The sequence below is a fragment of the Polaromonas sp. YR568 genome (genome assembly GCF_943369675.1).
GTDB lineage: Bacteria > Pseudomonadota > Gammaproteobacteria > Burkholderiales > Burkholderiaceae_C > Polaromonas.
The window spans coordinates 1-46,730 of sequence record NZ_CALROB020000041.1; the positions used below are offsets into that span (position 1 = coordinate 1).

Below are 46,730 nucleotides of genomic sequence, written 5' to 3' on the forward strand. Positions count from 1 at the left end.
GGCCCCATGACCTGGCAGTACGGCTACGACGCCATGGGCAGGCCCACCACGGTGCTGGACCCCAATGGCCTGGCCAGCTACACCTACTACGACAGCCTGGGCCGCCCGGTGCAGACCCAGCAGCCGGCCAACACCGGCAGCGCCACGCCGACGACCACCAGCTTTGCCTACAACGCCGCCGACGGCCTGACCCAGGTCACCGACCCGCGCAGCCTGAACACGACCTACAGCCCGAACGGCCTGGGTGATGTGACGGCGCAGACCAGCCCGGATACGGGAGCCAGCCAGTACACCTATGACGGCAAAGGCAACGTCCTCACCAAAACCGATGCACGCGGCAAGCAGACCCAGTACACCTATGACAACCTGGATCGCCTCAAAACCGTCAGCTATGCCACCGGCACGGGGAGCGTCTTTGAATACGACGGCGGAGCCACGCCGACCCCGGCCGTCATTGGCGAACTCACCAAGATCACCGACGCCTCCGGTCAGGTGACCTACAGCTACGACAGCATGGGCCGCAAGACCGGTAAGACCCAGACCACGGGCGCCAGGACTTTCACGGTTGGCTACACCTGGGGCGACACGGGAAGTGCGCTGGACAAGCTGACCGCGATCACCTACCCGAGTGGCACGCGGGTTAACTACAGCTATGACGCCTACGGCGTAGTCTCCGGCATCACGGTCAATCCGCCGAATGCCAACGGTGTGGGCACCAATACCGGCAGTACCTTGCCGATGCTGAGTGCGATCACCACCAATGCCGAAAGCAAGCTCACGGGTTGGACCTGGGCCAGCACCAAGACACAGGCGATTGCCTATGACGCCAACGGCCAGATCAGCGCCTACAACCTGGGCGATTCGACAACAACCGGGATTCGCCGCACCATCGTTCGCGATAGTGCCGGGCGCATCACGGGCTACACCCACACCAGCAACGGAAGCTCGGTTCCCACCCTGGACCAGAGCTTTGCTTATGACAACCTGAACCGCCTGATCAGCGCGACCCTGGGTTCAACGGCCATCCAGTACAGCTATGACGCCACGGGCAACCGAACAGCTAAGGTGGTGAGCGGAACGAGTTATCCCAACACCATCTCAACGACCAGCAACAAGCTGACCCAGACCCAGGATGTTGGGGGCACGGCCACCGTGGTGCATGATGCGGCGGGCAACGTCACGAGCGATGGAACCAACAGCTATACCTACAGCGACCGGGGCCGTTTGGCGACCATGACAAATGCGGGTGGCACCGTGAGTTACAGCTACAACGCGCTGGAGTTGCGGGTCGGCAAGATTGGGCCGATGGCGCTAGTGCCTACCGGCGCTATCTATTATGTCCATGACGAGTCGGGAAAATTGCTCGGTGAGTACGATGCCACCGGTAACCCGCTCTATGAAACCATTTATATGGGCATGCCTGTAGGCGTTGTCAAGCAGACGGGGACGGCGGGCGCAAGCAACATCGCGATCTACCTGCACAACGTCTCGACAGACCAGCTTGGGGCACCGCGCATCGTCACGCGGCAATCGGATGAAGCCGTCGTTTGGCGCTGGGATTCGGCCGAGGCATTTGGGGCTACGGCGCCAGATCAGAATCCAGGCGGCCTAGGGTCCTTCAGCTTTAACCAGCGCCTGCCAGGCCAAGTGTTTGACGCCGAGAGCGGTTTGTTTCAGAACTGGTATCGAGAGTACAACCCTCGCATCGGGCGGTATATGCAGTCTGATCCGATTGGACTCGTTGGTGGGATCAACACTTTTGCATATGTGGCGGGGAGCCCTTTAAGTAAATTCGATCTGAAGGGACTGGATTGGCAGGACTCTATTCGTAACTGGTGGAACGCGTCGCTCGCGGGTTTCCAATCGCAAAGTCCAACTGAGTTTGGGATGAAAATGCTCCAAGGCTTACCGCAAGAGGCGGCGCTGCTCGGTGCAATCGGTACGATCAAAAAATTAGGGAGCGCTGAACAATGTATCGTTCAAGAGTTGCCGGCAGTTGCAAAAGCAGTCAATTCGAACCTCGGCCATGCTACGAGTCGAGCTGTTGAGAGAGGAGTGCTTACGGCAGAAGAGGCTGCAAATGGGCTTCGCGCTTTAAGTACGGAAATTGGGAAAACTGGATGGCCGAAGGGTTCGATCCCGGATACCGCCAATATTGATCGGGTACTCGTACCGATAGGCGAGGCCGGAATGGCCGTCTATCAAGTTGGTAAAAATGGAACTGCTAAGCTGAAGACTGTTCTTAAATCATTGTTAGTGGAGCCATAAATGCCAAATAAGAATATAACGCTTGATGTAAGTAGCGATGATGAAGACGTTGCCTACCTAAGCCTCCCGAATCATCCCGGGCGAGGAAGCGCTGGCGTTGTAGCCAAACAAGTCAGGCTCTTAGATTTGCTGCAATATGTTGGGCCCGACATCTATCTCGATCTAGACGAAGACGGCCGTCTTATTGGTTTTGAAATACTTGCTTAGTCGTCGCTAAGGGCCGCGCAGCTCCAGAAGGCCCCCTGATTTGATCATAGTTACTTCTGCGTTGGTCAGGCTTTTGCATTTTTCTATCCCGTGGCTATGGCTAAGCCGCCTGGTGCTGCTCATCCTCATGGCCCCGGCCATGGTTTTTGCCGCCACCCCGACGAGCACGTCACTCAGCAGCAGCGCCGGCACGGCCGCGCTGGGGCAAAGCATCACGCTGACGGCCACCGTCACAGGCGCCAGCCCGACAGGCACTGTCACCTTCAAGGACGGCGGCGCCACCATAGGCAGCGGCGCCGTGACCGCCGGTGCTGCCAGCCTGAGCACAAGCGCCCTGGGCCTGGGAAGCCACACCTTGACGGCTGACTACGCCGGCGACAGCAACAACGACCCATCAAGCTCCTCGGGCATCAGCGTCGTCATCAACGCCGCCACAGCCGGCCCCATGACCTGGCAGTACGGCTACGACGCCATGGGCAGGCCCACCACCGTGCTGGACCCCAATGGCCTGGCCAGCTACACCTACTACGACAGCCTGGGCCGCCCGGTGCAGACCCAGCAACCGGCCAATACCGGCAGCGCTACGCCCACGACCACCAGCTTTGCGTACAACGCCGCCGACGGCCTGACCCAGGTCACCGACCCGCGCAACCTGAACACGACCTACAGCCCGAACGGCCTGGGTGATGTCACGGCACAGACCAGCCCGGATACGGGAGCGAGCCAGTACACCTATGACGGCAAAGGCAATGTGCTCACCAAAACCGATGCACGCGGCAAGCAGACCCAGTACACCTATGACAACCTGGATCGCCTCAAAACCGTCAGCTACCCCACGGGCACGGGGAGCGTCTTTGAATACGACGGCGGCGCCACGCCAACCCCGGCCGTCATAGGTGAACTCACCAAGATCACCGACGCCTCCGGCCAGGTGACTTACAGCTACGACAGCATGGGCCGCAAGACCGGAAAAACCCAGACCACGGACGCCAGGACTTTCTCGGTGGGCTACACCTGGGGCGACACGGGAAGCGCATTGGACAAGCTCACGGCCATTACCTATCCAAGTGGAACGAGGGTCAACTACAGCTACGACGCGTACGGTGTGGTTTCCGGCATCACGGTTAATCCGCCCAATTCCAATGGGGTGGGAACCAATACCGGCAGCACCCTGCCGATGCTGAGCGCCATTACGAGCAATGCCGAAAGCAAACTCACCGGCTGGACCTGGGCCAGCACCAAGACGCAGGCGATTGCCTATGACGCCAACGGCCAGATCAGTGCCTACAACCTCGGCGACCCGACAACCACCGGTATCCGTCGCACCATTCTTCGCGACAGCGCAGGTCGTATCACGGGCTACACGCATGTGAGCAATGGCGTTGCTGTTCCCGCCCTGGATCAAAGCTTTGGGTATGACAACCTGAATCGCCTCATCAGCGCCACCTTGGGTGGCACCGCCATCCAGTACAGCTACGACGCAACTGGCAACCGCACGGCCAAGGTGATTAGCGGTACCAGTTATCCCAACACCATCTCGGCCACCAGCAACAAGCTGACCCAGGCTCAAGATGTGGGCGGCACGGCGACCGTAGTGCATGACGCGGCCGGCAATATTACGAGCGATGGAACGAACACCTATACGTACAGCGACCGGGGGCGGATGGCGACGATGACGAATGCAGGTGGCACGGTCACTTACAGCTACAACGCGCTGGAACTCAGGGTTGGCAAGACCGGGCCGACGACGATGGTACCAACCGGGGCGACGTACTATGTCTATGGCGAAGAAGGACAGCTGCTTGGCGAGTACGGCGCCAACGGAACACCTCTGCATGAAACCATCTATCTGGGCTTGCCTGTCGGGGTGATCAAGCAGACGGGGACAACTGCAGGAAGTGACATTGCGATCAGTTTGTACAACGTTTCGACCGATCAGCTAGGCGCGCCGAGAATCATCACGCGGCAATCGGATGAGGCAGTGGCTTGGCGGTGGGATACGGCAGAGGCATTTGGTGCGACGGCGCCGGATCAGAACCCCAGCGGGCTGGGCGCCTTTAGCTTTACCCAGCGATTGCCTGGCCAAGTGTTTGATGCCGAGAGTGGTTTGTTTCAGAATTGGAACCGAGAGTACAACCCTCGCATCGGACGCTATATGCAATCCGACCCGATTGGCTTAGCGGGGGGCATCAATACCTTTGCCTATGTCGCGGGCAACCCTTTGAGCAAAACGGATCCTCGCGGCCTGTGGACTTTCCAACTTGGGTTTTCCGTTAGTGGCTCTGCGATTCCGGCGCCGTTTGGCTTGGGGGCATACGGTCAAGCGGGCGTAGGTTTTGCGATCGATGGAAACGGCAATGTGGCCGGCTATTGGACTTTGGGTGGCGGCGGTGCGCTGGGTACCCCAGGCATCGTTGCTGGCATTCAAGGTACCTGGTCGAATGGAGATACAGTATGCGACTTGAGGGGAGATGCAACTAACGTGGGTCTGAATGCTGCCGGAGGCTGGGGTGGTACGGTGGATACCTTCGGGGGAAGCGGCTCACGTGGCCAGCCAGTAGGAGGCCTTGGCGTGACAATCGGCGGAGGCGCTGGTGTAGCTGGATATGGGGGCGTCTCACGCACAGGTGTAACGTTGTTTGGTAAGTCGCAAGACTGCACATGCAGGGCGAGGTAGGAAATGAAAAAATTCTTAAGCGTGCTGATTAGATTTTTGCTGAGCTATTCAGGTCCCGCACTCGTCGTTTTTCACGTTTTCTTGTTCAAGCATCTCTTTTCTCTGGGGATGCAGGCGCCGGATGTGATTCACACCGTCATCCTGAACAATCACGGCGTTAACAGGTACATCACCGAGCAGCAGGATCGAGCTCTTGATCTTTCGCTAATAGCTGCTGTGATCATGATGATTGCCTTCTTTGTCATGATCATTCTGAAGATTCGGAAGAGACGCTGATTCGCCTCGAAATGGCTCGGCTCGGGCGGGATCAACACCTTTGCTTATGTGGAGGTGTTGAATTTCACTGAAGCTGGACCCTATCCCTCCGTGGTGCACGATGCGGCCGGCAATACTACGAGCGATGGCACCAACAGCTACCGGATCCGTTCCCGGGTGAACGAGGCCACTGTGCAGCGTCTGGTGATCCGTAAATGGCACGAGGAGCTGTCCTATGTCGCCCAGGAGCCGAACACCCCCGACGGCTTCTGGCGGCATAACCAGCTTGATACGGTCTGGAGCGACCGGCCGGCAACAGCCGATACGGTGTTCGGATTTCATCTTCGTCCGGTCGACGTACCATTCCGCCCGGTACGCCCGCTCTCCGAGATGTTTACACCCGGTTCCAGGCGGCCTTAGCCTCTTCAACAAGGCACGTGAGCCAATCTGCGGGGGCGACATGTTTAGGTAGGACAAGTCGCTCCAGTCCCCCCTTCGTGGAAGAGAACATCCCGCACGGCGACGACAGCGTGGGAAACCGCACGGCCAAGGTGAGCAGCGGCACGAACGACGTTTGCAATGAGCGCGAGCCACGGGAGCGATATGCGCTTCAGGGCCGCCACGAAAAGCTACTGCCACATGCCGTTCAACGGCTGGGCGGCATTGATTGAGCACCTTGTCGGTGTTTCAATTTTCACCCTAAACGCCCATGCCGCGCCACGCGGGCGATCAGTAAAAAGTAATCGGAGTCGAAAATTCCTGCTTCAAATGCGAAGAAGATTATTTTTTTGGCGGCAATTTTGTTTGCGGTAATACCTGCCCCATTTTTTCTTAACTCCGTGCAGATCAATACTGAGAAGGTACTCAATTCAAATCGAATTTGAATTGAAATTTACCTCACTCTCTTTGAGCCGGCCGCATTCTGCCAGAAGCGTGTGAGATTGATAAGGCGAAAAAAAACACGCTGAAAAATTCTGTCGCCTGATTCGCACACTTGATATCTCCCTCATGTAAATGGAGGGTGACACGCGTGATGCCCGTCCCTAGACTCCGTGCACATTTGCGTGGCTGGCGCGCGATAAGAAAAAATCAGTGAGGGAGCCCGTGGGACTATTCCAATGGATTGCATCGTGCACGGTGCGGAAAAATCGTTTTTGGCCATCCATAGTGGTAAACAGTTTTTATACGCAGAGCTTGCGCGGCTATGCGGCCCGCCTTGTTCGCGCATGTCCAATCCATCGGCTGGTTTGCTGCATTCTTTTCTGCCTCAGCGGCGCATCTGTTCACGCCACACCTGGCTGGATGTATGGATACGGTGTGGGCCGCTACACGGCCAGCTTCACGCCACCCATGCTGGCCTTCCCGCATAACGGTCCGTCCACCGTTGTCGTCGACCCCAACGCGGTAGGCCACACGGCAGGTGACTTGCAGTCCATCACCAACGCGGCGGGCCACGTCACGCAGTTCTCGCAATACGACAGGGCAGGGCGTCTGAAGCAGATGGTCGACCCCAAAGGCGTGGTGACCGACACGGTGTATACCCCCCGTAGCTGGACCAGCAGCGTGACGGTGACGCCACCCGGCGGGACAGCACGAACCACCACCTACACCTACGACAACGCAGGCCAGCTCACCGGTGCAGCATTGCCCGACGGAACAACCCTGGGCTACAGCTACGACACCGCCCACCGCCTGACCGGTGTGACCGACGCCAAAGGCAACGCCGTCACCTACACCCTGGACGCGATGGGCAACAAGACCGGCGAGCAGGTCAAGAACCCTTCGGGCAATCTGCAGAGAACCATCACCCGCGTCTATGACGCGCTGAACCGGGTCCAACAAGTGACGGGAGCGAGCAATTGAAAAATACGACAGACAGTCTCAGGTCAGGTCTTGCATCCCTGGCTCTGCGAGCAGGGACGGTAGTTCTTCTCATGTGCGGCAGTGTTTATGCGACAACATTCGGCACATGGCCAACGACCGAGGATGCCCGAACCGCGGCTGCCGTTGAGGGAGACAGACTGAAAGCCGCTCACAACAGTCTGCGCGCCACCTGTCTGGCCAACGGCTTTGGTGATGCATGCGGTTCGATCAATCCGCGCTATAGCCTCGTTGATGAAGTCGCCAACAAACGCATCAGGCAGCTTTTTTGTATCGATGAATCGGCAAACGGCCCGGTGACGTGCAGCACGGACCATTTTTTGTACTGCGCGCGCTCAGGGTACGCGGTGATCGGCGGCTCGTGCGTACCTGGCGTGTACTTGGACGACACGAAAAAACCTCAAAAACAGCCGCTATGCATTGCCAATCCCATCTATCCGCTGACGGGGGCCAAGAAGGAGTTTTTAGGCACAGGTCTATCGATAGGCGGCTTGCAGCTTTCGCTCACCTATGACACCACAGCGAAGTTACCCGCCAACCAGGCCGACATCCTGACGCTGGTGGAGCGAAATTCATTTGGCGCGCTCTGGAAATCGAACTATCACCACCAGCTGGAGGTGTCTGCCACGCTCAAAAGCGCGCTCCTGTCGCGAGGCGACGGCTTTGTACTGAACTTCAGCGGGAATGGCAGCGGAATTTTCACCGCAACGGCCGACCACGCGCACAAGCTGGTGAGTATTACAGGGGGCTATCTTTTTACGGACTCCATCTCTGGAACGCTTGAAACCTTCGATGCCGCAGGCAAGCTTCTCGGCATCGCTTCGGCCAACGGATCCTCGCTGTCCTTTACATACGACGGTGAAAACCTCGTCGAGGCCCGGTCCGGCGAGGGGCGCAGTATCAGATTCGCCTACGATGCCAACGGCCTTGTCATCCGCGTTACCGGCCCGGACGGGGGCGCCATTGCCGCGGCCTACGACGCCGGCAAAAACCTTGTGTCCCTCACCTGGCCCGACGGCAAGGCCCAGGGCTTCCTATACGAGAATGCCGGCCTCCCCTGGGCGCTGACCGGCAAGCGGGACGAAAACAACTCCCGTTATGCCACCTTCGCCTACGACAGCCAGGGACGGGCCACCAGCTCCGAACATGCGGGCGCCGTCGAGAAATTCACCGTGGCCTATGCCGCCCCCTCGGCGCGCGTTGTCACCGACAACTTCGACGCCGGCGCCAACATCCTCTACAGGTCCATAGGCTGGAGCGCACCCACAGGCACCAGCTACATCCAGCCCAACGGCCAGGCCATTGCCGCTGACGCGCAAATTGTCGGGGGCATGCCGGCGCTTACGGCGCAGAGCCAGCCGGCCGGCTCGGGTTGCGCGGCCGCGGTCAGTGCTGTGAGCTATGACAGCAGCGGCAACGTGCTGTCCAGGGACGACTTCCAGGCAAACCGCACCTGCTACGCGTACGACGGTAGCAACCGTGAGACTGTACGGGTTGAAGGCTTGGCCAACACGGCTTCCTGCGCCAGCGTGATACCTGCGAACTCAACGTTGCCCGCTGGGGCCCGAAAAATCACCACCAGCTGGCATCCGGATTGGGGTATGGCCACGCAAGTCTTGCAACCGCTGCGCATGACGACCAACGTGCATCACGGGCAGCCCGACCCTTTCAACGGCAATGCCATCGCCAGTTGCACCCCGGCCGCGGCCAGGGCCGATGGCAAGGCGCTGCCCCTCATCTGCAAACAGGTTGAGCAAGCCCTGCTGGGTGACGACAGTGTGGACCCTGCGGTTGCCGCAAGCATCAACCGGTTCACCTATGACAACGCAGGGCGCGTGCTGAGCGCCGTGGACCCCAGCGGCCGTACAACTGCCTACGCGTACTTCACGGATACCGCATTCAGCGGCAACTACGACGCCTACATCGAGAACGTCTCGCTGCTGCTGCATGGGAATGTCAACAACGGCGTGGCTTCCATGGTTGATGCCAGCGTGAATCACCGGGTCGTGGCCGCGAATGGAAATGCCCAGCTCACCACCAGCCAAAGCAGGTTCGGCAACGCCTCGATCCTGTTTGACGGTTCCGGCGACTACGCAAGCCTTGCCCACGATTCGGCGCTGGAACCCAATTCAAATTACACCTTGGAGGGGTGGATACGGCCATCGACCGTCTCCGGTGTGCGAGCGATAGCGTGCAAGCGGCCCGCCGTCGGATTTAACGGATTCCAGTTCCTTCTCAATGGCAACAAGCTGGAGCTGTACGTGTCGGGTAGCGGGAGTGTCCTTCAAATCTCGGGGCCGACCGCCGTCGTGCCGAATACTTATCAACATGTGGCTTTTGTTCGCGCCGGGAACGTTTTTTATCTGTTTCTGGATGGCCATCTGGAAGGTTCGGTGTCTCTCAACGGTAGTTATGTGGAGTCTTCAGACGCCTTGTTATTTGGGCGTTGCCAGCCGAATTTCAGCTGGGACTTCAATGGCACCCTTGACGAAATTCGCGTGACGAAGGGTGTTGCGCGTTACACGGCTAACTTCACGCCTCCCAGCCAGGAATTCGCGAGCCCAGGCCTGCCGGATTCTTCGATGGGCCACACAACGGGCGACCTTCAAAGCATCACCAACGCAGCGGGCCATGTCACGCAATTCACGCTGTATGACAGGGCGGGGCGGATACGCCAGTCTGTCGACCCCAAAGGCGTGGTGACCGACACCGCCTACACCCCCAGGGGCTGGGCCGGCAGCGTGACTGTCACTCCACCCGGCGGTACCGCGCGAACCACAACCTACAGCTACGACAACGTGGGCCAGCTCACAGGGGTGGTAATGCCCGACGCCACCACCATGAGCTATAGCTACGACGCAGCCCACCGCCTGACCGGCGTGACGGATGCCAAAGGCAACTCCATCACCTACACGCTGGATGCGACGGGCAACAAGACCGGCGAGCAGGTCAAGGACCCTTCGGGCAACCTGCAAAGAAACATCACGCGCGTGTATGACGCCCTGAATCGGGTCCAGCAAATCACGGGAGCCTCCAATTGAAATTTCTAACGCAATTGTTCGCCAGGGTCTTTACCGGCTTCACGACGAGGCTGGTTGCCGGGCCATGGCTGCGACAGGCACAGCGGCTGGTGATTTCCGGAATGCTGATTTGTTCAGCAAACGCGCTCGCAGATGAGCCCTTTCAAGAATATATGGGCGCTTGGAGGAGTGCAGGGCACTGGACTACCGACATCAATGCTGCGGGCGCGGAAGCGGTCGCAATCCGTAATGCGGAATGTCTGTCCGAGGGGCCCTGTGATCCCCGCGACGTCTGTACTTTTACGGTTGTTGATGGCGCCCTTGCGAGAGGAAACTGTGTGTTGTCAGGTGCCGGCGTTGGTGTTGCAAATATTTTTCGGAGAACAAGTTGTCCTGATGGCAGTTCTCGCATAGGCGCGATCTGTGCGCCCGGCGACCCAAAAAATGCGGGTGCGCCGCGCTGTGATGTCTCGACCGGGAATCCCATCAATGCCGGAACGGGCAACAAATACCAGGAAGAGGCTGATCTTGTAGACATCCCGGGTTTCCCTCAAGGGGTATCCCACTTCGTCAACAGCCAGGTCGCCAACACTTTTGGGTGGTCGTTCAACTGGGAGGTCTACCGCGTCTCTTCAGAAGGTGTACCCCCGACGGTGGTTACGCTGCGGCGTCCCGGCAACAAGCAGTATCGGTACACGCTTCAAGGCGGCATGTGGACATCCGATACAGACGTGACAGGCATGCTGGAGCGTTTGGTCAATGCGTCAAACAACACGACGGGATGGCGGTACACCACGGCCGACGGGGATGTCGAAATCTACAAGCTGGGTGTCATTGAGAGCATCACCAACCGGCAGGGCCTGAAGTGGACATATGCATGGTCGGGGTCCAATTTCACCGTGACGAATTCCTTTGGCCGAACTTTGATTTTTGGAACGGACGCGCAAAACAATCGAACGATGAATGTTTTTGGCGGCGGAGTTTTCACCTACAGGAATGACGCCAACAACAACCTGGCCAGCATCACCTACCCGGACGGCAAGGTCCGGACTTACCTGTACGAAGACAGCCGGTTTCCGAACGCCTTGACCGGGATCATCGACGAAAACGGCGTGCGGTATGCCACCTGGGCTTATGACGCCCAGGGCCGGGCAATCAGTTCCGAACATGCGGGGGGCGTTGACAAGGTCACGCTCGCCTATGGCGCCAACACCACCGTCATCACCGATGCCCGGGGCAGCGTCCGGACCAACAATTTAAGCACCGTCCTCGGTGTCGTCAGAAGTACCGGCAGCAGTCAGCCCGGTGGCTCGGGCTGTGGCCCGGCCTCAAGTGCAATCAGCTACGACGCCAACGGCAACGTGGCCAGCCGGTCTGATTTCAGCGGCGGAACCACCACCTACAGCTACGACACCGTCCGCAATCTTGAAATTCAACGCGTGGAGGCCGGCAGCCAGCCCGAGGCCCGCACCTTCAGCACCCAGTGGCACAGTATCTGGCCCCTGCCGGCCAAAGTGGCCGGGCCGAACCGGCTCACACGCTTTGTTTATAACGGAGACATCGACAACGGCCAGGTGCTTGCTTGCGCACCGGCGGGAGCCGTCATTCCGGCGGCCGGCGGCAACCAGCCGATCGGGGTGTTGTGCAAACAAACCGAACAAGCCACCACCGATGCCAGCGGCAGCCAGGGCTTCACGGCGCCGCTCGATACCGGCGTCGCCTCGCGTTCCTTGAGCTGGACTTACAACGCAGCGGGCCAGGTCCTCACCAGCACGGATTCAACGGGCGGCATAACGGGCTATTCCTATTACGACGACACCAGCCTCCCGGGGAATGTCCCTGCGGATCCGAACATGGCCTCGGTCAGCTTGCTGTTGCATGGCGACGGCAGCCATGGTTCGACTGCCGTTGTCGACAGCAGTCTGAATCCCAAGATCTTCACTGTGGCGGGCGGCGCGAGCCTAAGCACCACGCAGAGCAAATTCGGCGGCTCTTCGCTGTACTTTGACGGCGTTGATGCATCCAATACAGCGATTGCGGTGGCCGACAGCCCGGACTTCCATTTCCCGGGCGCGTACACCATTGAGTTCTGGGTCAGGCCTTCAAGCTTCAAACCCATCAACACCTGGTTGTATTTGCAGAGCGACCAGGTCGGAAAGCCCGCGCCAATACGGCTGGAGATTGCTCCATCGACCGGCCTCATCAACGTTCTTGGTTCGTCGGACAACACCAACTGGTTATTTGCAAGCGGCCTCTCCAGCACCAGTGCATTGCAACTTGGGACCTGGAGCCACATTGCGCTGGCCGATGACGGCATAACAGCCAGGCTGTTTGTCAATGGCGTGCTGCAAGCCAGCCGTGCGACCTGGTCCAAGACAGATTCGCCCGATCCGCTTCGCATTGGCGGCGCCTACACGGGAGGAGACCGCGAATTCGACGGCTATATGGATGACGTCCGCATCACCAAAGGCGTGGCCCGCTACACCGCGGCTTTCACGCCACCCGTTCAGGCCTTTCCCAATAGCGCCATCGCCGCCGTGAATCCGAATGCCGTGGGTCACAGCGTCGGCGACCTCAAAAGCATCACCAACGCGGCAGGCCACGTCACCCGGTTCACCCTGTACGACGCGGCAGGGCGCGTGCGCCAGGTGATCGACCCCAAAGGCGTGGTCACCGGCACCGCGTACACGCCGCGCGGCTGGACCAGCAGCGTGACGGTCACGCCACCCGGCGGCACGGCCCGGACTACGACCTACACCTACGACAACGCAGGCCAGCTCACAGGTGCCGCGCTGCCCGACGGCACCACCATGAGCTACAGCTACGACGCAGCCCACCGCCTGACCGGCGTGACCGACGCCAAAGGCAACTCCGTCACCTACACGCTGGACAACGCCGGCAACAAAACCGGCGAGCAGGTCAAGGACCCTTCGGGCAACCTGCAAAGAAACATCACGCGCGTTTACGACGCCTTGAACCGGGTCCAGCAAGTCACGGGAGCAAGCAATTGATGCATCGAAAAAACGCGCGACGCCATGACAGCCAGGGACGTTCAGTGGCTAATTTTCGCGTAACGGCACTGGTTCTGGGGATGCTCTGCGCATCCTCATATGCGGTGGCTGCCCTATGCAGCAACCTGGAAGCCGCATTGATGGCGATCGGCAAGGCGACGCGCGATGCGGAGCATGTCAATGTTCTTTATTGCCACACCATTGATCCCAGTGGTTCCGTATGCGGTTCGGAAATTGAATATGGCCTCGAGAGCCGGGAGTTCAACGGAGAGCCGCAGCGGCGCATACGGTACCGGCATGTGGGCCCGCTGACGACGGGCAGCGTTGTCAACATCTGGTACACGGGATGGGAAAACTGTTCCTCGCGTCCGCGTCCCGAGGCAGAGGTTGCACCGGGTATGTGTACGTTTGATGGGGCTGCGGTGGGTAACCCCATCATCCCCGCGACGGGCGAGAAAATCCTGGACCAAACGGACCACGAAGGTTTTGGTGCCGATGCGTTGAGCCTGGTCAGGCATTACAGAAGCAAGCGGGTTACCGGTGTTGCGGCTGGGCCTGCCAGTGCTGGCCTCGGGCAGGCCTGGTCTCACAACCACGCTGTTTTTCTTGAGAAACTGGGTGCGGCGAATACGGCGGGCAGCATGGCCAACGTTCGTTTCGGCGATGGCAGCGAGCGAAGCTTCGAATGGCAAACAGGAACCGGCAGCTGGCTGGCCACCAACAGCGCCGATACCTTGACGGTCAGCGGCACGGGCCTGCAGTACAAAAGGCTGGATGACGACAGCCTCTGGCAGTTTGATGCCGCCGGCAAGCTGCTGACGGTGACCCGGCGCAACGGCTGGGTCACCACCTATACCTACAGTACTACCGGCACCCCCGCCAGTGTTGCGCCGGTAGCCGGCCTGCTCATCACGGTGAGCAACCATTTCGGGCGCACCCTGAACTTTGCCTACAACGCCTCCCGCCAGCTGGCCAGCGCCACCGCCGCGGACGGCCGTGTCACCCGCTACGGCTACGACGGGACGGCCGCCACCGGCCGCTTGACGGCGGTGAGCTACCCCGGCGCCAGCGGCGGCACGGTCAGCAAGACCTATCTGTACGAGATGGCCGGGCTTCCCGCATTGCTGACAGGCGTCACCGATGAGAAAGGCGTGAGGCTGGCCACCTATGCCTATGACACCCAGGGCCGTGGCATCAGCACCCAGCATGCCGGTGGCGCCGACCTGCACACGGTCAGCTACGGCACGGGCGGCTCGGTCACCGTGACCGATCCCCTGGGCACCCAGCGCAACTACAACTACGGCATCACCCAAGGCAAGCTGGCGGTCACCGGCGCCGACAAGCCCGGCGGAACGGGCAACAGCTCCGCCCTCAGCCGGGTGCAGGATGCCAACGGTTTCATCACCCAGGAAAGCGACTTCCTGGGCGTGAACACCATGTACACCTGGGACATCAACCGGCGCCTGCCCCTGAGCACCACCAAGGCCGCGAGCCTGCCCGAAGCGCAGACGCGTACCACGCAGTGGCACGCCGGCTACCGGCTGCCCGTGCTTGTCACCGAGGCGGGGAAAACAACAGCCTATGCTTATGACACCGCGGGAAACCGGCTCAGCCAGACGGTAACCGACACCGCCAGCGGCGTCAGCCGCAGCGCCGGCTGGACCTACAACCCACAAGGCCTGGTCGCCACGGAAACCGATTCCAACAGCGTGGTGGCGCGCAGCTATGCGTATTACGCAAGTAGCAGTTTTGCGCCCATTCAGTTGCCGGTCTCCCCGGACCCGTACATCCAGTCCGTGAGCCTGCTGCTGCACGGCGACGGCGCCCAGGGCTCCAGGGCCATTGTGGACAACAGCCTGCGGGCGGCCACCGGCATGCTCACAAGAAATGCGCGGATCAGCACCACGCAGAGCAGGTTCGGAGGCTCGTCCTTCTACATTCCCGGCTCGACCGACTACGGCGACTACGGGAACCTTGCCGGCGACTTCACACTTCCCGGAGATTTCACCGTGGAGTTCTGGATGAAGCCCGCCAACACCACGGGCGTCACGACGGCAATCCGCCTGGGCGGCAGCGGTGCGACCTCCAATGATTTTTACTTCTGGAACAACAACCTGATCCTGGAAGGCAGCAACAACGGCGCCTATTGCCCGGCCAGCGGCCTTGCCGGTTTGGCCGGTACCTGGATCCATGTGGCCCACGTCCGGATCGGCAACACCGTCACGGTTTATATCAACGGCCAGGCTGTTGCAAGTTGCCCCTGGACCACCACGGTCGGCAATGCCAACGGCATGGCTTTCGGCTACACCAACTCGCCCCATGCGGTTTACTACGACGACATCCGTGTGACCAACGGGAATGGGCGCTATACCGCCAACTTCACGCCGCCGACGGCGGCCTTCCCGCATATCGCCCCCATCGTGGCCGACCTCAATGAGACCGGCCACATGGCGGGCGACCTGCAGTCCATCGCCAACGCGGCAGGCCACGTCACACAGTTCACCCAATACGACAGGGCAGGGCGCGTGCGCCAGATGGTGGATCCCAAGGGCGTGGTCACAGACACCGTGTACACGCCGAGGGGCTGGATAGGCAGCGTGACGGTGACACCGCCAGGCGGCACGGCCCGAACCACCGCCTACACCTATGACAACGCAGGCCAGCTCATCACCGCGGCTTTGCCCGATGGCACCACCCTGGGCTACAGCTACGACGCCGCCCACCGCCTGACCGGCGTGACCGACGCCAAAGGCAACTCCGTCACCTACACGCTGGACAACGCCGGCAACAAGACGGGTGAGCAGGTCAAGGACCCCTCGGGCAACCTGCAAAGAAACATCACCCGCGTCTACGACGCGCTGAACCGGGTCCAGCAAGTCACGGGAGCGAGCAATTGAAAACCACAAACGCCACCATCAATCAACCAGGAGGAGTCAGCATGAGCAGCTTTAATCCCACCAGAGCTTTCACCGCGTGGCTAAGCCGCCTGGTGCTGCTCATCCTCATGGCCCCGGCCATGGTGTTTGCCGCCACCCCGACGAGCACGGCGTTTTCCAGCAGCGCCGGCTCGGCCTCATTGGGGCAAAGCATCACGCTGACGGCCACCGTAACGGGCGCCAGCCCGACGGGCACCGTTACCTTCAAGGACGGCGGCGCTGCTATCGGCAGCAGCGCAGTGACGGCCGGCGTGGCAACACTTGCAACGTCCAGCCTTGCCCTGGGCAGCCACACCCTGAGCGCCGACTACACCGGCGACAGCAACAACGACCCGTCAAGCTCCACAGGCATTAGCGTCGTCATCAACGCCGCCACGGCCGGCCCCATGACCTGGCAATACGGCTATGACGCCATGGGCAGGCCCACAACGGTGCTGGATCCCAACGGCCTGGCCAGCTACACCTACTACGACAGCCTGGGCCGCCCGGTGCAGACCCAGCAGCCGGCCAACACCGGCAGCGCCACGCCCACGACCACCAGCTTTGCGTACAACGCCGCCGACGGCCTGACCCAGGTCACCGATCCGCGCAGCCTGAACACCACCTACAGCCCGAATGGTTTGGGTGACGTCACGGCGCAGACCAGCCCGGATACCGGCGCCAGCCAGTACACCTATGACGGCAAAGGCAACGTGCTCACCAAAACGGATGCTCGCGGCAAGCAGACCCAGTACACCTATGACAACCTGGATCGCCTCAAAACCGTCAGCTACCCGACGGGCACGGGGAGTGTCTTTGAATACGACGGCGGAGCAACCCCGACCCCGGCTACTGTGGGCGAGCTCACCAAGATCACCGATGCCAGCGGGCAAGTGGTTTACAGCTACGACAGCATGGGCCGCAAGACCGGGAAGACCCAGACCACTGGCGCCAGGACTTTCACGGTTGGCTACACCTGGGGTGATACGGGAAGCGCGCTCGACAAACTCACCGCGATCACCTATCCGAGCGGAACAAGGGTCAACTACAGCTATGACGCGCAGGGCGTAGTCTCCGGAATCACGGTCAATCCGCCCAATGCCAATGGCGTGGGAACGAATACCGGATCGACATTGCCGCTGCTATCGGGCATCACGACCAATGCCGAAAGCAAACTCACCGGCTGGACCTGGGCCAGTACCAAGACACAGGCGATTGCCTATGACGCCAACGGCCAGATCAGCGCGTACAACCTCGGCGACCCGACAACCACCGGCATCCGCCGCACTATCCTTCGCGACAGCGCGGGGCGCATCACCGGCTACACGCATGTCAGCAATGGAGCGCCTGTTCCCGCGCTGGACCAAAGCTTTGGCTATGACAACCTGAACCGCCTCATCAGCGCTGCTTTGGGCAGCACCGCCATACAGTACAGCTATGACGCCACGGGCAACCGCACGGCGAAGGTCATTAGCGGAACGAGCTATCCAAACACCATCTCGGCTACCAGCAACAAGCTCACCCAGACTCAGGATGTGGGCGGCACTGCGACTGTGGTGCATGACGCAGCCGGCAATATCACGAGTGACGGCACCAACAGCTATACCTATAGCGATCGAGGCCGGCTGGCGACCATGACGAATGCTGGCGGTACGGTTACCTACAGCTACAACGCATTGGAACTTCGGGTTGGCAAGAGTGGGCCTACGGCGTTGATACCGACTGGTTCGAGCTACTTCGTCTATGACGAGTCGGGCAAGCTGCTCGGAGAGTACGACGCTAGCGGCACCCCCCGCTATGAAACTATTTACCTGGGCAGCCCGTTGGGGGTGATCAAGCAGTCGGGGACGGCAGGGGCAAGCAATATCGCGATCAGCCTGTACAACATCTCCACGGATCAGCTCGGTGCGCCGCGCATCATCACGCGGCAATCGGACGAGGTTATCGTCTGGCGCTGGGATTCCGCTGAGGCATTTGGAACCATGGCACCGGAGCAAAATCCAACTAGCCTCGGAGCCTTCAGTTTTAATCAGCGGCTACCAGGTCAGGTTTTCGATGCCGAGAGTGGCTTGTTCCAGAACTGGAATCGGGAGTACAACCCGCGCATCGGGCGGTACATGCAGTCAGATCCAATTGGATTGGCTGGAGGGATAAATACCTTTTCCTATGTGGAGGGAAATCCGTTGGAAAGTTCCGATCCGACGGGGCTGTGGTCTCTGGAAGGAGGTGTTTATGTGGGTATTGGAGCTGCTGTGACTGTGGGTCGTGACCCAAATACAGGGGGCACATTCATGTCATTTAAATTTGGGAAAGGATTTGGATGGGGTCTTAGTTATGATCAACTCGGTGGAAGGGCTGGGGGCTCCGAGGAACAATGGTGCAAAGCCGGAGTCGGTGTGGGTTTGTATGCTGAGGCAGGCGGTCATGCCGGTCCGATTACCGGGAAGGTAGAGGCCAATCTAGGACGCAACTTTTTCTTTGGTGGTGGAAGTGATATGTATGGTGGTGTGCAGCCTAAGGCGACAGCGGATAGCAATATCCGTGGCATTAAAGCTACCGCGGCAGCGGGAATTGAAATTACCCTCTTCGGTCCGAGACCTTCAAAATGAAAATATCCCGAATATCAGTCATCTCAGGCATTAAATGGGCTGCACTCGTCGCATTAGCACTAGTGTTCCTACCTCCGCTTTTGGTTGGCTTTTTGCCAGTTTGGGCGGAGGCAAAAAATTTGGCCGAAAGAGATAAAAGATTGCAGGAGGTTTGTGGGCCGCCTGCGACTGTGAGCCTAAGTCGCTGGTTTTATACCTATAGATTTTCAGGGGAGTCTGGAAGCGCAGCCTTCAATGGGGAGATCGAAGGAGAGAAATGTCAGAGGCAAATTCGCATCGCGCTTAAAAAAATCGATTCAACGTGGCAGGTCTCTGACATTAAGATCGTGCCGTAACGCGATTGGACTGACCTGCGCTCAAAAATACTCCCTTTTAGTTGTACTAGGTGCTGAGGCGGTTTGAGCCCGCTTCGAAAATTCTCTCCGACTTTATTGTTGTCTCACAGGTAACAGCGGTAAGAGCAAAATAGGGTTTCTATTGGAGCATCTCCAGAGCGCCAAGAGCGCCAGGATCGACAGCATTGCTAAGGCGCCAGCCGAAGGCTTGATCCCTCAATTCAACGAAGCCACAAACACCCACTCCGCATAAGTCTCCTTGTCCTGGAAATCCCGGTACTGAACCGGGAACTCCCTTTTCTTGAAGGCGCTGAGCGTGGAGCGGCTGTGCACACCCATGATGCCGCCGGCGCCCTGAACCGGCACCCAGTCGGCTTCGCCCGTCATGGGGTCGGGGTACACGCGGCGCAGGTGGCGCACGGGCATCGGAAAGCGGGTGTCTTCGAGCAGGTCGTTGAGTGAGCGCGGCAGGGTCTGGCTTTTCCCGGCGGGCACGCTGCTGTAATAAGACTTGATGGCGCGGCGGAACTGGTCGCCGACGAAGAGGAGTTCGGCCTCCTTGGCGCGCTGGGTGTGGGTGCGCTGCAGTTCCACCATGGCCGATGCGCTCAGGGTGGTGAGCAGCATGAATATCAGCACCGCGAGCAGCACCAGGCCCGACAGGTGGACCAGGTGCTTGCGTGGGTGTCCCGATCTTTTCATCACAAGGCTTGTCGTCACCACGCGCTATAGGCCGAGCCGTCGAGCACGCGCGGCTGACTTCGAGGACACATCAAACACATCCGACCCCGGCTGAGGCGCGCGAGGGCGGATAACCTGAGCGCCCACGCTTTGCCGATGACGCACCGCGCTTCGCATTCTGTGCGCCAAAACGACAACGCCTCCTCCATTTGTGCAGCGCTGGATATTTCAGATACGCGCACGCGGGTTAACTCCTTCGGGCCACATGCATAGCCCTTGCACATCAGCATTGGTTCCAAATGAGAATGTTTGGGTTACTGATGCTGTTCAAAGTCATCGAATCTTTGCCTGGATTGAATACGCATTGCGATTGATCGGGCAATGAACTCTTGCATAACAAGATTGACAGGGTTCACATCTCCCGCTGACACTGGATTTAAATAGACAAACAATTTCGGGGAGGGAGTTACGGTGATGACGTTCCGCGGCTATACGTCCGTCATATTTACTCTGATGGTTTCACCCGGCTTTTCGGCTTGGGTTTCTCACACAGCCTTGTTCTCCAGATTGTTTTCTGCCAGATCGATGCTCGTGCTGTTGGTCGTTTTTATCCCGGCACTGTTCAACCTGTCTGCCGCACAGGAACGCTCTATCAAAATTTCTTCCAGCCGCTCCCCGCCAGGGTGTCCGGTTGGGGATTGTGGTCTGCGTTCGTCAGCCGCGTACACAGAGCTGGTGATTGGTGTTTTCCAGCATGTGTATACCGACGACGAAATGCGCAAGCTCTACCGCTGGGGAAAGACCTCCAATGTCTGGCGCGATTTTGATGACGATATGGCTGACTTTCTTGCGCGCAACCGGGTCCTGCGAATCAATGTCGGAAAGTCTCGAACGCCCTCTATTTTTATCGTCAGCAGGGCCGAGTACGACGGTGCTCCGCCTCTTCCTGGTGATCTGGTGCGCTACGTCCCGCTGAGGCCGCATCACGATGCCGAGGGTCGAAAAGCCCCTTCGCGCTTTAGCGTGTTGTCCGGGTGTATTGCAATCCTGTGCCGGACAACCGATGGCCCTTGCTTCAAGAACTATGAGGAAGGTTTTTTTGACAAGAGCACCGGCGTTGAAATCAATTGGCGCACGGGGAAAACGTTGCCTTCCGGAAAATTAGTGGACCCGATCACTGCCTTGCCTCTCAAGGCTGTGAAGAGTGCTCTTTAAATTCTAAATAGGGATGGGGGAGTGAAAATGGTTTCGAAAGCCTTGCAATGTCAATTCAGCAAGTGGCAGTCATTTGCTGCCGCGTTTATGCGGCGTTCTTTATCCGTCTTGCTGCGGTCGTTCATGGTGGCTGCAGTCGCATGTGTGAGCACGGCAGCCAATGCGGGCCCGACCGGTCCGAGCAAAGCAGGCTCAAATACGCCTGATTCGCCCAGTAACGGCGGTGATGAACGCTCGAAGTGCAGCGTGGGCATGCCCACCTATACCGTTGATGCGCCATTGGTAAGCCTGCGCATTACCGATACGCCGATCGGTTGCCGTGCGCCCATTGGCCCCGCTGTGCCCATTACGCTGAGTTACACCCAGGACAACAGCACCCAGCCTTCAACGCAGAACTTCGGCAATGTCGGTCCGCGCTGGTATCTCAGCTGGGTGTCCTACATTCAAGACAACCCGCTCTCGCTGGGAAGCGGTATCGTGAGAGTGCCCATGGGAGGCGGAGCGATCCCCTACACAGGCGCCTACAACGCGAGCACTGGCGCTATCAATCCCGACGGTTTCACCCTGGGTTCGACCCGTGACCGGTTGTATCTGGTTTCGGCCAGCCCTGTGCGCTATGAATTGCGGAAGGCTGACGGGTCCAAGCAGGTTTTTGCTCACTCTGACGGATCAACAGCTTCGCCGCGCAGGGTGTTCCTGACCCAGGTGGTGGATTCCGTGGGCAATGCACTCAGTCTGACCTACGACAACAATCACCGTCTGGTGCAGCTGACCGATGCGATCGGGCGCAACACCACCCTGCAATACAACAACGCAGGCAACAGCCTTCTCATCACGGACATCTACGACCCGTTTGGGCGGCATGCACAGATAGGATACGACGCGAGTGCCCGGCTGAACAGCATTACGGATGTCATCGGCATGACCTCCACCTTCACCTATAACGGCTCCGGAATTATTTCGGCGATGACGACGCCGTATGGAACGACCACCTTTTCCTATGGCGGTTCAGTTCCGAACAATTGGATCAATGTGACCGATCCATTGGCGAAGACGGAAAGGGTGGAATTCAACCAGGGGGTGTCTGGCATTCCTTATAGCGATCCGCAGTATCCCAATCTTTCCTCGCGTGGCATCAGTCCACAGAACGAATGGCAGAACTACCGCAACGTTTTTTTCTGGGATAAATCCGTCTACTCGCTGTATCCAGGCGACTACACCAAAGCCCGTATCCAGCACCTGCTGCATGACGGATCGACTTCGTCGGCCACGAATATGCTTGAAAGCACCAAGACGGCGACGGGCAACCGCGTGCTCTACCTATACCCCGGGGGTATCTGGTTGCGCTCGGGAGGGACGGATCTGCCCTGGCTGATTGCTCAGCGTCTTCCCGATGGAAGCACCGCGGTGACTGAAAAGACCTATAACGCACTGGGCAACGTGATTCGCATCATTGAGCCCGTGGGGAGGAAAGTCAGCTACACCTACGCCGGTAATCTGATCGACATGCTGCAGAAAAGTGAAACCGGCCCGGCTGGCCTTGATGTGGTGACGGCTACCTACACCTATAACAGCCAGCACCTTCCCTTGACCTATACCGACGCGGCCGGCCTGACGATTAGCTATACCTACAACAGCGCGGGCCAGGTGACCAGCGAGACGGATTCCAACGGACGCGTCACAAGCAAGGCCTATGACGGCAACGGCTACCTGCTGAGCGTCACACGTCCCGATGGGGTGGTTTCCGAGAGTTATACCTATGACGCGGTGGGGCGCGTTGCCTCCGAAACCGATGCCGCGGGCTACACCCGCAGCTACAGTTACGACAACCTGGACCGCATTACGCGCATCACCCATCCGGATGGCAGCCACGAAGACCAGACGTGGAATCGGCTTGATCTTGCGACTTACAGTGATCGTGCCGGCCAGCTTACCGGCTACAGCTATGACGCTTTGCGTCGTCTTGTGTCGGAAACCAATTCCTTGGGCCAGGTCACCGGGTATAGCTATTACCCGGGCGGCCAACTCAAGACCAAGACCGACGCCAATGGGAAAGTTGAAAACTGGTCGTATGACGTTGAAGGGCGCGTTGTCTCGTATACGAACGCAGTGGGGCAAATCACTGCCTATGGTTATGACAGCGCCGGCCGGCTTTCAACGATAGCTTCCCCTACGGGTCAGGCCACGACCCGGACCTACGACGCGAACGGCCGCGTGACGCAAACAAGCCTCAGCGCACCCGGCATGACAGCCCGGACCACCACTTATACGTACACACCCGACGGGCAATTGAAAAGTACGGTTCAGCCCGATGGACGCAGTACCAACTACACGTACGACAACGCGCTGCGGCTGATTGCGGTGACGGACACGCTAGGAAACAGCATCAATTACACCCTGGACAACATGGGTAATCGAACCAAGGAAGACGTTAAAGACACCGGTGGAGTCCTGCAGCGCTCCATCGACAGAAGCTTTGATGTCTTGAACCAGCTACAGCAAGTTACCGGAGCCACGCGATGAATCGATTGAATACAGCACTTCGGCGCGCGGCAGCGGGACTTTTGTTCCTATTGGCAACGGGTGTCGCCTTGGCAGCAGGGGGAGATCCACACTTCAATTCAGTGGGGCTTCTGCTTCACGGAGACGGTGCCAATAACTCGACGGTCATGGGGGACAGCGCTTCGCCTGCCAAGACGGTCGCTGTGCTTGGCAACGCCAAGATCAGCACGGCGCAAAGTAAGTTTGGCGGCTCGTCCATGGCCTTTGACGGCAGTGACGACTACCTGTCCGTGCCGGCCAGTCCCGGCAACAACTTCAATTTTGGAACCGGCGATTTCACGATCGAAGGCTGGTTTTACCTGTCCTCGGCGGGCGGAGGTTACCGCAATCTTATTGTCATCCCCTGGGGATCGACTTATATGAGCATTCGCTTCGGAGACGGCGGATTTGGTGGAAGACTTCAGTTTGCTTCCGACTCCACGACGTTCCCCACCGTCTATAGCGCGGAACCTACGCAGGCGAGCCTTGCTGGCGCTTGGCACCATGTGGCGTTTACGCGCAGCGGTGGATCCTCCCGGGCTTTTCTCGATGGCAATTTGCTGACTTTGCGTAACAACATTTTCTCAGGTGCGCCTGTGACGTCGTGGGCGGACACCAGCAACATTTCATCGGTCACGCAGGCGTACGTCTCGCAAGCGGGGGGCGTCGCATGGCTGGGTTACGTTGATGATCTCCGCATTACCAAGGGCGTGGCTCGCTACACCTCGAATTTTGTGCCTCCGAGTGGGCCATTTCCTGACAGTCAGATAGTTTGCACCGATCCCCTGGTTCTCTTCGAGGGCAACTGTGTACCTCCGACGACGACAGCGCTGAGTTCCAGTTTAAATCCCGCGAGCCGTGGGACGCCGGTCACCCTGACCGCTACCGTGTCCGGAACGAACGCGCCGACGGGAACCGTCGCCTTCAAAGACGGTTCTTCCGCACTTGGGACAGGTGTTCTTGCCGGCGGGGCCGCCAGTTTCACAATAGCCTCCTTGGCCGTTGGACCTCACAACCTGACAGCTTCCTATCAAGGGGATACCGCGAACGCGCCAAGTGTTTCGTCGAGCTTGAGTCAAGTAGTCAACAAGTACGCAGCGACTGCGGCTGTCGCCTCTACGGTGAATCCTTCCAATGCCGGGCAGAACGTAGTGCTGACGGCCAGTGTCACCGGGATGTCGCCGACAGGGGGTGTGACATTCATGGACGGCGGCACTGCCCTGGGTTGGCGCGCGTTGGATAACGGCACGGCAACCCTGGCTATGTCCTCACTGGCCGCGGGACCCCATAGTCTGACCGCGGTCTATTCGGGTGACGCTGTAAATAGCGAGGTGACTTCCGGCGCCTATATCCAGCAGGTTGGTATTGCTACAACCTCGATGAACTTGTCGGCCTCTTCGGCCAACGTCAGTCAGGGTGAGAACGTCACCCTCATTGCACGCGTAACAGGTTTTATGCCCACCGGGATCGTCACCTTTACAGAGGGCGGCATCACCTTGGGCGCGGTGGATGTGGCAGGCGGATCGGCGAGGTTGAACCTTAACAACCTGGCCTTGGGCGCCCATACGATCAATGCGAGCTACGCAGGTGATGCGAACAACACTTCCAGCACGGCGCCGGCAGTAAACGTGACCGTTGACGTCTTTGTTCCATCGGGTTATACGTGGCAATACGGCTACGATTCCATGGGCCGGCGCACCACCGTGTTCGATCCGAATGGCCTGGCCAGCTTCACGTATTACGATGGTTTGGGTCGCCCTGTTCAAACGCAGGAGCCCGCCAATGCGGGAGCCTCTACCCCGACCACGACCGACTTCGCGTACAACGCCAGAGACGACCTCACTCAGGTCACGGATCCCCGCAACCTGGTTACAGCCTACAGCCCCAACAGCGTCGGTGATGTCACGGCACAAACCAGCCCGGACACCGGCGCCAGCCAGTACACCTACGACGCCGTCGGCAATCTCCTGACCAAAACCGATGCCCGGGGCAAGCTCACCCAGTACGCGTACGACGGCCTCAACCGCGTGACCAGCATCAGCTATCCCACGGGCACTGCCAGCACGCTTCAATACGATGGTGGTGCAACACCCATACCCGCGGCCATTGGCAAGTTGACCAGGATCACCGACGCCTCAGGCGAGGCGGTCTATGCGTATGACAGCCTGGGGCGCAGGATATCGAAGACGCAGACCACAAGCGGCAAGACCTTCACCGTCGGCTATACCTGGGGCAATACGGGGAGCGCAATGGACAAGGTGACCGCCATCACCTATCCCAGCGGCACCCGTGTCAACTACAGCTACGACGTCCAGGGCGTGGTCAATGCCGTCACGGTCAACCCGCCCAACGCCAACGGCGTGGGCACCAATACGGCATCCAGTCTCCCGCTGCTGTCGGGTGTCACCACCAATGCCGAGACTAAACTCACCGGCTGGACATGGGCCAGCACCAAGACCCAGGCGATTGCCTATGACAGCAACGGCCAGATCAGTGCCTACAACCTCGGAGACCCGACAGGCACAGGTGTCCGCCGCACTGTTCTTCGTGACAGCGCAGGCCGCATTACGGGGTATGCCCACACCGGCAACGGAGTCCCGGCTCCCGCGCTGGACCAGAGTTTTGCTTATGACAATCTGAACCGCCTGACCAGCGCCACCCCGGACAGCAGCGCGGTCCAGTACAGCTATGACGCCACTGGCAACCGCACGGCCAAGGTGGTTGGCGGAACGAGTTACCCGAACACGATAGCCACGACGAGCAACCGGCTGGACCAGACCCAGGACGCCACCGGGACGGCCGCGGTGCTACACGATGCAGCCGGCAACATCACGAGTGACGGCACCAATACCTACACCTACAGTGACCGCGGACGTCTGGCGACCATGACAAATGCCGGCGGCACGGTGAACTACAGCTACAGCGCCCTGGAGCTGCGCATGAGCAAGACGGGACCGGTGGCGTTGGTTCCAACCGGCGCCGCCTACTATGTCTACGACGAGGAGGGCAAACTCCTTGGCGAATACGACGCCAATGGCGCTCCGGTCCATGAGACCATCTACATGGGCATACCGGTCGGGGTGATCAAGCAGACGGGCACGGCTGCCGCAAGCAATATCGCGATCAGCCTGTACAACGTCTCGACGGACCAGCTCGGTGCGCCCAGGATGATTACCCGCCAAAGTGACGAAGCCGTCGTCTGGCGCTGGGATACGGCCGAGTCGTTTGGTGCGACGGCGCCAGATCAGAACCCGGCAAGCCTGGGGACCTTCACTTTCAATCAGCGACTGCCCGGCCAGGTGTTTGATGCCGAGAGCGGGCTGTTCCAGAACTGGAACCGGGAGTACAACCCGCGGATCGGACGGTACATGCAGTCCGATCCCATCGGATTGAGCGGGGGTATCAATACCTTTGCTTATGTGGGAGGAGACCCATTGGGCTCGGCAGATCCCACAGGGTTGATCACGACGGTGGACATGGCTTGCATACAAAATCCAGCGTTTTGTGCAGAACTGGCCGGGCAGTATGTCAAGAACGCTGCGGCAGCTACCGGTGATCAATGCGTTCAGGATGCAGCGGACGTCGCAGCGAACCATATACAGTCCGTCGGGGCTGCTTTGGAGGTGGTTTCAATAGCCGGAGCCGTCAAGAATATTGTGAAGAACATTGCGAAGAAAGGCCCCAAACCTTTTGCGCTCGGTATAGAAGAACATCTCGATGATTTTGCGAAGGCGCGAGGCGCAAATACTTATAAACAACTGCAGGATCCCAACAAGTGGAAAGAAGGTGTCCGTGAAGCGCTTGCAAATCCGGCGCAACAAGTTCATTTCAACCTTGATGGAGTCGATGTTTGGAAAGGAGTTCAACGATCAGCGGCTGGCGGTCGTGGTGCCACGGACTGGGAACTCCTACAAATCAAGCAAAACCCCCAGTTCTGGGACAGTATCCAGTTCTGGAAGAATGGTCAGCAAGTTCCCAATCCATTTAAGTGAGATGCCGTTATGACAGCTCGAAATTTTACGAATCGAATATTCCAGTTATGGGAATATCGTGTTACTCATGGATCATTGTTGATTCGCAGTCCTCAAAGTTCTGAAGCGAAAACGAACGTGGACATCATTTGCACTGGAGTCGAGTATTTGGCGGTGCCGAGATTTTTTCGTGGCCTCGAGATCGTAGAGCCTACGTCCGAGGAAGTGCGGTCATTGGAGGAAAAGCTTGGCAAGCAACTGACCTCAGCATCCGCTTATATTCTGGTCTCGTCCAAGCAGAGGTTCCCGATTGTTGCTGCAAGCTTCAAACTAGAAGAGAATGAACAAGACATTTTTGAGAGTCCGTTCATGTAATCGTTGGCGGTAAAAAGAGGCGGCTGTGCTGCTCGCGCTGGTCGCTTTTTCCGTCCAGAGTGACAAATCCGTTAACACAAAACTCACAACCCTAATGCCGAAATGACGGGTTCGCCTACGGCGATACAGGCGGGTCTTAAGACCAGCAGGCCCGAAGCCTTGAACACGCCCACCGCGAGGATAGTGGCAACGGTGCGCATTAACGTAGCCGGTAACAGCGTCAGTGATGGCATCAATGCCCCTCAATTCAACGAAGCCACAAACACCCACTCCGCATAAGTCTCCTTGTCCTGGAAATCCCGGTACTGAACCGGGAATTCCCTTTTCTTGAAAGCGCTCAGTGTGGATCGGCTGTGCACCCCCATGATGCCGCCGGCGCCTTGTACCAGTACCCAGTCGGCCTCTCCCGTCATGGGGTCGGGGTACACGCGGCGCAGGTGGCGCACCGGCATCGGGAAGCGGGTGTCTTCGAGCAGGTCTTCCAGTGAGCGAGGCAATGTCTGGTTTTTGCCTGCGGGCACGCTGCTGTAATAGGATTTGATGGCGCGGCGGAACTGGTCGCCGACGAAGAGCAGTTCGGCCTCCTTGGCGCGCTGGGTGTGGGTGCGCTGCAGTTCCACCATGGCCGATGCGCCCAGGGTGGTGAGCAGCATGAATATCAGCACTGCGAGCAGCACCAGGCCTGACTGCCGGTGCAGGGACCAAGGCTTGCGTGGGTGTCCCGCTCTCTTCACGGCTTTGTCACCAGGCGCTGTAGGCCGAACCGTCCAGCGCGCGCCCGGCCGATTTTGAGGACACGTCAAACACATCCGAGCCGGGTTGCGGCGCGTCGGCGCGGCTGCTGTAGGCGCGGGTGTTCCAGGTCTGCACATCCGTCAGCGCGGGGTCTTCGGCGAAAGGGTCGCGCGGGATCCTGCGCAGGAGCACAAAGGGTTGTGCCGAAAATCCAAACGCGGCCGAGCGCGGCACGCCGTTGACCAGCACCTCCAGCGAGGGCGGGTAACCAGAGGCGCCCACGCCTTTGTCGATGACGCCCGCGTCGGAGGCGGCCTTGTAGCTGTCGAGTGCCTGGCGTATGACGCGCAAACCCTGTTTGAGCTCGGCCTCCTTGGCGCGTGTCTGCACGACCTGGGTCAGGGGCACGGCCACCATGGCGAGCAGGCCCACGATGGCCAGCGAGACCAGCAGCTCTATCAGCGTGAAGCCTTGTTCGCGGCTGCGCGTCACGGTGTGGTTCCCGTGGGCGGCGCCAGCTCCTGGCTGGAAACCGCGGCGCTGTCCGTGGGCTGCGATGGCCCTGGGACATTGGGCGCGCGGATGTCGTAGATGCCGGGCTCGGTGCCGTTGGGGAAGGGCACGGGTTCCCACGCGCGGGAGCCGGACACCGGGTCCAGCGGGATCTCTCGCAGGTAGCGTTTGTCGACCACCTCCTGCAGTTGGGCCGGGTACTTGCCCTGGTCGGCGCGGAATTTGTCGATGGCGTCGCGCAGGGTGGCGAGGTTCTGCGCCTGGACTTTTTCCTTGCCGCCGTCGAGTGCGTTGAAGTAGCGCGGCGTCGCCAGCGTCAGCAGGAGGGCGAGGATGGAGAACACGACCAGCAACTCGATCAGCGTGAAGCCGGCCGCGCGTGGATATACCCGCCGGGCAGCCATGGCCGGGCATGCATCCGGAATTTGCGAAAGGCCGCGCATGTCTTTCACATCGCCCCTCAGCGCTTGAGCATGGGCGGTGGCGCCGGCAAGCCACCGGCGCCGCCGGTCGGGGGCGGCGATGACGGCGGGATATAGGGCGGCACGGAAGGCAGCATGGGCGACGGCGCCGAAGCCGGCACCGGCGCGGCCTGCATCTGCGGCGGCATACCCGGCGTGGTGACGGGTGTGCCCGGCCCGGCGGCCCGGCCGCCCAGCGTGTTGTTGGGCACACTCAGGCCACCCACCGGGTCGCCCAGGATCTGCCGGTCGCGCAGCGTCAGCGCCGTGCCTGAGAAGACGTTGGCGCGTTCATGGCCGATGTCGGCATAGTTGCGCACAATGCGCGGCGTGATGGCCAGCACGATCTCCGAGCGCGACTTGTTGGTGCCCGAGTTGCCGAACAGGCGGCCGACCACGGGCAAATGCCCCAGGCCCGGGATCTTGTCGGCTGTGTTGCGCTCCTCGTCGGTGATCAGGCCGCCCAGCACCTGCGTCTCGCCGTCGGCCAGGCGCAAAAAGGTGCTGGCATTGCGCGTGCCGATCTGGTACGAGCGGCTGCCCTGCGCGTCGGTAAACTCCCGCGCGATGTTGCTGACCTCGAGGTTGATCTTGATGCCCACGTCGTTGCTGGCATACACCTGGGGTTCGAACTCGAGCTTGAGGCCCACGTCCTGGTAGGTGATGGTGCCGGTGACGACGGAGGAGCCGCCGTTGACCGGCGTGACGTTGTTGATGATGGTGGGCACGCGGTCGCCGATCATGATCTTGGCTTTTTCGCGGTTGCGCGCGCGTATGCGCGGGCTGGCCAGGATTTTTGTCTCGGTGTCCTGCAGCTTGAAGTTGAGCGTGCCCGCAATCGGCGTGACGGTCAGGCCGCCCATGCCCAGCTGCCGCAGCTGGCTGATGGTGAGGTTGCTGACGGTGCCGCCCGGCGTGGCGGAGCCGCCGCTGGGCGTGCTGATGGTGATGGCGGTGGGCGGCGAGGCGCCCAGGTTGCTGTTGCGTCCTTCGGAGATTTCCAGCACCTCGACTTCGAGCATCACCTCGGGGTCGGGCTCGTCGTGCAGGGCGATGAGTTTTTCGGCGATGCGCAGGGTCTCGGGCGTGTCGCGTATGACCAGCAGGCCGCTGCGCTCGTCGGCCGACACGTCCTTGAGCTTGAGCATGGTCTTGAGCATGCCGGCCAGGTACTTGAGGTCGCTGTTGGTGACGCGGAAGGAGCGCACCGTGAGTTCCTGGTACTCCGACTGCTTGCCCGCCGTGGCCGGGTAGACCATCATGGTGTTGCTGTTGATGATGCGTTTTTCGAGCTGGTTCTGCATCAGGATCAGGTCGATGGCGTCTTCAACCGCCACGTCTTTCACGAAGATGGTGACCCTGCCGTCGGCCTTGACCTCGCGGTCCAGCAGGATGTTCAGGCCCGTCGACTTCGACAGGGCCTCGAACACGGTGCGCATCATCGCGTCGCGGAACTGCAGCGTCACCGGCGAGGCCATCACCGATTTCGCTTCCCTGAAACGGTCGCGCTCGAGGTCGGCGGCGGCCCTGGCGTCCAGCACGGCCTTCTTGAGCTGCGCCGCCTGCTTGTTGCCGGGCTGCTCGGCCAGCACGCGCGCGGCCTGCTCGCCGGCGGCTTCGAGCTTGCCTTCCTTGAGGTAGCGGTCGCCTTCGGCCAGCAGCTTGTCGTTGCGCGCGTCCTGGTCCAGCGCCTTCAGGGCCGTTGCCGCGCGGGCGTTGCTGGGGCTGAGCGCCAGGGCCCGGGCATAGAGGTCGCGCGCGCCGGCGATGTCGCCGCTGGCACGCACCAGGTCGCCTTGCTTGACGAAGGTGTCGGCGTGCTTGTCGCGCTGCACCAGGTAGTCGATCTTGTAGTACTGGTTGGCCTCGTCGAGTTCGGTCGCCTTCTTCAGCGAGGCGACGCCGGTGTCCACGTTTCCCTCCCCGATCTGGCTCATGCCGTCGTTGTGGTAGCGCGCGCCGGCGCAGGCCGTCAGCAGCAGGCAGGTCAGCACGCCGGAGGCGATGGGCGTCATGCGCCGCCTGGCCTGGTCCGCGCCATTCACCTTGCCGCCGCTTGCGGAAATCCCGGCGTTGCGTTCAACAGTTTTCATCTTGGGGTGTCCAGAAGGAGAAGCGATTGTTTTTGGCCCAGGGGGAGGTAGGTGAAGTCCACGCGGTCGGTCGTGATGTTGTCCACGCGGTAGCTGCCGGCGACGGTGTCGCCTTTCTGGATGACGGTGAGGTTGTCGCCGTGCTGGATAAAGGCCTGCTGCTGGCCGCTGCCTATCTTCTTGCCCTGGATGGCGCCGACCGCGGTGAAGGGCAGTGGCGGCGCCGTGGGTGGCGGCGGCGGTGGCGGCTCGGCGGCCACCGGTGGCGGCAGCGGCTTGCGCAGCTTGACGGGGGCCGGCGGCGGCGCGGGCGGTGCCACGACTTCCGGCACGGGCACGAACTCCGGCGCCAGCGGGCCGAAGGGGTCGCGCACCACCATCCTGTTCATGCGCAGGCCGGAGTTGTTCATCGCCACCTCCTGGCCTTGGGATGAAATGTCCATGGCGGGCAAGGCCGCGTTGGCCTGGGGCAGGGCGCTTGTGTTGGCGGCGGCGCGCTGGCGCGGCGCTGCCGCAAGGTCGGTGTCCGCGTCGGCTGCCTGCCACTTGCCCTGCATCGCGGCGGCCAGCACAAAACTGCCCAGGCCGGCAGCGACCAGCACGGCGGCCTTCTTCCATTTTGGCGACAGCCGGCTCATGACGGGGCCTTCGCGCCGACGGGCCCGGGGGCGCTCGCGGGGATTTTTCTGGGCGCGGGCTGCACCGCCTGCGCGCCGGCCGGGCGCGGTGAATACACCAGCGCGAGCTTGAGGAAGACCTGGTGCTTGACGGCCGCGCCGTCCTTGCGTTCTATGCGCAACTCCTGCACGGCCGCATGCGGCATGGCATTGAGCACGTTCGCCAGGAACTCCTTGAGCTTGCCGTAGTTTTCGTTGATGCGCAGTTCCACCAGGCGGGTGTCCAGGCCCAGCGCCGTGGGGTCGGCATCGCGGTAGTCGCCGCTGGCCAGCACAATGCCCTGGCTTTTGGCGATGTCGAAGATCTGCGCCAGGTCGGCCGTGTAGTCGCTGGAAGGCGGGAAGACCACGGGCACGCCGCGCGCCTGGTGGGGCACCGGCCTCGGGGCGGCTTTCTGCGCCTGCCGCAGTTCCAGCTGGAGTTTGTTTTTCTGCAGGCGCAGCTGCTGCGAAAGGCCCAGCAGCAGCGCCCCCACCAGCAGCAGGCCCATGCCGCACAACACCGGCCAGCCGATGCCGCGCAGGGACGCGGCGCCCGCGACACCGCGAAGCTTGTGAAATACCGTCGCCATAAAAGCAGGGCTGCGCATCATGGTGAAGGCGCCTTGGTTATGCCGGGCTTCAGGCCGGGGGCCGAGACTTCGGCCGGCATGAGCGGACTGAGCGGGCCGGATTGCGCAAGCGGCGCTTCCCTCGCCAGGAACACGCCCTCATTGAGCCGGTTCCATCCCGCCACCAGCCGGAAGCGGAAGGTGGCCGGCGTCGCGCGCTCATCGAGCTGGTGGCTGACGATGCGCACGTCGGAGAAGCCGCTCACGGTGGTCAAGGCCTCGGTGTAAGCCAGCATCGATGGATAACTCGAAGCCATCAGCGTCAGCTCTATCTTGCGGTTGAAGGGGCTGGCTGTGTTGGGCACCATGGACAGCAGGGTGACCCGGCCTTCCACGGTGTCGGCGGCGGCTTCCAGGGCTTCGAACATCAGCGACCAGGGTGTCTGCAGCAGGCCTTCCAGCTGGCGCCTTGCCTTGATCTTCTCAAGCATGGCCGGGTTGTTTTCGGCCTGCCGCATCTGTTGGGCAAGGGTGCTTTGCTGTTTTGAGATTTTTGCCTGCTGGGAACGCACGCCTTCGAGCTGCGCACCGGTGCGTGACGCCATGTACAAACCCGACAGCGTGGCGCACACGCCCACCGTCAAAATAATCCAGCTCAGCGGGCGGTAGCGCGCGGCCCCGGGCGCGAACTCAAAAGGGCTTTCGACCAGGCGCCGGCTCATGCTGCCAGCTCCGGTGCGTCACGCGGCGCCGGCGGCCAGGTGCAGGGAACCACCTGTTCATCAAGAGCCGCGCCCGAGGCGATCAGAAAACGGTCCAGCGCGGGCTGCAGCCAGGGGTCGCCCGCGTTCGATGGCGCGGGTGTGAGCGTGCGCCAGGCATTCACGGCGCTGCCGTTCACCACGCGGACAAAGGTGAGGGCCGCATGCCGGCGCCCCGCGGCATCACGCTCCGTCCACACCAGGGTGCGCGCATCGCGCTGGCGCCGGCTGTGTTCGAGCTCGCCGTCCAGCAGCGCTGCAATGGCGGGTTGGCAACTGGCCAGTTTCATCTGTTGAGCCTGGGCCAGCGCCTGCAACCCGGCTATCAGTGCGGCATCGAGCGTGATGACGCACAGGTGCGCCTGGTCCGCCTGGATGCGCCAGCGCACTTCATGTCCGGCCGCCTCCGCGCCCAGGGCTTCCTGCGACAGTGCTTTGGCGATGCTGCGCAACGGGTGGTCTGAGTGTGCGGAGGATGAGGACACATCCATGGCGGCGACGCCAACGTAAGAAGAGCTCACCCCCGTTCGCACCGTCAACCGGCAGCCGTCCAGGGAGGCCGGGTGGCGCGCGCGCAGCGCCTGCAGGGCCTGCGCGGCGGCTTCCAGCAATGCGGCGAGGGTCTGGTCGCGCGTGGCGCCGGGCGTCCAGTGGCCGGTTTCCGTGACCGTGCTTTCCGTGCTCTCCACGGGCTTGGACGTCCGGCGCAGCTTCACGCCCACGGCGCGGGCCGCGCGCAGGCCCCAGCCCGGCGCCTTGGGCGTGAGCGTCGCCCGCAGGTGCATGGCGCCTATGTCCAGTGCGATGGTGGCCTTCATGGGTCAAGCCTGTTCATGGCCTGGTGCCTGCGGTCATGCATGCGCGGCCTCCGTGGGCTGCATGCCTTGCGGGCTTTGGGAATTTTCCCGGGGCGTCACGCGGTTGATCTCTTCCACCGTGGTCTGGCCCCCCATGGCCAGGGCCACGGCCGAGTCGCGCAGGCTCATGAAACCCTTGCCGCGCGCCACCTGCTTGATCTGCGCGATGGGCGCCTGCCGCACCAGCAGGTCGCGGATGTCGTCGTCCATCTCCAGCGTTTCGGCAATCGCCAGCCGGCCTTTGTAGCCCGTGCCGCGGCAATGCGGGCAGCCCACGGCGCGCATGAATTTCGCCTGGCCCAGGTCCAGGCGATCGGCGGGAATGCCCAGGCGAAGCAGCTCCTCGGCCGCCATGCCGGCGGGCGCCGCGCAATGCGCGCACACGGCGCGCAGCAGGCGCTGGGCGACGATGCCGGTCAGGGCCGACACCAGGCTGTAGCTGTCGACGTTCATGTTCTTGAAGCGGCCTATCACGTCGAACACATTGTTGGCGTGCACCGTGGTGAACACCTGGTGGCCGGTGAGCGCGGCCTGCACGGCGATCTGCGCCGTCTCGGCGTCGCGGATTTCGCCGACCATGATCTTGTCCGGGTCGTGGCGCAGCACCGAGCGCAGCCCGCGCGCGAAGGTCAGGCCTTTTTTTTCATTGACCGGGATCTGCAGCACGCCCTTGAGCTGGTATTCGATGGGGTCTTCAATCGTGATGATCTTGTCCAGGCCGGTGTTGATCTCCGAGATCGCCGCATACAGCGTCGTCGTCTTGCCGCTGCCGGTGGGGCCGGTCACCAGCAACAGGCCGTAGGGCAGGCTGGAGGCCTGGCGGATAAAGTCCTTGGCGCTTTGCGCGAAGCTCAGCGTGTCCAGGCTCAGCGTCTGGAACTGGCCGGTCAGGTGCTTGCGGTCCAGCACGCGCAGCACGGCGTCTTCACCGAACAGGTTGGGCATGATGGAGACGCGGAAGTCGATTTCGCGCCGCTCCACGCGCACCTTGAAGCGGCCGTCCTGCGGCGTGCGGCGCTCCGAGATGTCGAGTTCCGACAGCACCTTGATGCGCGAGATCGCCTGGTGCCCCATCTCGGCGCTGTCGATGCGCTTGACGTTTTCCAGCACGCCGTCGATGCGGTACTTGACGTGAAGGCCCGCCGGCTGGGTTTCGAAATGGATGTCGGACGCGCCCATCTTGAGCGCGTCGTACAGGATGGAATCCACCAGCCGCACCAGCGGGTTCTGTGTGGTCTCTATGCCCGCGATGGACAGGGTCACGACGGACGCATCGGCCGTCTCCGCATCGCCGGGGCCGGCCGCATCGCCTTCCGCGTCGCCCTTGCCCATGGCCATCAGGTTGCGCTCCGCATGCGTGAGCCAGGCCTGCACGTCCTCTAGCAGGGCCAGGCCGCGCACCACTTCATCGGGCGCCGCCCCGCCCAGTTGCAGGTCTATCCATTCCTGGGCCTTCAGGTCCAGCGGGTCGCTGACGACGACGGCGCGCAAGGTGCGGCCCGATGCATCGGTGGACCAGCCGCCCAGGCAGGCCCGCGCCTGGCAATCGGCGAAAGAGATCAGTTCAAAATCAGGCGTGATGCCCTGCAGTTCTTCCATGGCCATGGGGCGCAGGCCCAGCGCCGCCGCGACGTCTGCCAGCACGCGTGCGGCATCCAGGCCGCTTTGGCCAACCATCCACTGCACACGAGAGCCCGCCGGCGCCGCATGCACGGCCTCCAGCATCAGCGCGCGCCCAATCTTGCCGCCGGCGGGCGGCGCCACCGGGGCCTGGCCGGCTTCGGCAGAGGGTGTGAGGGGAAGAGGGGCGTTCATGCGGAAATTTTTGGGAGAGTGACGAAGGAGATCAGGAGAGACTCGAAGCCAGGTCGAAGATGGGCAAATACATCAGCACCACGATGGCGCCTATCACGGTGCCGATCACGATCATCAGCGCGGGCTCGATGACGCGCGTCGCCACGTCGATGGAGCGCTGCAGCCGGCGTTCATAAAACTGCGCGATGCGCTCCAGCATCTCCGACATGGAACCGGTGCGCTCCGCGACCTTGAGCATGCTGGTGGCCACGGCATCGGACAGGCCCGCGCCCGACAAGGCCGCGCTCATGCTGAGGCCTTCGCGCATCAGCACGATGGCACGCTCCAGGCGTTCGCGGTCCGCGTCGTTGAGCAGCTTGGCGCCGTGCTCCATCGCGCGGTGGATCACGATGCCGCGCGAGACAAGAATGGACATGGTGCGGTAGAGCTGCAGGTGCTGGAACTCGCGGATCACGCCCGCGATAAAAGGAATGGACTGCAGCCAGCGCGAGCGCACGCCGTGCGCGCGGAAGTGCGCGACGACCCAGGCGCCCAGCGCCAGCACCAGCCCGAAGAAGATCACCAGTATCCAGGGCTGCCCGGCCACCATGCGGCCCCAGGCCATCAGGCCCGCCGACAGCATGGGCAGCTGCGTGCGCGTGCCGTCCAGCAGGCCCGCGAAGCGCGGGATCACCACCCCCATCAGGAACATCACCACCAGCCCGCCCACCACCAGCAGCACCATGGGGTAAACGGCTGCGCCTATGAGCTTGTCTTTGAGCGCCTGCATTTCGCGCTGGTGGGCCGCATAGCGCGCCAGCCCCTTGCCGAGGTCGCCGGTGCGTTCGCTGGCCTCCACCGTGGCCACCAGCAGTTCGGGGAAAGCGCCCGTCAGCTGCATGGCCGCCGACAGGTTGCGGCCCTCCGACACCGCGCGCGACACCTGCTCGATGAGGCCGCGCCGCGCGCCCGCCGTCTCCTTGATCGCCAGGGTCTGCAGCGCTTCGGTGACGCTCAGGCCCGCGTCGATCAGCGCCGCGAAGTCCTGCGAGAAGGAAGCGGTGTCCAGGCCGGAGCGCGAGGGTTGCGGTTGTGTCGATGCGGGCCGGCCCGGGCGCGCGACTGCCTGGCGGGATCCCTCGGCCACGTTGCAGCTCAAAACAGTGAGGCCGCCGCCCGCCAGCTGCGAAAGCGCATCGGCCGGCGTGGCAGCGCGCAGCTGGCGCGAAGCGATGCGCCCCGAGGTGTCGCGGGTGACGACGTCGTACAAGGCGTGGGCCGCGGTCATGCGTGAACCTGTCCGGCGCTTGCGCTTGTGGTGATGGCCGTGCTTGCGGTCAATTGGCGGAATGCAGCGAGACGTCTTGCGCGTCGTCGGTGCCGCCGGGTTTGCCGTCGGCGCCATAAGAAATGATGTCTATGGTCCTCGCGCCCGGCTGCAGCACGTAGCTGTAGTCGTTGCCCCAGGGGTCGGCGGGCAGGGCCTTCTTCAAATAAGGCCCTTGCCATTTGGCAACGCCCGAGGGCTGGGCGTTGAGCGCGGCAAGCCCCTGCTCGGCGGTGGGGTAGCTGCCCACGTCAAGCCGGTATTGGTCCAGCGCCTTGTCCAGCGACTCGATCTGCGCCCTGGCTATTTTCGATTTGGATTTGCTGACCGAGTCAAAGTAGCGCGGCGCGACCAGCCCGGCCAGCAGGCCGATGATGACCACCACCACCAGCAACTCCAGCAGCGTGAAGCCGCGCGCGCGGCCGCGGCCCGCGCGCGCGGAACGGGCTTGCACCTGGTGCATGAAGAATTTCAATGAGCTTCCCCTCCCCCGGGAAATGCCTGGATGCATTTAACAAACACGTGGCCAGCCCGTGAGACGTGCGACGAAAAATTTATTTTTTTATCGGCAATTTCACTTGCCTCGATAGCTGCTCTATTTCTTCTTAATACTGCGCAGATGACTACTGAGAAGGTACTCAATTCGAATTGAATTCGAATCGAAATCGTGTTCGCCATCAGCTGAGCCGGTCGGATTCTGCCAGATGCCTGTGAGATTGATAAGGCAAAAAAAAGCACAGATTATTTTCTGTTGTCTCGTACGCACACTTAATATTTTTCTCCTCCAGATGGAGGGTGGACAAGCGCAACACCCGTCACTAGACTCCGCCGAATTCGCTTGACTCAAGCGTGACAAGAAAAAAATCAACGAGGGATCCACATGGGATTGTTTCAATGGCTTGCGCCGGGTACGGTGCGGGTGGTGCGTGTTCGCTCGTCCATGGCGGTAGAAGACCTTGAGCCGCCTTCTACGGCTGACGGCGCCAGCTGTCTCTTCAGTGCTTCCCAAGCGAGGCATCAAAAAATGCAAAGGTCATCATGAAATCCATCGCGCTGCTATGTCTGGCCGTTACCCGTGCGGTCATTCTGTTTGGATGTCTCTCCGGCACAAGTGCCTTTGCTTCTTTTTCAGCAACGCCTGATCCGACGGTCTGCACCGTTGCTCCGTGCTTTACCTACAGCCATTCGGGTTGGAATTTCTATAACGGCGTGACATATGCGACCGGTCCACAACCCTCACGTGAGGTCGCCTGTATTGTCTGGGCTTCGAAGATGACGGAGTCCGCTCAGCACTCGCCCCCTGTCGTGGGATGGCATCATGAAAATCCCCGCGTTGTTGAGGGTGTTTGTTATACCGATATATATAACGCCAACGGTAATCTGGACGGCCCTGGTTTTAATGCAGGTGTCGCTACGCAAACAGCGGCCCCTCCCTCGGCCCCTGTCTATAGATGTCCAAACTCTGACACCGCCACGGTGTCCGGCTCCACCTGTAGCTGCAACGCCGGTTATACGGAGAACGCCGCCAAAAAGGACTGCACGCCAGGCGGCGTAGGCGGCACGGTGGTGAACGTCTTCAACACCTCCAAGCCTCTTAAGTGCCCTGCTGAGCTGACGGCAGGTAAACCCATTTCCCCCTTGGTGGGGGCGGAAACCTATACCTTGCAGACGGGCGTGTCGCTGGGAGGTCAGCCTCTCGTTCTGACCTACGACAACCGCAAGGTGTTTACCGCGGCGTCGGCTGGCCTGACGCCGATGACGTTGGGCAGCGCACCCGCGCTGGGCGGTTTATGGGAAAGCAGCCTGCATCGCAACATCAAGCTCGGCACCGGTGGCTTCGGCGCCCAGTTGTTTCGCGGAAACGGCAGGGTGGTGAACTTCAACTTCAACCCCGACACCAATGTGTTTGACGCAACGGCCGACGTCAGCGACAAGCTGCAGGTCATCCCAAGCGGTTACCGCTACACCCAGGTTGCCGCACGGACTTTTGAAGAGTACAACGCCGCGGGCCAGCTGACCTTGATAGCCGACGCGGCCGGAAGCACCTGGAGCTTTCGCTACAGCCAGGCCGCCGGTGCAGGTGCTCCCGCGGCCGGCTATTTACTGGAGGTGACGGACAACACCTTGCGCAGCATCAAGTTCGAATACACCCTTCCGGCCGGCGGCGTGGCCGCCACCGACGGGCTGCTGTCAAAGATTGTTGACACCATGGGCCGCAATATCACCGCCGCCTACACGGGCGGCAACCTGGTTTCACTGACCTGGCAAGACGGCAAGACGCGCCAGTTCCTCTACGAGAACAGCAGCTTGACTTGGGCGCTGACCGGCGTGATGGACGAGAACAGCGCCCGTTATGCCACCTTTGGGTATGACAGCCAAGGCCGCGCCATCTCCACCGAGGTCGGCGCTGGCGTGAACAAATACACGGCCAGCTACAGCACACCGCCCCAAACCGTGATGACGCAGACCTATGACGCGGCCACCCAGATCACTACCCGCGTGCATGACTGGGTGGCGCCCTCGGGCGTGGTACTGACGTTGCCCAACGGGCAGACCAGCACCGTCACGGCTGCCAACGTGCAGGGTATGCCTGCCCTGGGCGGCATGAGTCAGCCGGCAGGATCGGGCTGCGCGGCGGCCAGCAACGCCCAAAGCTACGACGCCAATGGCAACCTGGCCAGCCAGGACGATTTCAGCGGCCAGCGCAGCTGCTACGCCTATGACGGCAGCAATCGGGAGACCGTGCGGGTAGAGGGCCTAGCCAATACCGTGGCCTGCGCGAGCGTTCTTCCCGGTGGTTCAACCCTGCCCACCGGAAGCCGGAAAAGTGAAATGACCTGGCATCCGGACTGGCAACTGCCCATCAAGGTAAGCGGGCCTTTGTTGCGCACCACTACGGTGTACCACGGCCAGCCAGATCCCTTCAACGGCAACGTCTTGGCCAACTGCGCCACTGCGCCCGTTCTGTCCAATGGCAAAACCTTGCCCCTGGTGTGCAAGCAGGTGGTGCAAGTCACAACAGATGCCGACGGCGCGCTGGGCCTGGCCGCCACCGTAGATGCCGGTGTGGCTGCGCGCACCGCCAGCTTTACCTATGACGGCCAAGGACGAATGCTCACCAGCACCGACCCGCTGAACCGTGTGACCACCTATGTTTATTACAGCACTTCGGGGAGTTTTTCCGACTCCGAAGCTGGTGCGGACCCGTCCTATGGTTCGGTGAGTGTCTTGTTGCGCGGTGGCGGCGCCAACAACTCGACGGTCATGACGGACAGCGCCTCTTCGCCCAAGGCGGTCACCGTGTTTGGCAACGCCAGGATCAGCGCGGCACAAAGCAAATTTGGGGGATCGTCGATTGCTTTTGACGGCGACGGCGACTATCTCTCAGTGCCTGCCGGCCCCGGTAACAACTTCAATTTTGGAACCGGTGACTTCACGATTGAAACCTGGTTTTACCTGTCTTCGCCAGGGTCGGGCTATCGCAACCTTTTCGTCATCCCCTGGGGGGCGACATACATGATGATCCGGTTCGGCGACGGTGGATTTGGCGGGAGACTTCAATTTGCCTCTGAAGCCAGCGGATTTCCTACTGTTTATAGCTCGGAGCATACGCAAGCCAGCCTTGCCGGCGCCTGGCACCATGTGGCGTTCACGCGCAGCAATGGACTTTCCCGGGCTTTTCTGGACGGCAATTTGCTGACCCTGCGCAACAACATCTTCTCGGGTCCTCCGGTGACGTCGTGGGCCGACACCAGCAATATTGCGTCTGTCGCGCAAGCCTTCGTTTCACAAACGGGTGGCGTGGCATGGCTCGGCTATATGGACGATGTCCGTATTACCAGAGGCGTTGCGCGCTACACAGCCAGCTTCACACCGGCCACCGGCCCGGTGTTGGCCCCCAACGCTACGGGCCATACGGCAGGCGACCTTCAGTCCGTCGCCAATCCCGCAGGCCACGTCAAGCAGTTCACGCTGTATGACAGGGCAGGGCGTGTGCGGCAATCTATTGATCCCAAAGGTGTGGTGACAGACACCGTGTACACCCCGCGTGGCTGGACCAGTAGCGTGACGGTCACTCCGCCAGGCGGAACAGCCCGGACCACCAGCTACACCTACGACAACGCAGGCCAGCTCACCGGTGCAGCGCTGCCAGACGGAACCACCCTGGGCTACAGCTACGACGCCGCTCACAGGTTGACCGGCGTGACCGATGCCAAAGGCAACTCCGTCACCTACACGCTCGACAACACCGGCAACAAGACCGGCGAGCAGGTCAAGGACCCCTCGGGCAACCTGCAAAGAAACATCACCCGCGTCTATGACGCGCTGAACCGCGTGCAACAAGTTACGGGAGCGAGCAATTGAAAACAGTGTCACCTATCAATCGTCTGGGAAATACATTCGCGACGTGGTTATGCGGCCTGGTGCTGCTGGCCTGCATGGCGCCGGCTTGGGCGGCGACGACAACGCCCAGCCCTCGCCTGGATTACTGCTGGACCAAAGGTGGTTTCCAGACAAATAGCGATCCCGAGATCTACGGCGATCGGAATTTGGTCGGCAATTGTTTTTCCACAGTCAACGATTTTTACGACGTCATGGTGTCGACGATTCAGGTCAACTACAACGCGGCCTGGCCGGCGGGAAAACCAGGGCGATGCGATTTTGGCTCTTGTTATGGCGCCACCTTTGTAACAACCTCGACGTTCTCCAAGCAGGCCTATGGCACGCTAGCCGGCTACGGTCAATACAACAACTGTCTGGAGCCTTCGAGCCCGGCGGCGGTCAATAACGTTGCCTATTGCGGCCTGAAAAGAACAGACACCACGACCTGGAGTTGCAACACCGGTTCCTGCATGGGCTGGGATAACGTCGTACAGGTGAGTGACGGTCATGTGGCTGATATTCCGACTTACGTCAGATTCTCCTGCACGGATTCACGCCTGGTGAAAACCGGCCCCAACACCACCGACGGGGGCTGCGCCAACATCATCGACATTTATTCAGGCCTGCAGGACTGCCCTGCGTGCGTCGGCCGGCTCAGCGGCAACGGGTCCATCTACCCCATGACGGGCGCCAAGCTGGAAGTCGTGCCTACCGAACTCAGCATAGGCGGGCAGTCGCTGTACCTGACCTACGACACCGTGCGCCAGATGACGGCCAAGGCCGACGGCTTGCTGTCTGCAGCCCAGCTCAAGGATTTGCCCTCGTTTGGCCCCTTGTGGTCCAGCAGCTTTCATAAACGCCTGAATGTCAAGGCCGGAAGCGCGGGCATGGAGGCTTACCGCGGCAGCGGCCGCATCACCAGCTTCGGGCTGAACGCGCCCAGCGGCAGCTACACAGCCACCGCGGGCATCAATGACACCCTCACCGTCATCACCGGCGGCTACCGGTTTTTTGATTCGGCGTCGGGCGTGCTTGAAACCTACAACAGCGCGGGGCAGATCACGTCGTCCGCCGACAAGAAGGGCAATACCCTCACATACACCTACAGCACCGCGGCGGGCGCCGCCGCGCCGGCGGCGGGCTACCTGACTCAAGTGACGGACAACACCGGCCGATCCATAGCCTTCACCTACGTGCTGCCCGTGGGCGGCGTCGCAACCTCGGATGGCTTGATCTCCACCGTGACGGCTCCGGATGGCCGCACCATGTCAGCCAGTTACGACGGCAATAAAAACCTCACCGCACTGACCTGGCCGGACGGCAAGAGCCGCACCTTCCAGTATGAGAACGCGGCCTTGCCCTGGGCCCTGACCGGCAAGACCGACGAGAACAATGTGCGCCTGGCGACCTGGGCCTACGACACGGCGGGCCGCGCGATTTCCAGCGACAGCGTCCTGGGCACGGACCACTACAGCGCCACTTACACGACGCCGCCCCAGGCCGTGGTCACCGAAGCCCTGGTGGGCAACACCTATTACCGCACCCACAGCTGGCAGGCGCCCTCGGGCCTGCAGGTGACCGACGCCACGGGCACCACCTCGGCAACCAATGTCGTGATGCCCAACGGCTATCCCATCCTGTCCGGCATCACGCAGGCGGCAGGTTCGGGTTCCCCGGCGGCCAGCAATGCGTCCACTTATGACACACGAGGCAACCTGCTGTCGCATGACAACTTCCAGGGCGAGCGAACCTGCTACGCCTATGACGAGAAAAACCAGGAGGCGGCGCGGGTCGAAGGCCTGCCCAACACGGCAGATTGCGCGGCAGTGCTGGCAGCCGCCGCAAGCCTGCCGCCGGGCGCCCGTAAATACACCACCACCTGGGATGCGAATTGGCGCGTGCCCAAACTGACCACCCAGCCGGGTTCGATGACGACCCTGGTCTACCAGGGCCAGCCCGATCCCAAGAACGCCAATGCGGCCGCCAACTGCTCACCTGCGGCGACGCTGCCCAATGGCGCGCCTTTGAATCTGCTGTGCAAATCGGTGGTGGAGGTGGCGGCGGGCGCCAGCTTCAACGACCCGTCCGTCGGTAGCACCGACGGGTTGATCGACAAAGTGGTCTTGCTGCTGCATGGTGAAGACGGCGCCGGTTCACCGGTGATTGCGGACAGCAGTTCGTACATGAAAAGCATCTCCAGCAGGAGCGGTTCTCCCGTCACCACGGCGGGGCACAGCAAATTCGGCGCCTCGTCCATCAGCCTGGACGGCAGCACCAACCGCGGCGCATACGGCTATGGCCCCGACAACACGCTCAAGATAACCGGCGATTTCACCATTGAGGTGTTTGTGAAGCTCAATGCACAGGCAGACGCGGAGCGAATCATATTTGGCTGGGGAGGCGACCCTGCCTATGCCAATGGCCGCGTCGCCGTCGACGCCACAGGCAAGCTCAATGCCTGGTGGAGGGAGAGTGATTTTACGAAGGCCCGCGAGATTACGGGCCCCGTCATTTCGACCGGGGTATGGCACCACATTGCGCTGAGCCGCAGCAATGGCAACTGGATCATGCATCTGGATGGTGTGCAGGCGGGCGCCACTATAAATCACAATAATTCAGACGCGTTTAGCTTCGGGCGCTTTGAGCTCGGACGCCGATCCTACTTGTCGGCCGGAAATTTGAACGGCTACCTCGATGAGCTCAGGATCACCAACGGCGTGACCCGATACTGGGGCACATTCACGCCGCCCACCCAGCAGTTCGGCGACCCTGTGAACCTCAATCCATCGCAGCCCAAGCTGGCGGATGCCCATTACGTCAAAAACATACTGCTGCTGCATGCCGACGGCGCCCATGGCTCCAAGGCCATTGTGGACAGCAGCCCGCAGGCCGCCATGGGAACGCTCAGCGGAAACGCACAGATCAGTACCACCGAGGGCAAGTTTGGCGGGTCGTCTTTCTACATCCCCGGCTCGACCAATTACACCGAGTTCGGGCGGGTGAACGGCGACTTCTCACTGCCCGGGGATTTCACGGTGGAGTTCTGGATGAAGCCCGCCAGCACCACGGCGGCTGCGATTGCGGTTCGACTGGGTGGCAACGGTTCGCTTTACCAAGATTTCTTTTTTGTGAATAACCGTTTTGTGCTGCAAAGCAGTACCGGTCCGTATTGCATATTCGGCGAAAGCATGACCGGTTTGGCCAACACGTGGATTCATGTGGCTTTTGTGAGGGTCGCCGGCACCGTGTTTAACTATGTCAATGGCCAGGTGGGGGTGAACTGTGGCTGGAGCACCACTGTCGGTAGTGTCGACGGGTTCGTGGATTTCGGCTTCAACGCGACGTCCAATGCCGTCTATTACGACGACATACGCGTGACCAGGGGGCAGGCGCGCTATACGGCTAACTTTATTCCTTCAGCCTACGCGGCACCTAATGTGGCAGCGCTGTCGGCCGACGCATCGACGGTGACAACCCAGTACACCTACGACGCCGCCGGCCGCGTGCTGACCGCCAAGGACACGCTGAACCGCACCACGACCTATGCCTGGTACACGGCCGCCAGCTTCAGCGGCACGGCGCCGAATGAGATCGGTCACGCTATAGGCGACCTGCAGACGGTGACGAACCCGGCAGGCCACGTCACGCAGTTCACGCAGTACGACAGGGCAGGGCGCGTCAAGCAGATGGTCGACCCCAAGGGCGTGGTGACCGACACGGTGTACACGCCCAGAGGCTGGACCAGCAGCGTGACGGTCACGCCTCCTGGCGGCACGGCCAGAACCACCAGCTACACCTACGACAACGCAGGCCAACTCACAGGTGCTGCGCTGCCCGACGGCACAACGCTGGGCTACAGCTACGACGCCGCCCACCGCCTGACCGGTGTCACCGACGCCAAAGGCAACTCCATCACTTACACGCTGGACAACGCCGGCAACAAGACGGGCGAGCAGGTCAAGGACCCCTCGGGCAACCTGCAAAGAAACATCACCCGCGTCTATGACGCCTTGAACCGGGTGCAACAAGTCACGGGAGCGAGCAATTGAAAACCACCGCATACACCATTACTCAACCAGCAGGAGGAGTCCGCATGAGCAGCCCTGGCCCCACCCGAGCCTTCACCGCGTGGCTAAGCCGCCTGGTGCTGCTCATCCTCATGGCCCCGGCCATGGTGTTTGCCGCCACCCCGACGACAACATCGCTTTCCAGCAGCGCCGGTACAGCGGCGCTGGGGCAAAGCATCACGCTGACGGCCACCGTCACAGGCGCCAGCCCGACGGGAACGGTGACGTTCAAAGACGGCGGTGCCAGTATTGGCAGCGGCGCCGTCACGGCCGGTGTTGCATCTGTCAATACCAGCGCCCTGGGCCTGGGCAGCCACACCTTGACGGCTGAATACGCAGGTGACAGCAACAACGACCCATCCACCTCCACAGGCATCAACGTCGTTATCAACGCCGCCACAGCCGGCCCCATGACCTGGCAGTACGGCTACGACGCCATGGGCAGGCCCACCACGGTGCTGGACCCCAATGGCCTGGCCAGCTACACCTACTACGACAGCCTGGGCCGCCCGGTGCAGACCCAGCAGCCGGCCAACACCGGCAGCGCCAC

Annotated in this window: 28 protein-coding genes; 16 read left to right on the plus strand and 12 right to left on the minus strand. The window is 61.1% G+C overall.

The annotated features are described in order from the left end of the window. The 10 genes from ACLV8F_RS19465 to ACLV8F_RS19510 form a co-directional block, all read left to right on the plus strand. Positions 1-2,268 (plus strand): RHS repeat-associated core domain-containing protein (locus ACLV8F_RS19465; protein ID WP_411885853.1); only part of this gene is annotated, 2,268 nt, incomplete at its 5' end. Further along, on the plus strand, positions 2,269-2,475 hold the full coding sequence (locus ACLV8F_RS19470; protein WP_411885854.1) for a DUF2283 domain-containing protein: 207 nt from the start codon (positions 2,269-2,271) through the stop codon (positions 2,473-2,475). 112 nt (positions 2,476-2,587) lie between these two features. Further along, entirely contained in the window at positions 2,588-5,152 is a 2,565-nt protein-coding gene (locus ACLV8F_RS19475; protein WP_411885855.1) for an Ig-like domain repeat protein, read from the plus strand. A 3-nt stretch (positions 5,153-5,155) separates the two neighbouring features. Continuing rightward, positions 5,156-5,428 (plus strand): hypothetical protein, encoded by a 273-nt coding sequence (locus ACLV8F_RS19480; protein ID WP_411885856.1) that lies wholly within the window; start codon positions 5,156-5,158, stop codon positions 5,426-5,428. A gap of 57 nt (positions 5,429-5,485) precedes the next feature. Further along, on the plus strand, positions 5,486-5,827 hold the full coding sequence (locus ACLV8F_RS19485) for a hypothetical protein (protein ID WP_411885857.1): 342 nt from the start codon (positions 5,486-5,488) through the stop codon (positions 5,825-5,827). A gap of 882 nt (positions 5,828-6,709) precedes the next feature. Beyond that, positions 6,710-7,270: a hypothetical protein gene (locus ACLV8F_RS19490; RefSeq protein WP_411885858.1), complete on the plus strand. Its 561-nt coding sequence runs from the start codon at positions 6,710-6,712 to the stop codon at positions 7,268-7,270. Beyond that, positions 7,267-10,329: a LamG-like jellyroll fold domain-containing protein gene (locus tag ACLV8F_RS19495; RefSeq protein WP_411885859.1), complete on the plus strand. Its 3,063-nt coding sequence runs from the start codon at positions 7,267-7,269 to the stop codon at positions 10,327-10,329. Before ACLV8F_RS19490 ends, ACLV8F_RS19495 begins: the two co-directional genes overlap by 4 nt. Further along, entirely contained in the window at positions 10,326-13,319 is a 2,994-nt protein-coding gene (locus tag ACLV8F_RS19500; protein WP_411885860.1) for a LamG-like jellyroll fold domain-containing protein, read from the plus strand. The genes ACLV8F_RS19495 and ACLV8F_RS19500 overlap by 4 nt, the downstream gene beginning before the upstream one ends. A 398-nt stretch (positions 13,320-13,717) precedes the next feature. Further along, the gene (locus tag ACLV8F_RS19505; RefSeq protein ID WP_411885861.1) at positions 13,718-16,216 is read left to right on the plus strand and encodes a LamG-like jellyroll fold domain-containing protein; all 2,499 of its coding nucleotides are present in this window, start codon (positions 13,718-13,720) and stop codon (positions 16,214-16,216) included. Positions 16,217-16,257: 41 nt separating this feature from the next. Further along, on the plus strand, positions 16,258-18,843 hold the full coding sequence (locus ACLV8F_RS19510; RefSeq protein WP_411885862.1) for an Ig-like domain repeat protein: 2,586 nt from the start codon (positions 16,258-16,260) through the stop codon (positions 18,841-18,843). 551 nt (positions 18,844-19,394) lie between these two features. Here ACLV8F_RS19510 and ACLV8F_RS19515 read toward each other — a convergent pair. Next, the gene (locus ACLV8F_RS19515; RefSeq protein WP_411885863.1) at positions 19,395-19,880 is read right to left on the minus strand and encodes a type II secretion system protein; all 486 of its coding nucleotides are present in this window, start codon (positions 19,878-19,880) and stop codon (positions 19,395-19,397) included. Between the two features lie 453 nt (positions 19,881-20,333). Between ACLV8F_RS19515 and ACLV8F_RS19520 the strand changes: the two genes are divergently transcribed. Genes ACLV8F_RS19520 through ACLV8F_RS19530 form a run of 3 tightly spaced genes read left to right on the plus strand, consistent with a single transcriptional unit; the run spans position 20,334 to position 27,607 of the window. Then, positions 20,334-21,074 carry a hypothetical protein gene (locus ACLV8F_RS19520; RefSeq protein ID WP_411885864.1) on the plus strand — a complete coding sequence of 247 codons (741 nt, stop codon included), beginning with the start codon at positions 20,334-20,336 and terminating at the stop codon, positions 21,072-21,074. Between the two features lie 27 nt (positions 21,075-21,101). Continuing rightward, positions 21,102-23,597: a hypothetical protein gene (locus tag ACLV8F_RS19525; RefSeq protein ID WP_411885865.1), complete on the plus strand. Its 2,496-nt coding sequence runs from the start codon at positions 21,102-21,104 to the stop codon at positions 23,595-23,597. Beyond that, positions 23,594-27,607, plus strand: coding sequence for an RHS repeat domain-containing protein (locus ACLV8F_RS19530; RefSeq protein WP_411885866.1), 4,014 nt, complete (start codon positions 23,594-23,596; stop codon positions 27,605-27,607). The genes ACLV8F_RS19525 and ACLV8F_RS19530 overlap by 4 nt, the downstream gene beginning before the upstream one ends. Positions 27,608-28,203: 596 nt before the next feature. Here ACLV8F_RS19530 and ACLV8F_RS19535 read toward each other — a convergent pair. Genes ACLV8F_RS19535 through gspG form a run of 11 tightly spaced genes read right to left on the minus strand, consistent with a single transcriptional unit; the run spans position 28,204 to position 38,193 of the window. Continuing rightward, on the minus strand, positions 28,204-28,695 hold the full coding sequence (locus ACLV8F_RS19535; RefSeq protein WP_411885867.1) for a type II secretion system protein: 492 nt from the start codon (positions 28,693-28,695) through the stop codon (positions 28,204-28,206). A 7-nt stretch (positions 28,696-28,702) separates the two neighbouring features. Then, positions 28,703-29,188 carry a type II secretion system protein gene (locus ACLV8F_RS19540; protein WP_411885868.1) on the minus strand — a complete coding sequence of 162 codons (486 nt, stop codon included), beginning with the start codon at positions 29,186-29,188 and terminating at the stop codon, positions 28,703-28,705. After that, entirely contained in the window at positions 29,185-29,613 is a 429-nt protein-coding gene (locus ACLV8F_RS19545) for a type II secretion system protein (protein WP_411885869.1), read from the minus strand. The genes ACLV8F_RS19540 and ACLV8F_RS19545 overlap by 4 nt, the downstream gene beginning before the upstream one ends. A gap of 56 nt (positions 29,614-29,669) precedes the next feature. Continuing rightward, complete coding sequence (locus ACLV8F_RS19550) at positions 29,670-31,763, minus strand: secretin N-terminal domain-containing protein (protein ID WP_411885870.1); 2,094 nt, start codon at positions 31,761-31,763, stop codon at positions 29,670-29,672. Further along, positions 31,760-32,401 carry a hypothetical protein gene (locus ACLV8F_RS19555; protein ID WP_411885871.1) on the minus strand — a complete coding sequence of 214 codons (642 nt, stop codon included), beginning with the start codon at positions 32,399-32,401 and terminating at the stop codon, positions 31,760-31,762. Before ACLV8F_RS19555 ends, ACLV8F_RS19550 begins: the two co-directional genes overlap by 4 nt. Continuing rightward, positions 32,398-33,033, minus strand: a complete 636-nt coding sequence (locus ACLV8F_RS19560) for a hypothetical protein (RefSeq protein ID WP_411885872.1) — start codon at positions 33,031-33,033, stop codon at positions 32,398-32,400. Before ACLV8F_RS19560 ends, ACLV8F_RS19555 begins: the two co-directional genes overlap by 4 nt. Then, on the minus strand, positions 33,030-33,713 hold the full coding sequence (locus ACLV8F_RS19565) for a hypothetical protein (RefSeq protein ID WP_411885873.1): 684 nt from the start codon (positions 33,711-33,713) through the stop codon (positions 33,030-33,032). The genes ACLV8F_RS19560 and ACLV8F_RS19565 overlap by 4 nt, the downstream gene beginning before the upstream one ends. After that, entirely contained in the window at positions 33,710-34,570 is an 861-nt protein-coding gene (locus ACLV8F_RS19570; protein WP_411885874.1) for a hypothetical protein, read from the minus strand. Before ACLV8F_RS19570 ends, ACLV8F_RS19565 begins: the two co-directional genes overlap by 4 nt. Before the next feature lie 33 nt (positions 34,571-34,603). After that, on the minus strand, positions 34,604-36,424 hold the full coding sequence (locus ACLV8F_RS19575) for a GspE/PulE family protein (RefSeq protein WP_411885875.1): 1,821 nt from the start codon (positions 36,422-36,424) through the stop codon (positions 34,604-34,606). 31 nt (positions 36,425-36,455) lie between these two features. Beyond that, positions 36,456-37,691 (minus strand): type II secretion system F family protein, encoded by a 1,236-nt coding sequence (locus ACLV8F_RS19580; RefSeq protein WP_411885876.1) that lies wholly within the window; start codon positions 37,689-37,691, stop codon positions 36,456-36,458. A 49-nt stretch (positions 37,692-37,740) separates the two neighbouring features. Then, complete coding sequence (gene gspG / locus ACLV8F_RS19585; RefSeq protein WP_411885877.1) at positions 37,741-38,193, minus strand: type II secretion system major pseudopilin GspG; 453 nt, start codon at positions 38,191-38,193, stop codon at positions 37,741-37,743. Positions 38,194-38,768: 575 nt separating this feature from the next. On the opposite strand from gspG, the gene ACLV8F_RS19590 reads away from it, so the two are divergent. From ACLV8F_RS19590 to ACLV8F_RS19600, 3 genes are all read left to right on the plus strand, one after another. Beyond that, positions 38,769-42,095 carry a LamG-like jellyroll fold domain-containing protein gene (locus ACLV8F_RS19590; protein ID WP_411885878.1) on the plus strand — a complete coding sequence of 1,109 codons (3,327 nt, stop codon included), beginning with the start codon at positions 38,769-38,771 and terminating at the stop codon, positions 42,093-42,095. Between the two features lie 5 nt (positions 42,096-42,100). Then, positions 42,101-46,162 (plus strand): LamG-like jellyroll fold domain-containing protein, encoded by a 4,062-nt coding sequence (locus tag ACLV8F_RS19595; RefSeq protein ID WP_411885879.1) that lies wholly within the window; start codon positions 42,101-42,103, stop codon positions 46,160-46,162. 44 nt (positions 46,163-46,206) lie between these two features. Then, positions 46,207-46,730 (plus strand): Ig-like domain repeat protein (locus ACLV8F_RS19600; protein WP_411885880.1); only part of this gene is annotated, 524 nt, incomplete at its 3' end.

Excerpts from the sequence above, each read along its gene's own strand:
- ACLV8F_RS19470 (WP_411885854.1), top strand. The coding sequence starts at position 2,269 with ATGCCAAATAAGAATATAACGCTTGATGTAAGTAGCGATGATGAAGAC.
- ACLV8F_RS19480 (WP_411885856.1), top strand. The coding sequence starts at position 5,156 with ATGAAAAAATTCTTAAGCGTGCTGATTAGATTTTTGCTGAGCTATTCA.
- ACLV8F_RS19490 (WP_411885858.1), top strand. The coding sequence starts at position 6,710 with ATGTATGGATACGGTGTGGGCCGCTACACGGCCAGCTTCACGCCACCC.
- ACLV8F_RS19505 (WP_411885861.1), top strand. The coding sequence starts at position 13,718 with ATGTGTACGTTTGATGGGGCTGCGGTGGGTAACCCCATCATCCCCGCG.
- ACLV8F_RS19510 (WP_411885862.1), top strand. The coding sequence starts at position 16,258 with ATGAGCAGCTTTAATCCCACCAGAGCTTTCACCGCGTGGCTAAGCCGC.
- ACLV8F_RS19515 (WP_411885863.1), bottom strand. The coding sequence starts at position 19,880 with ATGAAAAGATCGGGACACCCACGCAAGCACCTGGTCCACCTGTCGGGC.
- ACLV8F_RS19520 (WP_411885864.1), top strand. The coding sequence starts at position 20,334 with ATGACGTTCCGCGGCTATACGTCCGTCATATTTACTCTGATGGTTTCA.
- ACLV8F_RS19525 (WP_411885865.1), top strand. The coding sequence starts at position 21,102 with ATGGTTTCGAAAGCCTTGCAATGTCAATTCAGCAAGTGGCAGTCATTT.
- ACLV8F_RS19530 (WP_411885866.1), top strand. The coding sequence starts at position 23,594 with ATGAATCGATTGAATACAGCACTTCGGCGCGCGGCAGCGGGACTTTTG.
- ACLV8F_RS19545 (WP_411885869.1), bottom strand. The coding sequence starts at position 29,613 with ATGGCTGCCCGGCGGGTATATCCACGCGCGGCCGGCTTCACGCTGATC.
- ACLV8F_RS19550 (WP_411885870.1), bottom strand. The coding sequence starts at position 31,763 with ATGAAAACTGTTGAACGCAACGCCGGGATTTCCGCAAGCGGCGGCAAG.
- ACLV8F_RS19555 (WP_411885871.1), bottom strand. The coding sequence starts at position 32,401 with ATGAGCCGGCTGTCGCCAAAATGGAAGAAGGCCGCCGTGCTGGTCGCT.
- ACLV8F_RS19560 (WP_411885872.1), bottom strand. The coding sequence starts at position 33,033 with ATGATGCGCAGCCCTGCTTTTATGGCGACGGTATTTCACAAGCTTCGC.
- ACLV8F_RS19565 (WP_411885873.1), bottom strand. The coding sequence starts at position 33,713 with ATGAGCCGGCGCCTGGTCGAAAGCCCTTTTGAGTTCGCGCCCGGGGCC.
- ACLV8F_RS19570 (WP_411885874.1), bottom strand. The coding sequence starts at position 34,570 with ATGAAGGCCACCATCGCACTGGACATAGGCGCCATGCACCTGCGGGCG.
- ACLV8F_RS19575 (WP_411885875.1), bottom strand. The coding sequence starts at position 36,424 with ATGAACGCCCCTCTTCCCCTCACACCCTCTGCCGAAGCCGGCCAGGCC.
- ACLV8F_RS19580 (WP_411885876.1), bottom strand. The coding sequence starts at position 37,691 with ATGACCGCGGCCCACGCCTTGTACGACGTCGTCACCCGCGACACCTCG.
- gspG (WP_411885877.1), bottom strand. The coding sequence starts at position 38,193 with ATGCACCAGGTGCAAGCCCGTTCCGCGCGCGCGGGCCGCGGCCGCGCG.
- ACLV8F_RS19590 (WP_411885878.1), top strand. The coding sequence starts at position 38,769 with ATGAAATCCATCGCGCTGCTATGTCTGGCCGTTACCCGTGCGGTCATT.